We start from the raw sequence: 57,671 nt of genomic DNA on the forward strand, positions 1-57,671 counted from the left end.
AAAACCTGACAATGCAAAGTAGCATTAAAAAAGTTGTGAATTTGAAATTAGAATTAGGAAAATACAATGAACATAGTGGATCGTTTTTTAAATTACACTCGCATTAATACCACTACAGATCGTGAGAAGGGTGCCGCTGGGATCATGCCATCATCACCTGGACAGATGGAACTTGCACTTTGGGTTAAACAAGAACTCGAGCAGTTAGGTTTACAAGACATTGAACTACGAGAAACGGCAATCTTAACTGCTACTTTGCCCGCAAATACGACCAAACAAATACCAACGGTTTCATTTTTTGGCCACTTAGATACCAGTGCTGAACAAAAAAATGATACCCATGCACATATTGTAAATTACCAAGGCGGAGATATTTGTTTAAATCCAGAATTAGACATTATATTAAAAGCTTCAGAATTTCCTGAAATCGCACAATATGTAGACCAAGAGATCATTGTGACAGATGGTACAAGTTTATTGGGGGCTGACGATAAAGCGGCTATTGCGGCAATTTTAGATGCGCTTCAATATTTGCAAGATCACCCAGAAATTGAACATGGCCCAGTTAAAGTAGGGTTTGTTCCAGATGAAGAGCAAGGTCTACGTGGAGCAAAAGCTTTTGATGTAGACTCTTTTGGCGCCGATTTTGGGTATACCTTAGACTGCTGTGGTATTGGTGAATTTGTTTATGAAAACTGGAATGCAGGCAATGCTGAGGTTACATTTATCGGGCAATCTGCTCACCCAATGTCAGCGAAAGGAAAACTTAAAAACTCCTTACTTATGGCGCATAAATTTATTGCAATGTTGCCACCAGGGGAGGCTCCAGAATATACAGAGGGTCGAGAAGGGTATTATTGGGTAAAAGAGCTGTCAGGTAATAGTGCTAAAACTGTTCTAAAAATGGATATTCGTGATTTTACCAAAGAGGGATATCGTCAAAGAATGACGTTTTTGCAGCAATTAGCTGATAGTTGTAAGACGTTATGGGGTGAAAATGCGATCGAAATTGATCTTTCTGATCGTTATGAAAATGTTGCTAATAGCTTAGAAGGTGAAGCTCACTTCCCAGTAGATATCGCTAAAGAAGCGTATAAGCGTAATAATATTGAGATGAAAGTCACTCCGATGCGTGGCGGTTATGATGGTGCCGTTCTTTCGCAAAAAGGATTGCCTTGTCCAAATATTTTCACCGGTGCTCATAATTTCCACTCAATATACGAGTATCTACCTGTGAATTCATTGCAAGCAGCTAGTGATGTTGTTGTTGAAGTAATAAAAATCACTGCAGAAAAAATGGCAAAGTAACCGATTTTAGAAAATAAAAAGACCCCCAATAATTGGTGTCCAACTATTGGGGGTCAGTTCATTCGATATGCTGATTTTTTTGATCAAAGCGTTGTTTAGTTCTTAAACTGCGCTTCTTCTAATTTCATCTCTTCTGGGTGCCATGCGCCATCAAGATCATCAAGTTCTGGGAACTTAGTGCGATCAAATTCCGGAATCTTACCAGCCTTAAGCTGATGTTCATAATCTTTGATTACTTTGATTGCCAGCTTAGATAGGAATACAAGAGCAATAATATTGGTCATTGCCATCAGTCCCATCGAGGCGTCTGCTAGGTTCCAAACAACAGGAAGAGAGGCTACAGAACCGAACATCACCATTGCTAACACACACAGACGGAAAACAAATAAGCCTTTCTTCGTATTACCGTTTAGGAACATAATGTTTGTTTCTGCGTAGGTGTAGTTTGCAATAATCGATGAGAAACAGAATAAGATAATTGCAGCAACCATAAAGTAGGTTGTCCAGCCACCAAGCTCATTACTTAGTGCCTGCTGAAGTAGACTAATACCTGTTGCGTGGTCCGGCTGATCCATAACACCAGATAACATAATCATCGCAGCAGAAGCCGTACAGATGATGATGGTATCGGTAAATACACCAAGCATCTGAACAAAACCTTGAGAGGCTGGGTGGTTCGGGTTTGGTGTTGCACTTGCTGCTACGTTTGCCGCTGAACCCATACCTGCTTCGTTAGAGAACAAGCCACGAGCAATACCGCTTTGCATCGCTTGAGCAATGGTGTACGCCACGCCACCAACTGCTGCTTCTTGCCAGCCGAATGCACTTTTCACGATAAGTGCTAAAACAGCAGGAAGCTCAGAGATATTCATAGCTACGATGACAATAGCAATTAACAAGTAACCAATTGCCATTACTGGAACAATACTGGTAGATGCTTGTGCTACTCGACGTAGACCGCCCATGATAAAGAAAGCTGAGAAAGCAACAATCACAATCCCTAATACGATTTTATTTACACCAAAAGAGTGATTTAGAGCATCAGTAATTGTGTTTGCCTGTACGGCATTGAAAACAAGGCCAAAAGCGATGATCAAGAAGATAGAGAATAGCGTTCCCATCCAACGTTGACCTAAGCCCTTTTCCATATAATAAGCAGGGCCACCACGATATTGACCATCAACATCTTTAACTTTGTAAACTTGGGCAAGGGTTGATTCAATAAATGCTGTTGCCATCCCAAATAGTGCAATTAACCACATCCAGAAAATAGCACCTGGACCGCCAACAGTTAAAGCAACAGCAACACCAGCCATATTACCTGTACCGACACGAGCTGCCATTGAAGTACAGAATACTTGATAAGAACTGATGCCGTTTTCTAAGTCTCGGCCACTTTTTAAGACATCAATCGCATGACGGAATTGACGGATTTGGATGAAGCCTAAGCGTAAAGTGAAGTAGACACCTACTGCAACCAGTAAGTAAACAAGTAGTTGGCCCCAAAGAACGCCGTTTATTACGCCAATGATTGACATTAAGCCGTCATTTAATGACGTAATCCATGTTTCGTTAGTAACACTCATAAATTTTTCCTGTAACTAGACTCATGAAGCATCTGCAAAAGAGTGAACAATGAATGTCTCTTTCCATGATTGTTCGAGTAGTCGACTCTGTATAATAGATTTTCTGGTTGCTTAAAGTATGTTCAATCTAGGTGATAAATTTCACATACGAGAAACATTGAATCGACTGTGTAACCAAATTTAGCGGATGCAAAGTAGCATGAAATCTCGAAAATCCAACTAGATCTATATCACATAATTCGAATGAATTCCATGTAATAGATTTACAGGATAAATGCCCATATAAATTATGTTGTTTAATTTCAATGTCTTATGTTTTTGGTTGGATATGTTATAGTGACTAATTGTGAACAGCGTCCAAATGTGCTTAAACAAATTTTTAACGTGATATTAACTAAATTATGGGGTTTTATATAAGTCTGATGTTTAAAAAATAGCTCATATTTTTTAACAAATTATTCTTGCTATATGAGAATTTAAAGTAACGATAAATTATTAATGCGTTGTTTTGGTGCAAAATAGATAAAAATGAGAATAGAAGGAGAGATTCATTAACCTCAGAAAGGGCTGTTGTTATCATTATTTTATTGATAAATGTAAAAGGATTTAATCTAAGGAAGATAAATGAATTATCAAATAGTGGGAAATTAAAGAAAATTATTTAAAAGCTGTTTTTTTGAGCATTTTTATCAGGGAAGCCAAGACGGAGTAGGTAATGTTGGGTCAAAAAAGGTCAAAAATAATATGGTAGTACGCGCAGTTTGATCATATGCAAATACTACCATTCTCATTTAATGATAATAAGGGATTTCATGGGTAGGACTTAACTTAGATGTAGTTATTTGTGTTTTCCATTCTGCTTCATCAATATAGAAACTATGTCCGCATAAACAAGTAAAACAACCGTTATCATCAATTAGGTATTCATCATTTTGCCCACAGGTTGGGCATAAAGGCAGCTTGTTCATTATTAAGATCCTATTCTTTATTATTATATATAGTGAGGTTAAGCGCTCTATCATTGATTTAGAACGGCAAATCCCTTCACGTTTAAGAAAAAACGATACAGGGGAGAGCATCATATTACTATGCATGGTATTACATATTTTATTGAGAATGGATAGTAAAAAGAGTGAAAAAAGACAAAACTTAGACTTAGGTTATAGTTTTAAGCGAGGAGATCAGAGTCGATGCTCTGATCTCCATCATATTAGAATAACCGTCTATTTACCTGCGGCTTCAATATGAATGATTTTTTTACAGTTTCCGTAAAATGATTTGGTACGTGGCGCTTTTTCCATCTGAGATACAAGAGATGCCGTCATATCTAGAGGTTCTGGTAGATTAATACGGACCTCGTTAAGGTACTTGCCTTTAGTACACGATAGACGAATACGATTGACTGCCTCTTTACCCATTCTATCGACCAGAACTTGTTTAAACTGATCTGCTTTGATATTACGCCCAATGTTCTCTTTGATATATTGGCCGATTTCTGAGGCATCCACCTGCTTAACAAGGTCTACTGCCGTCATAAAATACTGATCTGCACTTTGAGTTTGGCAAGTGCCGTGCTTACGCCATTCATATTCACCGAATTTGGTCTGATAGTAAAAGTTTGGCATCCACGGGGCTATTTTATTGATCGTCGAACGTGATAGATCTAACTTATTGCTATCATCACAGTAACCATAGTTTGTACCGCAACTTTTTTTATTTGGCCACAATCCATGAAGGGTCAAGTTGGTACTTGCTAATTTGCCACTATTGATAGCATCACATTCAGGCTTTTTCCCTTTATAAGAGAAGTGTTCACAAAATCCTGGCTGCCAGGTTAGTGCTAATACATAAGAATCAAAGTTGCCTGCTGTACTACAACTTCCATTTCCTTTGTTATTATTGGGGGTAGATGGTTTTGTTGTCGGTTTGCTTTGGCCTAGGAAATTGCTTTCGCCACAGCTACTTTTAACCCAACGAGTGAGAGGTGATGATCCTGGTACTTTAATTTGTACCCAGTCGAAAGCCTCTTTGTTAATCGCAGTTATTTCATAGCGTTGTCCAACCGATAATTGAACGCTCTGTGGATTGCTTTGCTTTCTAAATGATTGAAAAGCGTCACAGGCTTGCTTTGCGGTAAAATCACCATGAGTCGGAATTGATGCATGGCTTAAAAGGGGGGTAAGCAAAAGAGAGCTGAGCAAAGAAAATCTAGTTATTTTTTTATTAGTAATCATAGGTAATGACTGGTTAGTGATAATAGATTGATTATATCTTATCCATAAGATTAAGAGTTATCCGAACCGTAAAAAAATTGTCAAAAGACCACATACATTCAAATGATTATCTCAAACATTAGCTCTTTTACCTCCCCATAGGTATTGGATAAAAACAATAATTGTGATCTTTATAGAGAATATGATGATGTAACCTACACATTAGTTACAATTTTACGTAGATTTTTGTTCACAACAGTGAAAACACAGAGTATATTTACGATTCCTATAGAATATAACTGCACAAAACCTTGATTTGTGATTATACTATCAGTAATAGCAAGCTTGCCTTTGGTAACTTTCTATAGGATTGAGCATAGTCTCCATTCACGAGACAACTAAATACTTATTCTTTATTTAGATATAATCACAGCATAATTGTATGCTGATTATAAGAACGAATATCTTTAACCTTCTTTGGTTAGGGAGCGTTTATGATTCCAGAGGTATTTCATGGACAATTTCGCTGCAGCGGAGAAAGCGCTGAGTGCAATGTTAAAAAATGTTAGTGCGACAGGTGAAGTAAAAGAAGCTCGTACTGATTACCGCCAAATTTTAATTGATTTTGCTGATGAAGTTCCTGGTCGTCAAAAGGCCGTGATTAAGCGTATGCCACTTCAGAAGATTAACAACCTTATCTCTGTTCTTCATGAGTTTAAAGAAGAAGCTCGCCAAGCTCGAATGATTGAGATTATGGCTTTAATGGAAAAAGATGGTGTACATCCTGAAGATTTAATCCAGACAATCTCTGCTGAAGAAGAATAATCAGCACTTGTCTGACATACTCAAGTTATCTTAAATAATATATCGATAGATATTGAATGACTTATATTAATTTATTTATATAGGTAATTTTTTGTTATCTATTAGATATAAATACGAAGTAATATGTTTAGTCCAATCATACTGATTTTACTCGATTTTATTACCTGTTGTTAAGTGACTTGAGTATAAACCCGTTTTCAGTTGGTTATTCATTAAATAAACACAAATCACTGTCGTTTATCAATTCTCTAGCCCTACCTATACTTAATATAACTATCTTATCTATTTCTACTGTTTGTCTGGTACTTTTTATCATAAAAATACACTTTCAAGTATTACGAGAAAGATAACCTGTGATAACCTCGTTCTTCATTTAAAAAAGTGCAAGGTTTTGTGTGATGGATTTATCGCATCCTTTTATTGAAATTAATCAGTTAAATAAAACTTATGGTTCACAATGTGCCTTGTCAAATGTGTCTTTAACATTATCCCCTGGGCGTGTTCTTGGGCTTTTGGGACATAATGGCGCGGGTAAGTCGACATTAATTGAATGCATATTAGGTTTGAGAGCAAGTCATGAGGCGATCAAAGTTTTTGGCTTGGATCCTGTTCGTGATCATATTGGCGTGATGTCGAATCTTTCCTATTTATCTGATAGTAATAGCCTTCCTATGTGGATGACGGTAAAGCAATTAATCAAGTATGTATCTGGTATGAACAGTCATTTTGATAAGGTGCAAGCTATGCAGTACCTTAAAGATACAGATATTGAGTTAAAAGCTAAAATCGGACGATTATCTAAAGGTATGAAGCTTCAATTGCATCTTGCTTTGGTTATGGCTATTGATGCTAAGGTACTAATTTTGGATGAGCCTACTTTAGGACTTGATCTTATTTACCGTGAACGCTTTTATACCGATGTTTTAGATTGGTATAAGAAAGGAAATAGAAGTCTTATTATAGCAAGTCATGAAATTGATGAGATTGAACATCTATTGACTGACATTGTTATATTAAAACAGGGAAAAGTTGTGTTATCTGAATCTAGAGAAGATTTAGAGCTCCGTTTTAATGCTCTATCAACTGGCGAAGAGACAAAAGATAAAGCGCTGATGCTTAACCCAATTTATAGTAAGAAAGTATTAGGTCAGTGGTCTTTTTTGTTTAAAGATCGTGATATCGCAGAATTGAGTTCGTTAGGGCATGTGGCAAAGCCAAGTTTATCTGAAATATTTCTAGCTATTCAACAGGGTGATTAAACGATGAAACAATTTTTTACGCTGTTGAGTAAAGAACTCATCGAGCACAAGGTTATTTTTCGAATACCTCTCTTTTTAGCATTATTTCTAGTGCTTAATTTTATTTTGATTTTATACAATAGTAACGATGTTTCTTTCAATTTTAAGATTAATGGTTGGGAGCAATTTGATAACATTCAACTATCGATGGGATTTGGTGGTGTTATTGGCAGTATTAACACTCTAATTTGTGGTTTAGTTGCTGTAATTTGTTTTTTTGCTTATATGCCAAAGACCTTATTGAAGGAGAAGCAAGAGGGCAGTTGGAATTTTTGGCGCTCGATGCCTGTTTCAAATGTGAAGACATTAGGCGCAAAACTTGTTGTTGGATTGATCGTTATTCCTGCAATTAGTGTCATTCTTTTAGTTTTTGCTGATTTTTGTTTTATGATCGTTGCTAAGCTATTGCTTTCCGATGCTTTATTACAATCAAGTTCGATAAATCTTCATGAGATGTTCATGCATATCATGAGCTATATCAATCGTATGATTGTAGTCAGCATTGGGTTATTGCCTATTGCTTGCGTATTATTAGTGCTTTCTCAACTAACCAATCATCCCCTTATTATACTTTTTGCCGTAACGGTGATGGTGAAAGTTTTGGGGTATACAATAAATGTGCTAAGTGGTTTTAGCCAATTTGTGAGTGACTGGAATAATATTTCTGTATCCGCTTTATTTGATACAAATCCTTGGCAAGAATTAGCAATTTTTAGTTCGATTGAACTTGGCTCTGTATTAATGATTACAGTTGGCTTATTTTGTTATGCTGTAAAGTTAATGTCTACGGAATTAAATAACTGAACAATAAATAGCGTTCAGTTATTTAATATTTATAAAAAAGAGAGCAAATGCTCTCTTTTTTATGCTGTAACAACCGATTCAATATAAGCAACTTCATTCTTATATTTACGAACATTACGAGATAACGTACCTTTTGGTAGTTCAAATCGTTTTTCCGCTTCATAGCTAGAAAGGCCATCAAATATAACAGCAGCTACGGCAACACGTTGGTTTTCTGATTTAAAAATTCGTTTAGCAATCACTTCGAATTGGCTATGGTTCATGACTATACTCACTAATGCTTGGGGCTGTTCAGATTCTGTGGGCATCACCACGCGTAATGCAGTGAATTCGTTAAACCGATACAGCTCAATGATTTACTTCAGACTTAATCAACAGATCAAGTAAACTATTGCTGTGAAATAAACAATAACAAGCTTAACCTTAACGAAAGGTGAATAGATTCCTTTTGATTGTAAGAATCATGTAAAAAATTGCTTAAAAAGAATCCGAATTAATAATATTTGTAAATTTATATGAAATAGGTTTCTTTTTTAAATGTTGATAATTAGAAATTAAGTTTTTAATTATCAAATGACTATATTTTTATAGGAATAATTATAAAAATACCCAAATAACAATAAGTCATTTGGGTATTTTATCTCTTTAATTAATAGCGCTTAACCAATCAGTCTCAATCCGCTTGGCAATGCATCACCAAATACACGTTTTGTTTCTGCTTCGGTAAGTTCTTTAATTTCCGATACCATCTGAATCCAGCTCTCTGGTGCTCGACTTGCTTTTAGCTTATCGATAACCTGTTGTCGTAATTCATCATTAACATCTAAAGTTCGATCACCTGTCATACGAGTCATCATAACTGCGGCAAAGCCAATATAACTCTCTTTACGCCAGTCAAACTCCATCAGTTCTGGTAAACAGTAGGCAATATGTTCAGCCGATAATAAATTATGAATATGGCCATAGAATGGTGTTCTTGTTGCGATCCGACCAATAGCCCACCAGTGAGCTTGGGCATGTTGAGACTTTTGCAAACGGCCAAATAGCCACTCAATCAACTGTAACTTATTTTGGAATGGCAAATGCTCAAGAGAAGCCGCTAAGCGCACCATTTCTTCGTAACTGCGCTCTTGTAGTTCTTTCGCCAACTTACTATCGCGCGTTGCTACTGGATTGATGTATTTCGCAATGTCATGATAGATAACCAACTGTTGCTCTTGGCTTAAACCACCAGCTACTCGACGCCAGAATGTCCACCAGTCGCACCAGGTTTGTGGGTTATCAGCAAACTGAATACCTTGTTGGTACATATTCCAGATTTGCTCCATTTTGAAGTCATCAGCAGGGTAGCCAAAGCCTGGTCGCATAGTAAAGCCAGCCAATTTAAGCCAAGTACGTTCATGTAAATCAGAGCGACGACGGCGTTTACGACTTTCTAATAGAGCAGAAGCTAATTCACGTAAACACGGTGTTTCCCATGAGTCGCGATTACCTAACATCTTCTCAAGATCGTTACGTAATGTTTTAACCGCATTGTTGTCACTATTTTTACTGCCACCGTAGACTTTTTTGATGGCATCGACAGCATCTGTCATACGAGGCGGTAGTTCACTTTCGGCTAAGGTACTCTGACTATCTTGACGATCTAATCGTGCAAGATCCTTACGAATCGCAAATTCAACTTTCCATCGTTTATTACTATCGCTAATGCTGACACACTCTATTTGTAAGGTACCAACCTCGGTAAGCTGACAGGCAAGGGTGACTTCTTCTCGATCCTTTTGATTAGCTGCAAGCTCTGAACGGTCGGTATCGCTATCTAAAGTGGCAATAAATGGCGGTAACGTAATAAAACTATCGCCAATAAGTTCAATTAACTCGCCAGCTTGAGCCGTATTATCATCCGTGGTTGAAACCAAATTAAAACGAACGGGTTCGCCCAGTGTTAGCGCAAACTTACGATGTTTTAACGCAACTTCAGTACCTTCTTCGATCCCTTTTGGTAACAGACAAATTCCTTGCTTATGCTCATTATTTTGACCGATAACTAAGAAGAAGGCGCGAGCTGAACCACCACCGATTTTTAGTTGAGCACCATGACGCGCTTTTGCATAAGCAACTGCGCCAAGAGCAACCGCTAGATCTGGGTGGGGATTTTTTAATTCAGTAACGGCATCTTCACGCCAATTGGAAAATAACGTTAACGTGCGTTCAGATAACAGCGGGCTATTAAATACCCCACCATTGAGTAGTACCGCCATTGGGATAGCTGGCTTATTTTCAGCAATGTTAATTGGGGTTTCTGCATGCTCGTTGTATTCAGCAAAAGCATTTCGACACACAGTAGAGTGCAGCTCGATAAATTGCGCTAGATGTTTACTGATCGCAGGATCTGCAGCATAAGGCAGGCCAAATTCAACGACCGCCGCTTGACGCTGATTAGGTTGATCATCGAAGCTTGTGAGAGGGAAAAATCCATCTAAAGCGATATCGTGCACTTCTTGTCGAGTTAGTTCTATACTCTTTGCGCCACCAATCAGACGAGAACCGCTACCAAGTAGGGTGACTTTCGCTGAGTCAGGGGCTTGGCCTGAAAGTAATTGCTCTTTTACTCGGCGAGTTTGCTGGATAAGCTTAGATAGTGCCGCAGGGCTAAGTTTTTTACTCTCACCGTGAAGACGCTGCTCTGCGACATGGGCTAGTGCTAAGTCGATATTATCACCGCCAAGCATCAGGTGATCACCAACTCCAATTCGATCTAGGGTAAGTTGTTGGTCTTTATAACCCACTTTGATCAAGCTTAAGTCAGTCGTACCACCACCTACATCGCATACCATAAGAAGGGGTAAATCTTTAAGTAATGTATCGGCGTGTTCTCGATTTTGCGCATACCAGTCGTAACAAACTGCTTGTGGTTCTTCCAGTAGTAAAACTTTAGGCAGACCTGCGAGTTTTGCAGCCTCTAATGTTAAAGCGCGAGCAGATTCATCAAACGAAGCAGGCACCGTAATGACCACTTCTTGCTCTGCTAGTGGTGCATCTTTATGATGATAATCCCAAGCTTGACGTACATGGTTTAAATAGCTGGCACTGGCAATAACAGGAGAGACTTTTTCTACATCGGATTTAGATGCGGTTGATGACCAAGGCAAAATTGCATCATTACGGTCAACATTGGGATGAGATAACCAACTTTTAGCACTAACGACTTGTCGACCTTCAACCTTTGCGCCTAATTCTCGTGCAAATTCACCAATAATAACTGATTGAATATCACCAGAGACTGGTTGTTGATTCCATGGCAGCACCAGTTCATTTTCATTCATTTCACCTTTTGCTGGGTGATAACGAAATGAGGGTAGTAAGGCTTTACGAGCGACTTCGCCAGGAGCAATTAATTGGTCAATTTCAAAAATTTTAGTAGGACTGGTTTGTAAATCATCCGTAATCGGTGAATACGCGACCACTGTATGAGTTGTCCCTAAGTCGATACCGACTAAATAGCGAGGGGAAGAAGACATTGTGACTCCAGTAGTACTGATACGGTGAAAAAGAAGCAGTTTAATGGTAGGAGAGGGTATATACCTATATGCTTATGCAAACACCGTATGGGTATAAAAAGGATAATAAAACGGCGCACCGTGTGATGCGCCGTAAGTCTTAATTAGCTTTCGCGAACGTCGAATTCAACTTGCCATTTTTGACCATTCTCTGTTGAGATAGCCTCAAGGCAAAGTGTTCCTAATTCGGTAACTCGTGATGCCAATTTAACTGGAACCACTTCACCTGCGCTGCGACCTTCAGTAACAGGAAGTGTCACCTGAATTTCTGGCAATTCTTCCATCTCTTCTGGTTCCCACCAATCAAGGTGTGTACCTGCTGTATCTTCACGACGAACAGTAGAACCAAAGAACTTGAAGTGAACAGGTTGACCGATGATCAGACCAAACTCTTGGCTTGGTACATTAACTTCAGAGCCTTCTTCCATACCGAAAGGAGCAACACATAGTGCTTCTAATGGTGGTTCCATACCTGGGATTGCAGGCATTGCGCTTTCGATACCAACATAGTAACTGCTTGCGATACCACCACGAATACGAACACCTTTACCACGACGAACAGAGCCGTAGTAAGACGCACCACTAGCTACCGCAAGATCCAGATCAAGACCTTGTAGACGTTTCGCTTCTTCAGAACCTGCTGTCGTTAGCCAACTGTTAATGATTGACATTAGACGATCAGCAAGTAGTGATGATTTTAGAACACCACCGTTAAATAGAATCGCTGTTGGACGAATAAAGCCATCATGTACTTGTTCGTATTTCTCAAATAACTCTTCAACAGCTTGGCTTTGGCGACTTAAGAAGCTAGCAACATGACGTGAAACAGCGGCATCTTGCGCATAAGGCAGACCCATTTGAGTTAAAGCGCCACGAGCTGTTTGCACTGGCATCTCTTCAACCGCAGTTTGTGGGAAGAAACCTTCAACCAAAGTTTGCTGTACTTCTTCTTGAGTCAATTCAGTTTGTAGCGTACCACCAAGAAGTTTAGAGCCACGGCTTGGAACAACGATTGGAACGGATTTCAATTCACTGTCATTAAGAAGGTCTTCTTTGGCATCGCGACAAGCGTGAGTAATTGCTTGAACCTGCCATGGTTGAAGTTGCTTACCTTCTTGAGCTAGCTTCATCTTTAAACGATAAGCCAGCGCTAAATCCATGTTATCACCACCCAATAGGATGTGATCGCCTACAGCTACACGGTTTAGGGTTAAGTTGCCGTCATCTTCAGTTACTGCAACTAAAGAAAGGTCAGTAGTACCACCACCGATATCCACAACTAATACGATATCACCAACGCTCACTTGGTCGCGCCAGGTTTCATCGTTATTTTTGATCCAGCTGTAAACAGCAGCTTGAGGCTCTTCAAGTAGTGTTAAATGTTTAAAACCAACATTACGAGCAGCTTCTGCAGTTAGATCGCGAGCTGCTGGGTCAAAAGATGCAGGAACAGTAATTGTTACGTCCTGATCAAAAATAGGTGTTTCTGGATGAGCATTATTCCAAGCATCTGCAAGGTGCTCTAAATAGTTCTGTGTTGCTTCTACAGGAGAAACTTTCGCTACTTCATCAGGGCTATTAAGTGGCAAAAATGCATCACGACGGTTTACGCCACCATGGCAAAGCCAACTTTTAGCGCTCGAAATCAAACGAATAGGTGTTTTGCTACCTAATGTACGAGCCATTGCGCCCACAATAGCCTTAGGTTGAGCATTCCAAGGCAGAGCTGTATCACCAGGAGCCAATTCAGACTCATGTGCTTGATACATAAATGATGGCAATTGGCTGCGTTCTTCCACATTACCAGGGTTGGTTAGCTGTGGAATTGGCATGACAGTTACAGCGGCATCTTCGTCGTTTAAATCAACGTAAGAAAGGACACAGTGCGTTGTACCTAAATCGATACCAATACTGTAACGATGTTCTTGTGTTTCTTGCATTATAATTCTACCTCAGCGGCTGCAACGATATGAGCATCATGGCCTTCTGCAAGTTTAGGAAGCTTAACTTCAGTTACCTTCCAGCCGCGGTGGATCAATGTACCATTAAATGGAGCTTCGCCTACTACATTACCTGTTAGGCGTACTTCTGAAGCGTTGAAACCTTGAGGCAATGTAATGCGAGTTTCTTCATCTTCAGAACGAACAGGAGCGAAAGTAAAGTATTCATTAATTACTTTATGTCCACCCTCATGTACAACACGAGCTGCTGCACCGATATCTGCATCACTGAAGCCTTTTAGATCTTCTTGCATGAAATCAATAAAGCGTGCTTCTTGTTGTAATAAAGACAGCAGTTGTAGAGCTGAATCTGGTGTAGAAGTTTTCAGTTTTGGTTCCACTTCAACTTCAACAATCTTCTCTACTACTTTTTCGACTTCAACGATTTTCTCAACCGGTTTTTCAACAATCTTTTCGATAATCTTCTCAACCGGTTTTTCAACCTCAACGATTTTCTCTACTTCGACTTCTTTCTCGACAATTTTTTCAACTTCTACTGGTTTGCCTTTTTTAGCAATGTACATAACCAAAAGGATTAACACTAGAGCGCCAAGACCAACATGCACCATATCAAATGTGGTTGGTATTGCCGATAAATCAACAGTCATCTTAGAAAAATCAAAAGCCATATTCGTTTACTCTTAACAGTGAAAGGTCGATTCACTATGAACAATTTGGGGAGAATACTAACATAATCATGCAGTAATACACCTAAACCAGATCGAATTTTTATCTCAAAAACCAAGAGAATCGTTATGTTAGTTTATTTTATACGCAAAAATACGCCAGTTTTATGGTAAATGCCATGATAGATATGACAAGTTAGCCTAGTACAATGACGTCTTTGTGAGTGTTTTATCGACAATAATTTTGTATGACGATTTTAACTCTCAATCAAATTTCGCAAATACAGCCAAGTTGACGATAATCTAAAGTGACTTAGGTATAAATCTATTACATTGATGGGGTTCGCCACTTGAATTTACAAGGGTTGCGGTGTTCAATACACAAAGTTTTTATTGTGAACATTTAGGATGAAGGTAATGTCTTCTGATGTAACAGGCTCTAGCGCTAAATATAAACGCCTTGAAGCTGGATACCGTGAAAAAGCGCTGAAAATATACCCTTGGGTTTGTGGTCGTTGTTCCCGTGAGTTCGTATACTCGAATCTACGAGAGTTAACGGTTCACCATGTTGATCATGACCACACCAATAACCCTGAAGATGGCAGTAACTGGGAGTTGCTGTGTCTATTCTGTCATGACCATGAGCATGAAAAATATACAGAAGCTGATAATGGCATGGGCAGTGTTATCAAAGCTGGGGAAGATGATCACCAGGCGGCGACATTCAATCCTTTTGCTGATCTAAAAGCCATGATGGCAAAGAATAAAAAATAATTTTATACAAACTTAAGCCTCAAGCTGATATTTATCCAGCTTGAGGCTTTTATTTATCTCTTATCTAACCTAAAAAAAAGCAGGTGGGATTTGCTCTGTCATGATTAGGTGCCAAGAACCTGTAGTGGTAGGCCTAATAGTGCGTCACCAGTACCCGCAAAATACCAAATAATACTAACCAGAGCGCTGACTAGACCAACATACCAAACGGCGGAAAAAATTTGACCGTAGCGATTTAATGGCAATAGATGGCTATGGTGTCGGTATTTCCACTCAAAACCAATCTCTAGACATCCCATAATAAGCAAGAAACCCAAAAGAGTTAGGCCAAGTTGATAACTAATAATTACTCCGGCGATGGCTGCAATAGTACAGAGAGTGATACCCACTTTACTGTTCATTGAAAAGCTGATGCTTTTGAGTATATGACCACCATCAAGAGGCAGTATTGGCAGTAAATTAAAGAGATTGAGAAGGGCATTAAAAACAGCCAGTCCTGCAAAGAACATCTCTCCTGTAAGCCAATATAAAGCGGTACAGAGTATCGACATTATTAGACCAAAAACAGGGCCCATAATAGATATCACAACATCTTGCCAGCGAGTATTGATTTTCTCATCACTTAGAGCCAGTCCACCTAAAAATGGAATCAAATAGATGCCTTTGGTTTTCATTCCAAAGTACTTCATGGCTCGAACATGGCCATATTCATGGAATACAAGACAAGCGATGAGAGCAAGAGCAAACTTAAGAGAAAACAACCAAGAGTAGGCGGCTAAACTGGCTGATGCGAGAATCACTTTGATAAGTTTTGCACTTTTTAGCGCTTTCATCCCTAAAGAAACTAAACCGATTAGGCTAAATTTACGCTCAGCTTTAGGGGTCTCAACAGGGGCTTGTTGCTCGATATCTTTTTCAGTCCGTAACCCTTGAACAATGACTTCTTGGTTCGCAGTGGCATTGTAGTGAAGAGAAAACGGTTGCCATGAAAGTGATATTGCTAATTCACAAAAAATCGTATCTTCACCATTACTAAGTTCGAATTGGTGGTGAAGTGGGGTATTATCAGCCGATGCGGCAATTTGAGAGACTAAAGTGTTGTCCCAAAATAGTTGTTGCCATCCAGCCATTGAGCCTTCCAAGCGTAAATCTTTGCCTAAAAAACGAATATTCAATAATTCCAATGTAATTTCCTGATTTTACTGTTAATTGTATTACAATTTAGTTGCGTTTTTATAGTTTGGCTGTGCCTATTAAGCCTAAAAGTCCATCTTATTTTTAGACGTTTAAGAAATTATTCATGAATTTGGGTGATATTTCCATGTTTTAATCATTGTTGCTTCTATCTTCATCTTATTATCACTACAATGCCGTTCTACTTTATCGAAGTGTTACAACACCGATAATATTAAAAAAATAATAGGCTTTTAGCGTTATGACAAAATACAACGCTCCATCATTTTCTTTATCTCTTCTTCATCCTCGTTACTGGGGAACATTGTGCTTAGTCGCTGTGATGTACAGTCTCAGCTGGCTTCCGTATTTTATGCAATATCATTTGGGACGGTGGATAGGGCGTATTGCCATTAAACTGATGCCTAAACGTCGCCAAACGATTCGTCGAAATTTAGAATTGTGTTTTCCTGATATGGATACCAATGAGCGCGAAGAGTTAATCAAACAAAATATTGATAACTCGGGCCTTGCTTTGTTTGAAACAGGAATGGCTTGGTTTTGGCCCGATCTAAGGGTTGAGCGCCATGTCGATATCGAAGGACTGGAATATTTAGAGCAATTAGAGCGAGATGGGAAAGGGGCTCTTATGCTGGCTGTTCACTCGATGAATCTAGAGTTAGGTGCTCGCGCATTTGGTATTCAGATGTCTGGAATGGGGGTTTATCGACCAAATAATAATCCGTGCTTTGATTACTTTCAGTATAAAGGTCGAGCGCGATCTAACCGAAGTTTGATTGATCGTAAAAATGTTCGCTGTATGTTGGATTCACTTAACAGTGGGGCTCGGGTTTGGTATGCCCCCGATCATGATTATGGCATGAAACGCTCAGCATTCGCGCCATTGTTTGCAGTGGAGAATGCGTGTACTACAACAGGAACCAGTTTGTTAGTTGATAACAGTGATTGCGCGATTGTTCCTTTTACTATTGTTCGATTAAATCAATCTGGTCAGTATAAATTAACGATTCACAAGCCTCTTATCGACCAATTTCCGAAAGAAAACCCTGTCGAAGGTGCAAAGTTTGTTAATAAAATTGTTGAGCAATCAATACTTACTGAACCTAGCCAGTATATGTGGTTGCACCGTCGATTTAAAACACGTCCAGAAAACGAAGCTTCTTTGTATCTATAAATTGCAGTCCAAGCAAGAAAGTATGGCTTGCTTGGACCTTTTCCCCTGTATTCTCTCCAACTCTCTATATCTAGCCTCTTACGGTTATTTGGTATAATTCTTAATGGCTGCTGTATAAACAAACGCTAATATTGAACATCACTTGCAAGATCATGCTTTCTCACCATAAAATAAAAGATTCAATTATGTTACTGATGTAACAGAGTAATAATGATGGAATTTTTTGCAGGTTATGAGCAAATTTACAGCCCCTACATTTCGTAAAGCTTTTTTACATCCTAAATATTGGCCGACATTATTTTTAGTCGGACTCATGTACATTATCAGTTGGCTCCCGTACTTTATTCAATTTCGTATGGGTCAAGGCATCGGCCGTTTAGCCATGCATTTTATGAAAAAGCGTCGCCATACTATTGAGCGAAATCTAGAGCTGTGTTTTCCTGAAATGTCTGAGCAAGAGCGTGCACAGTTAATTCAAGAAAACATTGATAATACTGGTTTAGCATTGTTTGAGACTGGAATGGCTTGGTTTTGGCCAGATTTACGTGTTGAGCGTCATGTGCAAATTGAAGGATTAGAGCATATCCATAAACTGCAAGCAGAGGGACGAGGCGTTTTACTGATTGCAATCCATTCAATGAACCTTGAATTGGGTGCTCGTGCATTTGGTATGAAGACTCCTGGTGTTGGCGTTTATCGACCTAATAACAATCCATGTTTTGATTATTTCCAGTTTGAAGGCCGTATCCGTTCAAATAAATATATGATTGATCGTAAAGATGTTAAGGGTATGCTCAAGGCGCTCGCCCATGGAGAGTTGATGTGGTACGCCCCAGATCATGATTATGGTCGTCGCCGTTCAACCTTTGCACCTTTATTTGCAGTCGAAAAGGCGTGTACCACTACAGGTACGAGTTTACTTGCTGATGCCTCTCATTGTGCAGTTGTTCCGTTTGCGATGATTCGTAATACTGACAGTGGACAATATACTTTGAAGATATTCCCTGAATTAGGCGAGTTTCCACATAACGATCCTGATGCAGCAGCTGCTTATATAAATAAAGCGATTGAGCGCTCTATTATGGAAGCGCCAAGTCAATATATGTGGCTACATCGCCGTTTTAAAACACGCCCTGAAGGTGAAGAATCTCTGTACTGATTTGCAGATGTAGAATTCTGAGCATTAAACCCAGAGTAGCGAAAATACTCTGGGTTTTTATTATGAGTATTCTTTCGCATTTCTTTTGTTTTTCCCTCGATATACAAAGTTGATTTAGATTCAATAGCAAAATGATTTGTTTTGATTTGGATATGACTTTGTTTTTCTCATTTCGTTATTTTTGTCGCTTACTTCTTATTGCTGTGCTTTGGTCATGCAGTACCAGTTCATTTGCTTGTATTGAGCGACAAATCAAAAACGTGTCTTTGTATGAGCCAAACTGTGAGTTTTCGGTTAGCCGTAAAGAGAGCACCAACAATAAAGCTTATGTGCAGTTTCAATATCAAAAGAAGAACTTGATGGAAACAATGCAAGTGATGCAATCATTAACGTCATCTCTACCTTACGCAATATCGATTCACAGCTATCAAAATGGTTTTCGTAGTATGGTTGGCCCTGTGGAGCAAAAGGATATTGCAAAAGTTAAGCGCGCATTAGCTCAAAAAGGATATCGAGAGACACTAGTTAAATATTTAGCATCAAATTCTGATAGTGACGCTATTTCACAATCTCAAGCTGCTGCTCTTATTGCTCAATCAAGATCTCAAGCTCATCGTGCCAATAAAAAGATTGCGCAGCAGTATGTCGGTTATCGGATTGGTAAAGTTGGCACTAATGATTTGATCGTGCCAGTTAAGAAAGAGAGTAATGAGGCGATGTCTAATCGAGTTGGCCGTTTTGCCTATCAAGATACTAAAGCTATTTGTCAGGGGATTCAGGGGCAAGCGAGTATAGCGACAGTGGATGAATATGCTGCAGTTCTCTCTTCAACAGAAGCGCTTAATAAGATTGGTTTATCGGTACCATTTTGGTTAACGTCAGATACTGTTATAACTCGCTCTTCAAAAGGATTAGAAAGACGGGCTGCATCGCCAAACATTCAGTATAACGTGCTCTGTTCATTGTAAAGAAAAAGGCCGCAGAATAATCAGCGGCCTTCATTTTGTTTCTAGATAATCATTTGAGTTGAAATGATTACATAGCTAATGAGTAGAAGATTGCAGAGATTGAGATTAAACCAATCACTGTAACAAATACGTTACTTAGCTTACCTGCATACTTGTGCATTGCTGGCACTTTCTTAATTGCATACATAGGCATGATAAACAGTAGCATTGCAATTACAGGGCCGCCAAGGCTCTCAATCATACCTAGGATACTTGGGTTGATTGTTGCTACAGCCCAAGTTGTTACTAGCATAAATACTGCGGTAAATGTATTTAGAGCTTTAGGACTAACAGTTTTACCACGGCTACGCGCTGCTTTTGTAACAATACCATTTAGACCTTCACCTGCACCTAAATAGTGGCCAAGGAAAGATTTAGTGATTGCAATGATTGCAACAATTGGTGCTGCATATGCAATAACAGGGGTATCAAAGTGGTTTGCTAAATAGGTCAGAATAGATACGTTCTGAGCTTTTGCTTCTGCTAGATCAGCTGGAGATAGGCTTAGTACACAGCTGAATACGAAGAACATTACAGTTACAACCATCATTACATGTGCACGACCTAGAATGCGTGAACACTGAACTTCAGCATCTTTGCCATATTCTTTTTGTTTTGCTACTGCAAAAGATGAGATCACAGGAGAGTGGTTAAAAGAGAACACCATTACTGGAAGAATTAACCATACTGCCATGAAGATAGAGCTGATGCTGTCGCCTGTAGGGATTACTTGATCGAAAATTGCACCATTCCAGTAAGGAACTAGGTAAAGAGCCAGCATGATAAGAACCGCAACGAATGGGAATACAAGGATACTCATCGCTTTCACAATCAATTGCTCACCCAGACGTACAATCGCCATTAAACCTAAGATCAATACAAGAGCTAGGATAGGACGAGCTGGTGGAGTCATATGCAATTGGTGCTGCATAAAGCTCTCTACAGTGTTAGTTAATGCCACACTGTAAACCAATAGAATAGGGTAGATTGCGAAGAAGTACAGAATGGTAATCAATTGACCCATTTTAGCACCAAAGTGCTCTTCAACCACTTCAGTAATATCTGCACCAGGGTTAGAGCTAGATAGTACAAAGCGAGTCATACCACGGTGTGCAAAGTACGTCATTGGCAGAGCTAGAAGTGCCATTACGATAAGAGGGATCAGACCACCCACACCAGCGTTAATTGGTAGGAATAGTGTACCTGCACCTACAGCTGTGCCGTATAGACCTAGTACCCAAACGGTATCGCTTTTGCTCCAGCCTAATTTTTTGCTGTTTGATGATGTATTCTGTGTCGTATTGTTTGCGGTGTCCATACTGGACATCTCCTTTATAGGTATTGTGTGGTATCAAATAGGCTATGTTGACGGCCTGTGATATCAAAGTGCCTCTAAAGGGTTCAATCCTTGTATCGTATTCACGATAAAAAGAGCAACAGACGAGATTTGATTTTAAATGGTATTGGCTTTGCAATTTAGGACGTAAATTGTATGACCAATAAAAGTGACGGTTCCGGTGTCATTGGTTAGCATTTCCTTGCTGGCATCAAATTGTTCGTTAATGTCTGCGAATCGCTCTAATCAATAACCTTATTAAAAATAATGAAACCCTTGTAGAAAGGTGGCGCAGTATAGGGGAAAGTATACGGTACAACTATTGATTTATGACATTTAAGGTTTCGTTTGCGTAAAGATCATGCATATGTGGCAAACAACTTGATGAGAAGAAATAAGAGAGTCAACTTGATGTAATTAGAGTGTTAATTATCACTAAGAAAAGTGTGATCTAGATCGAGTGAGAGGTATTCTAATATTTTTTTAATTTTACTAAAAAATGTTTATACGTCAAATTATTTTAAAAAAAAGAGAGTAAATTTACTCTCTTTTTTGAATTTAATATATTTTACAGCCTGATATTAGTCACGGAAATTATCAAACTGGAATGGTTGACCTAGGTCTTGTTCACGAACTAAAGCCATAGTTGCTTGTAGATCATCACGCTTCTTACCTGTCACGCGAAGCTTATCACCTTGGATTGAAACTTGAACTTTGATTTTTGAGTCTTTAACCGCTTTAACTAATTTTTTCGCGGTGGCTTGATCAATACCTTGTTTAAATTCGATATCTTGAGACGCAGTTTTGCCTGAGAAGTTAACAGTTTTACGCTCTAGAGAGTTTGCATCAACCCCACGTTTTGCTAGGTTGTTTCGTAAAATAGCTACGATTTGATCGATTTGGAATTCAGACTCAGATTTGATCTTCACTGTCTCTTTGTTCAGTTCAATGCTTGATTCTACGCCACGAAAATCAAAACGAGTGTCAAGTTCACGAATTGAGTTGTCTACTGCATTTTTGATTTCAACGTTATCGACTTCAGAAATGATGTCAAAAGATGGCATGTGTCTGGCCTCTATTTATTATGAAAGGTTATTTATACTTTAGATATTATACCCAAGTGACTTCAAGATGCTAGGTTCAGTAAAGTGTTATCACGTAAGTGACTTTAAATGATAAAAGTGAGTATAAGAAAGATTCGAGGATTAGAAAGAGGTTCAGACTGATCTTAGATATTTTGCAAGTGGGTAAGTTTAAATAGAAGAAGACAAATAAAAAAGGAGCGAATGATATCGCCCCTAGTGTATTAGAAATAATCAGTTTAAGCTTTAGTTTTGTGTTGCTTTAACTGCATCTGCTAGCATCTCAATCATGGTTGCAGTGTCGTCCCAACCTAAACATGGGTCTGTAATCGAGCAACCGTATTGCAGTTCATTTTCTTTGCCAGCTATTACAGCTTGGTTACCTTCAACAATAAAGCTCTCTGCCATAATACCAGCAATAGCACGGCTACCTGATTGTATTTGTTGGCAGATATCTGCAGCGACATCAAGTTGACGTTTATGCTGTTTTTGACAATTACCATGACTAAAGTCGATAACTAAGCGCTGCGGTAAGTCAAATTGAGCCAGAGTTTGACAAGATAGCGTTACATCATGCTCGCCATAGTTTGGCGCTTTACCACCACGAAGAATGATATGACCGTATGGATTACCTGAAGTACGGTAAATGGTCATTTGTCCATGTTTGTCTGGTGAACAAAAAACATGAGGTGCACGAGTTGCGCGAATAGCATCAATGGCGATTTGAATATTACCATCGGTTCCATTTTTGAAACCAACAGGACAAGAAAGTCCAGAAGCCATTTCTCGATGGATCTGAGACTCTGTTGTACGAGCACCAATGGCACCCCAAGTAATCAAATCTGCTAAGTATTGGCCGGTAACCATATCAAGGAATTCGGTTGCAGTTGGCATACCAAGCGCATTGACATCAACAAGCAGTTTGCGAGCTTTATGAAGTCCGGCTACCAAATCCAAACTGCCATCAAGGTGGGGATCGGAAACTAAACCTTTCCAGCCAACAACAGTTCGTGGTTTTTCAAAGTAAGTACGCATAACAATAAAAAGTTGGTCACGGTACTTTTCTTGTAACGCATGTAAGCGTTTAGCATAATCAATCGCAGCTTCTGGATCATGAATTGAACAAGGTCCAACAATTACCAGTAAGCGAGAATCTTGGCCAGATAAAATGGCTTCTACTTGCTGTCGAGAGCGTGCAACATGCAGGGCTATCTCATCAGTTGTAGGGGAAGCAGCTTCGATTTCAGCAGGAGTTGGCATCACTCCAAGACTAACGGTGCGAAGTTCATCTGTTTTCATTGGCATATTATGTTTGCCTATTATCTAGTTTTGACGCGTGTAAGATAGCCCAAAACATCATGAGAATAAACCAAACTTGTGATATGTATTGGGTTTTTGTTTGAAAATAGCTGAACTATAACGATTTATAGGCGAAAAGTTATCAATTATTGTTCAGGGCTATAAATACAGGTTTGTTCCGAATGGATAAATGTAAGGATAGCTGATGAAAAATAAAACAAATTGTGATTTACTAAAATCCAGTTAAGCATAATGCGATAGTTAGGATTTCGCATTTTTACAAGGTAGTTATGCATAATGATTAATCATAATAAAAATTTCGCACCAGTACATTTTTGTCCCGTTCATCATTCCGAGGGAAAAAAGTCAGCTGATCCTATTTTGTTTTTCTTTGATGATATTTATCTGAAACTTGGGATTCATCCGTTAGCTCTAGTGGAACCTAATCGTTTAACTCATGATGAATATGAAGCGCTAACGGTTAATTACGATTATGAAAATGCCGCAGAATGGTGGTTAGAATGTGTCCAGCAGAGGCTAGTTGAGTTATCAGATAACGGACAAGTGGCTATACATATTTGTTTTTCTTATGCTGACTTGCACTGTTACTCCGATCTTATCGGAGCTCAATTACAACCCGAAGAGTTAAACCCTTATCTTGGTATGAGAGGGGTCTCCCGCTTCGTCTCCCAGCCTTATAAATCTGTGTTTGAACTTGAATGTGAAGCGATCAAACGTTTTATGATCTCAACCTCAAACAGCCTTAATGTGTATATTCCATATATTCGAACCAGCAGCGAGTCTGCAACTGCCATTGATATTCTTGCTGAACAAGGTTTATATCGAGGGGTTAACGGATTAAAGGTTCATTTGCTGGCTTCTCTTCCTGCTAATTTACTTTGTGCTGATAAACTGTTGCACTACTTTGATGGCTATGTGGTTGATATTAAGTCCTTATATCAACTGACACTTGGTTTTGATGCCTCTAATAAACAATTGCACTATAGCTTTGATGGCCGTAATGAAGCTTTACATGAATTATTAGAATCGGTTCGAAGTCAAACCGATAAGGTTAATAAACCGTGTGCGATTTTCTTCCGAGGGTTAGACGAATATCCGCAATTTTCCCGGTGGTTGCTAGAGAATAATATCGAGAATATCTGGACTTAAATCGGTCTATTGTTCTTTTTTAGGTTAACGACTTCTCATCTGGGTACTTTTCATCTAGGTATAGAGTAGAAGTCGTTTTCATGGCTTATTACCGTCGCAATAACTTTCTTGGTACAACCTCAACCCCAGCTTGATATCGTTTGGCCGATGCATTCAGTGCTAACTCTAAGGCTGTTTCTGCAATAACCTCAAATTGCTGAGACAATGATTGTACTTTTATCGGTAAAAAATCTAACAAACGATTATCACCGAATGTCGCCAACTTAACGTGTTTAAAATGTTCAGGGTAGAGTAGTAAGCAATCCAGAACCCCTTCAAAGAGTGTGTATGAAGTTGCTAAAATCACCTCAGGTACTGTATCTGTATTTACCCAATCAGTGACCAGTTTTTTCCCTTCTGTACGGCTAAATTGTTTACCATAAGCCAGTGTTATTGTGGCATCAGAGTATAACTGAGCGGCAGAGATAAAGCCTTGCTCACGCTCTTTTGATACTCCGAGCTCCTTCATTGCACCAATCAATCCCACCGTTTTTATGCTTTTATCCATAACTGCTTTTGTGAGTTCATAAGCGCCCATCAAATCTTCACTGATAACTGACGCAAAATGCTCATCGGTTAAAGGACGGTCAATGGCAATGATCGGAACATTTTTCTGCTGTAGCTGTTGATAAAAAGGTGTATCGGGCGGTAGAACAGTCGCCACAATTAAAGCATCAATACGGCGGCTAATGAGATTTTCTGCCACTTTCATCTCGGTTTCGCCATCATCATCTGAGCATGCAATAATTAATTGATAGCCTGCTCGGCGTGCATCACGCTCAAGCAATTTAGCGATTTTAGCGTAACTGGTGTTTTCCAGATCTGGAATGATTAAGCCAAAAGATCGACTGGATCCAGCACGTAACGAAGAGGCGGCATGATCTGGACGAAAATTATGCTCATTAACAACGGCCATCACTTTTTGCTGTGTTTTTTCGCTAATGCGATATTTCTGGGCTTTGCCATTGATAACATAGCTAGCCGTTGTGCGTGAAACACCAGCCAGTTTTGCAATTTCATCTAAAGTCATATCTACCTTTATTTAATACGTCTTTATGATCCATATAACCGAACAAAATTGGTTATGGATAAGTTAATACTAAAATAACGTTATTTGGATACAGTGGTAATGTGCAGTCTTTGTACCTGAAAACTACGTTAGGATAGCGCTAATCGGGTATATGTAATCGAATTCTTACTGTATAGATACCTTAAACACATCATCTAACACTTCTTTTTGTGCTTACTGTGCGCAGGATCATAATTTATTTATTCGGCTTTAAAGAATATTTGCAATCATAGCTGAAACCATTCAGCATGTCAGCTGAAAGGTTTCAGCAGAGTATCAATACGAAAATGAAATCTATATTTTGTACTTTATGAGATGTAGTTTTTATTAATCGTATTAAGGTTATGACTATCTATTTGATTTTTTGCCGAAACTTTTTATTGAACTAAAAGCTGAAACGATTCAGCGTATTTTACAATGTTAGCCTCTAGCGCAATTAATTGTGAGTGAGATACTGAGGTTACAAGACAAAGTGCATGAAAATTATGGAGCACACTATGTTGTCATTAACAAATAACGATATTGCATTAGAAAAAGCTGCGACTAATAAAACTGACGCGATTCGAGCCATCGCAGCTGACTTGACTGACGCTGGATTGGTTGAAGCCGGTTATGTTGAAGGTATGCTGGCTCGCGAAGCTCAAAACTCAACATTTTTAGGAAATGGTATTGCAATTCCACATGGGACAACTGATACCAGAGAGCTTGTTAAGCAAACGGGCGTTAAAGTTCACCATTTTCCTCATGGGGTTGATTGGGGGGATGGTAAGACGGTCTACCTAGCGATCGGTATTGCCGCTAAATCGGATGAGCATTTAGGTATTTTAAAACAACTAACCAAAGTGCTATCGGCTGATGGTGTTGAGCAGCAGCTTAAAGATTGCCAAAGTGCTGATGAAATTATTTCGATTCTTAATGGTGAGCAACAAACTGAAGTTGAATTTGATCCAAGCTTGATGAAGTTGAATTTCCCTGCGACTGACTTGGTGCAACTAATTGCTGTAGCGGGTGGTTTAATTAAAAATCGACAGTTCGCATCTAATAAAAGTGTTGCAGATGCTATTGCTCATGGGGCGACATATTTAGGTCAAGGTTTATGGTTGGCTCGAACTTCGGTGGATGTATCTCGAACCGCTTTGGCTTGGGTGACTGTGCAAAATGAATTTGTAGAAGAGGGTAAGTCAGTTAAAGGTCTGCTTTTGGTTGCTGCGTGTAATCAGGCCCACGTTGCGAGCCTTAATTTATTGGCACATTTGATCAGCAAGCAGAAAATTGCAGAGTTATTAGCATCATCAGAAGATAAGGTTCGGGTGCTTTTAACTGAGCCATTGATCGAGGGGGAATCTCAAGTCTTTACGATCCATAACCCTCACGGTCTACATGCTCGTCCAAGTGCAATGCTAGTGAATGTCGCTAAGCAGTTTAACTCTAATATCCATGTAGTAAATCTAGATGGTGAAGGGAAAGGGGTTAACGCAAAAAGCTTAATGAAAGTGATTACCTTAGGGGTGAAGTGTGGCCATCGTTTGGAATTTACAGCACAAGGTGATGATGCTGATAAAGCGTTGCAGGCGATTGGTAAGGCGATTGAAGATGGCTTAGGTGAGGGTAAATAAATGACAAATCAAATGAAAAAGGTTGTTGCTGTCACACTTAATCCTGCGCTGGATCTAACGGGTAGTTTAGCTTCACTTCAAACCGGTTCAGTAAATCTGATTGATAGCTCGGATTTTCATCCTGCGGGTAAAGGGGTCAATGTCGCTAAGGTACTGTCTGATCTCGGTGCTCAAGTTACGGTTACAGGCTTGCTGGGTGAAGACAATCAAGAAGCGTTTAATCAACTTTTTAATGAACTTGGCGTTAATGAGCAGTTTGTGCGTGTTCCTGGTGCGACACGGATAAATGTTAAGTTAGTAGAAAATTCTGGACAGGTTACAGATTTAAACTTCCCTGGAATTTACGTTACCGATGCTGATATTGCACGATTTGAACAGACTCTGTTTTTGTTGGCTGAAAGTCATGATGTGTTCGTAATCGCGGGAAGTTTACCAAAGGGTATTTCCCCTGAACTTTGTGCTAGTTGGGTTGAAAAATTAGGTCAATTAGGTAAGCAGGTCTTTTTTGATAGCAGTAAAGCAGCTCTCGCAGCCGGATTAGATGCTCAGCCTTGGTTGATTAAACCAAATGATGAAGAGTTAGGTGATTTCTTAGGCAAAGAGTTAACGACTCAAAAGCAAATTATTGAAGCTGCAGAGACGCTTGCTCAGAAAAAGATTAGCAATGTCGTGATCTCTCTTGGAGCAGAAGGTGTGTTGTGGTTAAACCAAGAGGGTTGGCTCGCTTCTAAGCCTCCTAAAATGCAGGTAGTCAGTACTGTTGGTGCGGGTGATACCTTAGTAGCTGGTTTATGCTGGGGTCATATTAATGGTTGGAATAAAGAGACTTCACTTCGATTTGCAACGGCCTTATCAGCATTAGCTGTGAGCCAAGTTGGGGTTGGTGCAGAAGATCATGATGGTATTAAGCAAGTTGAACAACAAGTACAAATTACAACAGTTTGCTAAGGTTGAGGGATGATTATGAAAATAGCGATTGTTACCGCCTGCCAAAGCGGAATTGCCAATAGTATTATTGCTGCAGGTTTACTTGATAAAGCAACGGCGGAATTGGGTTGGGAAGCGGCCATTGAATGTCAGTCATCTGTTGTGGATGGCAAAACATTAACTGTCGATGAGATTAACCAAGCAGACTGTATTGTTGTTGCAACAAGTAAAACATTAGACTTACAACGTTTTGTTGGTAAAAAAGTTTATGTTGCTGATATTGCAGATTGTTTTGAAAATACGAAGACGTTTTTAGAGCAAGCTGTAGCCAAAGCACAAACTTTAGACAAGGTTACTGCTCCAAGTATTGTGGAACAACCAACTTCAGGTACAAAACGTATTGTTGCCATTACTGCATGTCCAACGGGTGTGGCTCATACCTTTATGGCTGCTGAAGCGCTAGAAGAGGAAGGTCAGCGTCAAGGTTACGAGATTAAGGTTGAAACTCGTGGTTCGGTTGGTGCGAAAAATCAACTGACAGCAGATGAAATTGCAGCCGCTGATCTTGTGATTATTGCAGCTGATATTGAAGTGGATTTATCTCGTTTTGCTGGTAAAAAACTCTATAAAACCAGCACTGGAGCTGCACTTAAGAAAACAAAAGAAGAGTTTGCTAAGGCTTTTGCAACAGCTACGACATATCAACAAGATGCAGCTAATTCAACAGCAGAAACCAAAGAAGAGAAAACAGGTGCTTATAAACACTTAATGACGGGTGTTTCTCACATGCTTCCTCTTGTTGTTGCTGGTGGTCTTTCCATTGCACTATCGTTTGTTTTTGGTATTGAAGCCTTTAAGCAAGAAGGTACGTTAGCTGCAGCTCTAATGACTATTGGTGGTGGCTCTGCATTTGCGCTTATGGTGCCAGTGCTTGCGGGCTTTATTGCATTTTCTATTGCTGATCGTCCGGGTTTAGCACCTGGTTTAATTGGTGGTATGTTGGCGAGTTCAACAGGGGCTGGTTTCCTTGGTGGTATTGTTGCCGGTTTCCTTGCTGGTTACAGTGCAAAATTCCTCGCTAATAATGTTAAGCTGCCTCAATCAATGGAAGCGCTTAAGCCGATTTTAATCATTCCATTGGTATCCAGTTTATTTACTGGCTTGGTGATGATTTATGTTGTTGGTGGTCCAGTTTCTGCTGCAATGACAGGATTAACTGAGTTCCTTAACAACATGGGATCAGCCAACGCAGTTCTGCTTGGTATTATTCTTGGCTGTATGATGTGTTTTGACCTTGGTGGTCCGGTAAACAAAGCCGCTTATACTTTTGGTGTGGGTCTGCTAGCCTCTCAAACTTATGCGCCAATGGCAGCAGTAATGGCCGCGGGTATGGTACCAGCTATGGGTATGGGTTTAGCAACATTCCTTGCAAAACGTAAGTTTAACCAGAACGAGCAAGAAGCGGGTAAAGCCTCATTTGTTCTTGGATTATGCTTTATCTCTGAAGGTGCAATTCCATTTGCAGCTAAAGATCCGATGCGCGTAATTCCTTGTTGTATGGCTGGTGGTGCATTAACTGGTGCGTTATCCATGTTATTTGGTGCAAAATTGATGGCTCCACATGGTGGCTTGTTTGTGCTACTTATCCCGAATGCGATTACACCTGTGCTTGGTTATTTGATTGCGATTGCTGCTGGTACAATCTTAACTGGTATCGCTTATGCCTTCGTTAAGAAAACCGATCAAGAGTTAGTATCAGCTAAAGCATAACCGACTGGTAACTACTCGTATTAACTGAAAACCTCTGGGAGCGATCTCAGAGGTTTTTGCAAATTGCATCTATATAAAAATGCTAATTGTTATAGTGTGTTGATATCTAATAATTAATTGTTGGCTGAATATTTGCTTAGTTATGACTGTATACTCAAACTATTCATCCTGAAATTAATTATTCGATGTTATTTGAGTATCATGATACTTAGGAAGGGGATCATATATGCTCACGTTCATTGTATTTTTGATACCGAAGCATGCGGGTTATGATGTAGCGCATTATGATGGCTCTTGGATTGATTGGTCTAATCATAATCTACCCATAGAGAAGTAGTAAGATTATGGCTAAATGGAACTTAGGTATAAAAGTTATTATTCATGAGAATAAGCAAAAAGAAAGGGAATTTCGTTCTATAAGACTCTTTTGGAAGATGTTTTTATCACTGTTATTTATATTAACAATTTCCACAATAGCGACAATGTCTACAGCACACTATTTCAATACTGAGAAGATTAAAAAATATACCGACCATTTAATGAATGCTTCCGCTCCTCTTATTGTAGACTCTATTCTTTATTCAAATACTGATTCTTCGATTGAACTGAATAGAATGTTAAGTAATTATCCAGAATATTTGCTTGTCTATTTTTATGATTCTAACAATAAAATCATCCATGCTTACCACAGTATGTCATTAACACCTAAAGACCATGCAGCAATAAGAACTGATGTATTAAAAGGGAATTATGCGTTTCATTCGGCAGTTTTGTATGACGGAAAACCGATAATAAAATATTCAGTTTTATATGATATGTCTCTGTTTTTTGATGGCGTTTTTTTCCAAGTTTTGCTTCTTATTACCCCATTCTTGCTATGCTTGTTCATGATTATGTTGTATCTCAAGAAAAGAATTATAGAGCCTATAAATTCAATCATTGAGCATCTTCCCCATATGGGCTCAAATGTAATAGATATTAGAGAGTGTAAAGATGCAGAAGAAGAAGTTTATTTACTTGCTAATGAAATAAAAAAAGCAGATTCATGTATTTATCATAATGATAGAAAATTACGAGAAGTAAATAGAGCATTAATCAATAAAACCCATGAGTTGAATAAAGCAATAAAAGTAAAATCTGAATTTATGGCAAATATGAGTCATGAAATCAGAACCCCGATGAATGGGGTGGTTGGTTTTACTCAATGTCTAGAAGAGATGGAACTTGATAATGAATCAAAAAAATATGTCAAATACATTAAAGATTCAGCATCTGGTTTATTATCCATCATTAACGAAATTCTAGATTTTTCAAGATTAGAAAATGGTAATGTTGAAGTTAGCAATAACAAGTTTAACCTATCTGAATTTATTGATGAAATAGGCTCGGTGATCCTAATCCAAGCGAATAATAAAGAGTTAACCTTTGCCTGTCGTATTGATAAAGATCTTCACGAAACCTATATTGGCGATGAAGGAAAAATACGACAGATACTATTAAATTTACTCGGTAATGCGATTAAGTTTACCCATGAAGGCAGTATTGAACTCGCGGTTGAAAAAATACAGGACGATAATAGTCAGACAGATTGTTTACGTTTTCGGGTTATTGATACTGGAATTGGCATCAGCAGTGAAAAACAAAGCGCCATTTTTGAAGCTTATCAGCAGGCTGATGGCTCAATATCACGACAATTTGGTGGAACTGGTCTGGGCTTAGCCATCTCTAGCCGTCTATGTTTTTTACTCAATAGTGAGCTAAATGTCATTAGTAATGAATCAGAAGGCTCTGAGTTTTACTTCGATCTTGTGCTTGAATCTACCACGAGTTCTTTGATGAAAACATCAATGTCAGAGAGTAATCATTTTGATCTCAGCAGTTACCAACATAAACATATTGTGGTTGCAGAAGACAGTAAGGTGAATCAGAAGCTTATTGAAACATTATTAAAAACAATGAAGGTAACTAATATTCATATCGTAAATGATGGGGTTGAGGTCACCAGTTATATTGAAAAAAATGGGGCTGATTTAGTCTTAATGGATTGCCAAATGCCACGAATGGGAGGAATTGAAGCTACTCAAGCCATAAGGAATATGTCTTCCATTGAACAACCGATAATCATTGCGTTAACCGCCAATGTATTACCTGAAGAAAAAGAAAACTGTTTTCGAGCTGGTATGAATGATTACCTTCCTAAACCCATTGTTAAACAAGCGTTATTCATAGCTCTACGAAACGCCCTTGCTTCATCACTATAGTAAAGCTTTTCTCTTGTTATTAGCCAAGTCAGAATCAAATGCTAATCAAAACTATTACAATAATCGTCAGAACTGATTGGCGAATCAGCCTAAAATCGGTAGAATCAGATCTAACAAATATCGGCTAGATTTGATAAGTTACGCATAAGCGCGTGATATCGCATTGAATAAAGTAGAGTAAGATGGCAGTTTTAGAAATTTTAACCGAACCAAATCCAAAGTTACGTGTACAGGCAGAAGATGTTGTAGACGTAAAAGCAGAGCACATTCAGACACTTGTTGATGATATGCTTCAAACTATGTACGAAACTGGTAATGGTATTGGTTTAGCTGCACCTCAAGTAGGTCGTAAAGAAGCGATCATTGTGATTGATCTGTCTGAAGAGCGTAATGAACCTCAAGTTTTCATCAACCCAAAAATTGTTCGTGGTGAAAATCCAGTAGTAGGTCAAGAAGGTTGTCTATCTGTACCTGATTACTATGCTGATGTTGAGCGTTTCGAAAAGATTGCGATTACAGCGTTAGATCGTGATGGTAATGAGATCAATATGGAGCGTGATGATTTCTTAGCAATCGCACTTCAGCACGAAATTGATCACTTAAAAGGTATTCTATTTATTGATTACCTATCACCTCTTAAGCGTCAAATGGCGATGAAGAAAGTGAAGAAATACCTACGCTCTCAAGGTATCAAATAAGATCGTTCTACATAAATAGATTCTAAAAGGCTGCTATTGATGATAGTGGCCTTTTTTATGGCCAGCGAAAATCTCGGATTCGTTCATCTGCAATATAGTAAACGGTATCTTCAGGTCTAATTTCTTGACTGAGTGCCGGATTAACAATAATGCCGTTGGAATTTTCAATCGCTATTAGTATGGCATCGTGTTCAATTTTAAGATGTGAAAATAACTCAGAGACTTGTGTTGTTTTTTTGTCGATGGGATATTTTACGGAATATTGAGTCATTCCTTCATGGGTACTTAATAATTCATGATGAAGCTTACTGGATCCAGGATCAATGGCTGATTTTGCCAACATCTCAACATCGACAGAAGGAATGCATTCGGCATTAGGGCAGTGTAACTTCAATAGCGGTGTTAGGGAATCGTCATTAAAATAAACGAGAATATGAGCTTTAGGGTTGTAATTGGCACAGACTAGCGCAGCAGTGAAGGTTATATCATCTTCAGGGTTATCGATAATGATACAACTGGCTTGTTCAAGACTGGTTCTTCTCATCTCTTCAATATTTGTGTAGTGATTGATACGAACAAATTCAATTTCGCCAGGTAAAGGGTTTTCTATTTCCGAACGAGTACAAAGAACAATCGGACGGTAACCTTTCTCTTCATATTGAAGCATCTTAATTAAATGTAGAGTTCTTTTTTCATTCCAGCCTAAGATCAAAATATGATTCTTCAATTTAACCTCTCGTCTTCCTAGTAATCCACTACGCCAGTAAAGAATTAAATTACTTGTTACTCTTCCTATTGTGAGTGCAAATAATCCTAATCCTCCGGGAATAATAAATAGCGCCACAATCCATTTACCAGTTGGTGTTGTTGGAGATAAATCGCCATAGCCAACGGTTGAAGCGGTAACAAATAGATAATAGATAAAATCAGTAATCGAATGAGTTAATGCTATCTCATTTGCAATAAATAGGAGTATCCAACTAGTAAGAATATAGCCGATAAGGGCAAATAGCAGATTACGCCCTGTGAGTTGGGTAAAGTGTTTAACGGCCCAGCGTTGAAATAATATCCAGAGTGACACAATATTTCTCCGTATTTTCAGGCTTATCTTACTTGTGAAGATCTTCTGAAAGTATAGGAGGAAATGGTAAGTTAGTGTATCAACAGTATTTGTTATTGAGAGCCGAGTCGCCAATTGGACTCGACTCTATTTGACGATACGTTATTGCGTTAAATTGCAATATTCTTCTTTACAAGATAGCTCAACACTGTGCCCTAAAATTACAGGGCGGTTATATTTTCCATGCCCAATAAAAGGGAAATAATAAACAGGTTTATTCAGCTGTTGTGCAAAACGTTCTAGCACAGTTTTATACATTAATCGTTCAGGATCGGTTGGATCGGCAGGGTAGTACTGACCAAAAATAACTGCGTTGACATCGAACTGATTTAAAAACAAGATCTGTTGTAATAAACGATCGAGCTGACGGAAAGAGACGCCGACATCTTCGAGTAACAAGACTTTGTTTTTAAAATCGTAGCTGTATTTTGTACCAAATGTGGCAGCAACTAATGTGTGATTACCACCTACTAATGTGCCATTGACTTTTGCGGTTTTGGCAAGGTCATTAAGAGGAAGGACGTAATCATATTCCACGCCATTTTTAAGCAACTCGCTAATATTTGGCAGAGGTTCTTGATTAAAACTACCCATCTCTAAATTGGTTGCTGCAGTCACGCCATGAATAGAGGGCCAGCCTAATTCTTGGTTGACAAAATGATGTAAAGCAGTGACATCACTAAAACCGACAAGCACTTTAGGCTTAGCTGATTTTAATTCGTCTTTATGTTGTTCCAGATACGGTAGCAGATTAAGGGCACCACCACCTCCACGCACAAACCATAAAATATCGATGTTGTCATCGGTTAGAGCGCGAATAAGATCTTTGGCGCGTTTCTGGTCTGTATTAACGTAACCAAAATCAGAAATGACTTGATCCAAATATTGCAGCGATACGCTATAACCTTTTTGTTCAAGGTTTTGTTGTATTTGTGGCAGTTGAGAGTCATCAAATTGGGTTGAACTTGAGACCAATGCGACATTATTTATGTTCGATGCAAAAGCGGTAATAGGTACTAACATGGCAAATATCAGTGCTTTTAACACATGTTCCTCTAAGATTTTGTTTGTATGCCCAAATACCATAATGTAATTTAGACATAGCCGTTTCCGTGACTTTTCTGTAACTATAACAGGGTTTTGTTAGCGATCAGTCAGCAGGATAAATTGCACCTAAGCTAGTGAGTGCTTTAGCCCCCGTCACTTCTGGCAGGTTGCCCGGTTGATGATGCATGGTACGATAAGCCAACCATGCAAATGCCATGGCCTCCATATTATCAATATCAACGCCTCGATCTGCGGTTGTCATTACATCCCAATCAGGAAGCCACATTGCCAGTCTTTCCATAAGCAAAGGATTATGAGCTCCGCCGCCACACACGAGCAGTTCTTTTGTAGTCGTACTGCTTCCGTGTTTGCGTACTTCGTCTGCAATAGTAACAGCAGTGTATTCAGCAAGCGTAGCCTGTATATCTTGCAAAGAGAGTGGTTGCGAGTTCATTGCTTCGAGTTTCGATAAATGCATATCTAACCATGGCAAATTAAATAACTCTCGGCCTGTACTTTTAGGAGCAGAGAGTTGCAAATACGGTTCTTGCATTAAACGGGTGAGCAGTGGTTGATTGACAGTACCTGTTTTTGCCCACGTGGCATCTTTGTCGTAACTACGGTCAAGATGACGCTGAATCCATGCATCCATCAACATATTACCAGGACCTGTATCGTAGCCTGTAACGGCGCAAGTTGGTTCTAAAACAGTGATATTTGCGATACCACCAATATTTAAAATAACTCGAGTGAGATCTGGGACGCTAAACAGTTGTTGATGGAATGCTGGCACAAGGGGAGCGCCTTGACCACCTAAAGCCATATCCTTGCGACGAAAATCTGCAATGGTGGTAATGCCTGTTTTAGCTGCAATAATATTGGCATCACCAATTTGCATGGTAAAAGCGTATTGACTCTGCGGTGAGTGAAACACAGTCTGTCCATGGCTACCAATCGCCGTGATCTCTGACGCTGGAGTTTGTGTGTGATCCAGTAACGCAAGAACGGCATCGGCAAAAAGGTGGCCTAAGCGATGATCCAGTTCTCCGATAATTTGTAGGCTGGTTGGTTGACCTAGACAGATATCTAATAAAGATTGTTTAAGGTTTTTTCCCATCGGAAAGGCGTGATGACCTAGCAATTTGATCTGTTTGTCATCCATTTCAACCAGCACAGCATCAACGCCATCCATGCTAGTGCCAGACATCAATCCAATATATTTTTCCATAGCCGCAGCCCTTAACGTATTTTTATCTATCTATAGTGGCAAATGTTGAGTGACATAATCAATAAAAACTCGTACACGTGCGGGCATATATTTGGTTTGTGCGTATTGCAGGGCGATGACTCCTTGATAGTTACCTCTAATTGTCCATTCTGGTAATACATCGATAACACTGCCTTCAGCTAATGCTTCTTTAATGACAAAGTCAGGAAAAATACCGATCCCTAGGCCATCTTGTACGCCTTTTAAACGCATCTGAGAATGGTTAACGGCATAACGCCCCGTAACTGCAATGCTGTGTCTCTCGGTACCTTGATGAAACTCCCAAATATGATCGGTGTTGGTCTCTCCCAAATAGATACAATCATGATGTTTAAGCTCCAAAGGATGTTGAGGGAGCCCTTTACGTGCAATGTAATCAGGGCTTGCACACAATACCAGATTGACTTTGCCTACTTGCTTTAACACTTGGCCTTCAATAGGCTTCTCAGTTAAGCGAAACACAATATCAATTTCTTCTGCTAGCAAATCAATATCGCCATCTCGGGCTTTAATTTTAAGTTGAATATCTGGGTATAAATTTAAAAATGGTGTAACTAAGGGTTGGAGCATAATACTCATAAACGCCTTGGGTGCAGCAACAGTTACAGTACCCGCTGGAATGGTGTGCTCTGAACTGGAGATCTCAACCGCTTGTTTGGCCGCACTCATCATGGCTGTACATTGTTCGTAGATTCGCTTGCCTGATTCGCTCATCACTAATTTTCGCGTTGTGCGTTCGAGTAATTTTACCGACAAGGCTTTTTCTAACTTTGAAACCTGCTTACTCAGTGCCGATGGGGTAACCCCTAACTTTTTTGCCGCCGCGGTATAACTGCCTTCATCGACAACGATAATAAAAACCGCTAAATCGGGCATAAGAGCAATGAGTTTATTCGTTTCCACAGATTTGTGCCTCAGGTTCAATAATCATTTTCCATACTAGGGGATAATAGTTGTAATAGCTTTGAATTAGAATCCGAGAAAAGGGATTCAGCATGATTTATTGCTGTTTAAATGACTATTTTTTGCTGTAAAAACAATAAAGTGTGAGCTGTGTAACATTTTATTCGGTAAACAGGCTCAGCATTAAATATCGTCACTAAATTATTACAAAAGAAAGCGATGGGGAACGTCATGTCTTCAGCATTTTACCAACAGATCCAACAACAAATCGCCGATGTAAAAACGGAAGGTTTGTATAAGTCAGAGCGTATTATTACTTCAGCACAAAAAGCGGCAGTATCGATCAACACTGGCGAAGAAGTACTGAACTTTTGTGCTAACAACTATTTAGGTTTGGCTAACCATCCAGAATTAATCAATGCTGCAAAACAGGGCATGGATGAACACGGTTTTGGTATGGCTTCAGTGCGTTTTATTTGTGGTACGCAAGATGCGCACAAAGAACTTGAGCAAAAACTTTCTGCTTTTTTAGGTATGGAAGATACGATTCTTTATAGCTCATGTTTTGATGCAAACGCAGGTCTGTTTGAGACCATTTTAGGTGCTGAAGATGCAATCATTTCTGATGCCTTAAACCACGCTTCTATTATTGATGGTGTACGCTTATGTAAAGCGATGCGCTTCCGCTACTCAAACAATAATATGCAAGAGTTAGAAGAGCAGTTAATCGCAGCCGATAACGCTGGCGCGCGTCATAAACTGATTGTAACTGATGGCGTATTCTCAATGGATGGTGTGGTTGCTAATCTTCCAGCTATCTGTGATTTAGCGGATAAATACAATGCGCTTGTGATGGTGGATGATTCTCACGCAGTTGGCTTTATGGGTGAAAACGGTCGCGGTACTCATGAATACCACAGCGTAATGGATCGCATTGATATCATTACAGGTACTTTGGGTAAAGCAATGGGTGGCGCATCAGGCGGTTATACAGCAGGTAAGAAAGAGGTGATTGACTGGTTACGTCAGCGTTCTCGTCCTTATCTGTTCTCTAACTCAGTGGCTCCTGCCATTGTTGCTGCTTCTAATCGTGTAATTGATTTACTTGCTGAAAGTGGCGATCTTCGTAGCCATTTATGGGATAACGCAGAACACTTCCGTCGCCGTATGACTGAAGCAGGCTTTACTATGGCGGGTGCAGATCATGCCATCATTCCAATCATGCTAGGTGATGCGAAAGTCGCGGCAGAATTTGCAGAGCGTGCATTAGCAAAAGGCATTTATGTTGTAGGGTTCTCTTTCCCTGTTGTTCCAAAAGGCCAAGCACGTATTCGTACACAAATGTCGGCAGCACATAGCCGTGAGCAGTTAGACCAAGCGATTGATGCATTTATTGCTGTTGGTAAAGATATGGGAATCATCTAATTATGAAAATTAAAGCGCTTTCTAAGCTAAAACCAGAACAAGGTATTTGGATGACAGAAGTTGATAAACCAGAAATGGGGCACAACGACTTATTAATCCGTATCAAGAAAACAGCAATTTGTGGTACTGACGTACATATCTACAACTGGGATGAGTGGTCACAAAAAACCATTCCTGTACCTATGGTTGTGGGTCATGAATACGTGGGTGAAGTTGTTGATATGGGCCAAGAGGTTCGCGGCTTTAAAGTTGGCGACCGTGTATCTGGCGAAGGTCATATCACTTGTGGTCACTGCCGTAATTGCCGCGGTGGTCGTACTCACCTATGTCGCAATACAATTGGTGTAGGTGTAAACCGCGAAGGGGCATTTGCTGAATATCTTGTGATTCCAGCGTTCAATGCATTTAAGATCCCTGAAGGTATTTCAGATGATCTTGCTTCTATTTTTGACCCATTTGGTAATGCGGTTCATACCGCTCTATCCTTTGATCTTGTGGGTGAAGATGTATTGATCACAGGTGCAGGCCCTATTGGCATTATGGCAGCAGCAGTTGCAAAACACGTTGGTGCCCGTCATGTTGTGATCACTGATGTGAACGAATACCGTCTGGATCTTGCTCGTAAAATGGGTGTCACTCGTGCTGTAAACGTAGCTAACGAGAACCTAAAAGATGTAATGTTAGAACTGGGTATGACTGAAGGTTTTGATGTTGGTCTTGAAATGTCGGGTAATCCATCGGCATTTAATAGCATGCTGCAAAGTATGAACCATGGCGGTAAGATTGCATTGTTGGGCATTCCTCCATCAGACATGGGAATTGACTGGAACCAAGTGATCTTTAAAGGCCTTGTAATTAAGGGTATTTACGGTCGTGAAATGTTTGAAACTTGGTACAAGATGGCATCATTGATTCAATCTGGCCTAGATTTAACTCCAATTATTACTCACCACTACAAGATTGATGACTTTGAGCAAGGCTTTGATGCAATGCGCTCTGGTTTATCAGGTAAAGTTATTCTTGATTGGGAGTAGGGTAATACTAGGCTATAAGAGTTGTGCTGTTTACATAAATATGGGTTTCCGATTATGTGAATGGGTAAGATAACTCTATTATCGCCAAGAAATTCCCCATAAAATTGAATGACGCCTTGAATGTAATCGAGGCGTCATTTTTTTATGTCTAATAAACCTCCATCCTTCCATGCCTCCATTTAGGGTATACATTTAGACATAGGTAAGAAAGAAGGCCTATTGTCGTTAACATGAGAAAGTTTGTAGATGCATGTAATTAATAAATACATTTTTATTAGACTACCAATGCTCATTTTCCGTATCTATAAACAAATTGAACAAAAATCTAAAATAAATAAATGTCAATGATTTAAAACGTTATTTATAGCGAGAAATGTCAAAAAAATAATTACGTTGATGGTTGTCAAAAAAATGACACGATAAATTATTAGATTTAAATTTATCCTGTAATCTACGTCTCGCGATAACTTGCAAATAAACCTCGCTAATTAAACTAACAACCTTTGGTAAAATAATGAATAAGTCATTGATACCTTTATATATATTAGGTGATCTATGTGTTTCTGATGAACGCTTTAACGTTCATAACATTAATTATATAGATGATATTATCAATATAAAGCACTCTATTATTGTTGTAGAAAAAGATATTGATGAAACACTCAAAAAACTGAATGATAAACATCTTACAGAGTGTTTGATTTATACATCAGCAAAAACAGAGTTATCTTCTTATCTCTCCTATGGCATCTTTTCTTGTCAGCAAGCAATAGCCGATTGGGATATTGTAAGGGAAAAAGCGAAGTTAATTAAAAATACTGATAATAAATTATTAAGTTGGCTATTTAGTTATCCTTCAAGAAGACTAACTCCTCAATTAAATTATCATCTAGATACGGTTTATACATATCCAATACTTAACGTATTTTATAAACAGAATGAAATTATAGAGCTGGAGAGTTTTATTAAATCTGGGCTTATTGAATCGGATAGTCTTATTGATAAAATAAGAATTTGTAATACATGTCATAGTGGACATTTAAACTATATAGAAACATGCCCTAACTGTGAGAGTATCGATATTATTTCTCAGCATTCACTACATTGCTTTACTTGTGGTCATGTTAACAATGAGACTGAATTTAAAAAGGCGAATCATCTTGAATGTCCAAAATGTTCAACAAAATTAAAGCATATTGGGGTTGATTATGATCGTCCATTAGAAATGTTTTCATGTAAGAGCTGCCATGAATTATTTATTGAATCTGAAACCCGAGCAAAATGCTTTTCATGTCACAGTATTCAAGATGTTTCTTCAACTATAGCTAAATCGATCTATACATATCGACTTACCGATAAAGGCGAGCAGTATGTTAGAGCAAAGTTAGACTATAATTTACCTGATTTAAATCTATCTGGAAGAGTTGATAAAGAATATTTACTCAGTTTATTACCTTGGTTAAGTAAACTGTCTATTAGACATCAATACGATCATATTATCTGTGCTATTAAATTTAATGGAATAGATGAAATGAATTTTACATATGGTAGAGATAAAGCAGACAATTTTATTTATGAGTATATTGATAGGCTGAATACAATATTGAGAACAACTGATATTACATGCCAGTATGAGAATGATGTCATTTTATTGGTCTTTCCTCATACATCTAAGAACTCAATGAATACAATCATGAAAAAAATTAGCCGTGTAACTGAGAATATAAACATTCCTAAAATATCCGTTATTGTCGGAATGTGGACATTATCAAAAATGGCTATGGATAAATCAATAACTAGATGGCTTGAAGATAAAATAGAAAGTATTGAGAATGATAGATAGCTTAAATTATATAGCGCTGACATTAATAACATCACTTTCCCAAAATTCAAATAATATCTTCTTATTTTTACCAGGTTTTTTATTAATTGAATTACCACTTGTGATCTTAGTAATATCAGGTGTATTTCGATGGGGATGGCATCAAGATGAAAATCAAATAGTCAAATACCCATCAGTCAGTTTTATTATTACTTGTTATGGAGAGGGGGATGCCATAACTCAAACAGTAGATACGTTAGTTGAACAGATATATCCAGGGAAAATTGAAATCCTTGCTATTGTTGATGGGGCAAAACAAAATAATGAGACCTATCAAGCTGCTTTAAGGTGTGCAGCCAAATATAAATCAATACCTTTTCGTAAAGTAAGAGTCATACCAAAGTGGCAACGTGGAGGAAGAGTATCGACCCTCAACTCTGGGCTCTTTTTTGCTAAACATGACATAGTCATCAATGTCGATGGAGATACCTCTTTTGATAATGATATGACCATCAATATGGTTAAGCATTTTCAATCATCCAACACCTTGGCAGTAGGTGGAGCGCTAAAAGTTAGAAATTGGCAAGATAATATTTTAACTCGAATGCAAGCCATAGAATATATGTTATCGATGCAACTTGGAAAAACGGGAATGGCTAACTGGGGTGTACTTAATAATATATCGGGCGCATTTGGTGGATTTAGACGGAAAATATTAAATCATATTGGAGGCTGGGATACTCATACTGCAGAAGATTTAGATTTAACAGTACGGCTAAAACAATACAAAAGAAGATACCCAAAGACTAAATTAGCTTTCTCCCCCCATGCTGTTGGGCATACCGATGTTCCAAGTACGATAAAAGGATTGATTCAACAGCGACTAAGATGGGATGGTGATTTGTTATTCCTTCATTTGAGAAAACATAATAAGGGTTTAACTCCGAAATTACTCGGCTGGGGAAACTTTGTATTTATACTTGTTTATGGGATTTTTCAAAATGTGATTCTACCATTACTCGTTATTATTTACTTAATTTATATTTGCATGTATGCACCTTGGCAAATAGTGCTAACGATTAATATTATTTTGTATTTAATGTATCTGGTTATTACAAGTGTCTACTTTATTCTTTATATTAATTTGATTTCTGAACGTCCAATGAAGGATATCAAATTTGTGGTCTGGTTATGGTTATATCCTATATATCAATTTCTAATGAGAATAATTACTGCGTTTTCAATGTTTAATGAGTTGATCAGACGTAGTCATGAAGAATCCAATATGGCACCTTGGTGGGTATTAAAAAAAGGGAAAAGATTTTAGATGAAAGTCCAATTTCATACAGAAACTCAAGTCGATCCGAAAAGTTCAAATTTTATGAATGTGATATACGGTTCGGCAAAGCGTGGAGGGTATAGGCTTCGCTGGTATTTATTGTTATTACTTATTATCAGTCCTATATTATATCTTGCTTATTTTATGTATCAGTCAATCTATTTGACAATTGCACCAGGGATAATAACAACAAGTCCGATGCTAATTACAGCTACAAACGATGGTATTATTGATTTTGTTGTCAATGGGGATGAGTTATATACTAAAAAATCCGTGTTAGTGACTATTAATAATGAAACGATATCAAATACGGAACACTATTTATCACTCAAGACTCAAGAAATTGATGCGCAAATAGAAAAGTTACCAGCAATTAACCTTGATAAATATAATCAAGAAATTAAAAATGCTAAAAGTAGTTTTCTCAAAGTTAATGAAATCAAAAAACTTTATGAAAAATATAGAAAACAAGGTCAAGTTTCTCAAGTTGATTACGCCAATATTATAAATACTGCCAGTGTTGCCAAACAGCGAGAACTTCAGTCATCAATATCAAAGGAACAGGCGCTGTTTTCTTACGATCAAAATAAGTTAGCTGGCCCGTTAATGCTTTTACGTAATGATATTGGATTAAAGTTAATTTCATATCAGAGTCAGCAGAATGAACTGTCCATTGTATCGCCTGTATCTGGGTTTATTGTTGAGAATTATGTTACAGAAGGGCAGTGGGTACAGAAAGGCCAAGAGTTGATGACTATTGCTCCCTATCGACAGCCTGAAGTAATTAGCTATGTTGATGCTAAATATCTGGCTAAAGTCGCAAAAGGGAGTGAAGTGATGGTTCAATTGCCTAATGGTGGCCAATATTCTGCAATTGTTCGATCTAAACCTCGGTTGGCAACTAAACTTCCATCGCAACTAACGACACCTTTTACAGAAACGAAAGCCGTATTAAAAGTTGTTCTTGAGTTCAATAATCACGTAAATGATCTGGATTGGGTTGAAGGGATGCCTGTCAAAGTTATTATTTGATGCTTATGTGGCATAGTTTTGTGTACAAAAACAAAGTGCGATAGAATGCATATGAGTTAAATAAAGTAAAATTAATTATTATGTTTATTTGGAACCTTATTGAGTTCTTGTGGGTTTTAACAATAATTTATTTTGCTAGAAGAATATGGTTAGCATATAACCTAAGTATCACTAAATTATTCAAAAATCTATTAAGATAAAGATGGGTTGATAGGGATATCAACCCGCTTGTGATTATAAACTAGGTATTGGATCTGGGCTGCCATCTGGATCGTTGTTTGCGTAAGCATTGATATAATAACTTCCGATAATGGCTAAACCACAAAAATGAGGAGCTGCCATTGAAGTACCATTGTATGCAACTGTGCCTCCGCCTGTCTTAGTTGATAGAATATTTTCACCTGGTAATGCATATTCAACGACTGAGCCGTAATTGGAGAACCAAGAGAAATTATCATATTGGCCGACAGAAGATATTGTAAAAACGTTTGGGTGCGTTGTACTTGCGGGAGTGAAAGTGGCTGCATTTGCCGAACTATTACCCGCAGCAACTGCAAAAATGATGCCTTTATTAGCCGCGGCTTTTATAGCTGTATCTAATGCTGAAGAAAACCCTTGAGCTCCGAGACTCATGTTGGCACAGTCACCGTATTGACCGTTGCGATAAACATGGTCAACACCAGCAATAACGCCATCCATTGTACCACTTCCGTTATTATCAAGGACGCGAACAGGAATAACCGTTGCCCCAGCCGCTACCCCGACAACATCGTAACCATCGACTTTAGCTGCAATTGTTCCGGCAACATGTGTTCCATGACCATTGTCATCTTCAGTAGTATTTTTACCTCGAATGAAATTAGCCCCACGATTTTTATCTACATTAAGATCTGGGTGCCTGCTATCAATACCAGTATCAATTACCCATGCGGTGCCATATTCAGCTATTTGAGGGCCGCCAACACGGCTTACTCCCCAAGGTATCACTTCAGGAGCCCTTGGTGTCGTACTGCCACTATCACCATCACCTTTTCCGCCGCCACCTTTACCATTCCCTGGCTTAGCTAAGCTAACTATCTGGTTTTTCTCTATATGGATAATGGCATCGCCAAATCGTTCTTGCAATTTGGTTAGTGCCTGAGGAGGTAACGTTATCGACATTCCTTGTAAAGCATGTGAGTAGTGATGATGTACTTGACCTTTAGCATTGGTAATTTCTAATGCGATAGCGTGTCTTTTCTCATTACTGATAGAAGATTCAAACTGAATAATGAATTGATTTTTAAGATCAAAGGGTACGGGTTGTGCTACAGCAGTTCCTGTGAATAGAAGAACTGACGAAGTAATGGCATACAGCGTTTTCATAATAAACATCCCATTTACGACATCCTTATTAATAGTGTAGTCAGTAATGAGCGCTTTGCATTTTGCTTTGCATATTTGTTCTGATTTTAAGAATGGATTGCTGGCTTCTCGATAAGATATTCAGTGATTCAAGTCGCATTTTTTGTTATAGTAGTCAGCAATTTCGAGAAAAAGTCGCATAACAACGCGGCTTTTTTCATGTTTGAACGAACATCATATATTGGAACAGTACATTGATTTCAACAGCTAATATCACAATGCAGTTTGGCGAAAAGCCATTGTTTGAAAATATCTCAGTTAAGTTTGGTGAAGGTAACCGTTACGGTCTTATCGGCGCGAACGGCTGTGGTAAGTCTACTTTTATGAAAATCCTAGGCGGTGAGCTAGAGCCATCATCAGGTACTGTTTCAAAAGATCCAAACGAGCGTATGGCGAAACTGGGCCAGGATCAGTTTGCTTTTGAAGAGTACACTGTTGTTGATACCGTAATCATGGGTCACAAAGAGCTATGGAAAGTAAAAGAAGAGCGTGATCGTATTTATGCGATGCCTGAAATGTCAGAAGACGACGGTATGCGCGTTGCTGATCTTGAAGTTGAATTTGCTGAAATGGATGGCTATTCAGCGGAAGCGCGTGCTGGTGAACTTCTATTAGGTCTTGGTATTCCAGAAGATCTACACTTTGGCCTAATGAGCGCGGTTGCTCCTGGTCTGAAAGTACGTGTTCTTCTTGCTCAGGTTCTATTTGCAAACCCAGAAATTATGCTTCTGGACGAACCAACCAACAACCTTGATATTCATACTATTGCATGGCTTGAGCAAGTTCTGCTTGAGCGTAACTGTACTATGATCATCATTTCGCACGACCGTCACTTCCTAAACAGTGTATGTACTCATATGGCTGACTTAGACTACGGTGAGCTGCGTCTATTCCCAGGTAATTACGACGAATACATGATCGCAGCTGAGTCTGCTCGAGATCGTCTACTTGCAGACAATGCGAAGAAAAAAGCACAAATGGCTGAGCTTCAAACGTTCGTAAGCCGTTTCTCTGCTAACGCATCAAAAGCAAAGCAGGCAACATCTCGTCAGAAGCAATTAGATAAGATTCAGCTAGATGAAGTAAAAGCATCAAGCCGTCAGTCACCATTTATCCGTTTTGAGCAAGAGAAAGAGCTGTTCCGTAACGCATTAGAAGTTGAAGGTCTAAAGCAAGGTTATGGTGATAACATCTTAATCAATGGTGTTCGTCTATTGGTTGAAGTAGGTGAGCGCATCGCTATTATCGGTGAGAACGGTATCGGTAAATCTACTTTCCTAAATACACTTGCTGGTGCAATGGAACCAATGGAAGGTATGGTTAAGTGGTCTGAAAATAGCAATATTGGTTTCTATGCTCAGGATCATGGCGCTGACTTTGAAGAAGATCTAAACCTAATGGATTGGATGAGCCAGTGGAAGAAAGAGGGTGACGACGAGCAAGTTGTACGTGGTATCCTTGGTCGTATGCTGTTCTCTCAACATGACATTAAGAAATCAGTAAAAGTACTATCTGGTGGTGAGCAGGGTCGTATGCTGTTTGGTAAGCTAATTATGCAAAAGCCGAACATCCTATTAATGGACGAACCAACTAACCACATGGATATGGAATCTATCGAAGCGCTTAACCTAGCTCTTGAGCACTTTAAAGGTACATTGATGTTTGTTTCTCACGACCGTCAATTTGTATCTTCTATCGCAACTCGTATCATCGAAATTACGAAAGATGGCGTGGAAGATTTCCATGGTACATACGATGAATATCTTGCGAAGAAAGGCCTTGAAGGCTAATTTTAGCTAAAATAATCAAATAAAAAATGAGGCTAGCTGTTAGCCTCATTTTTTTGTGTATTTTTAAATATTGATTGAAATATCATTAGATATGAATCAAATACCGTATCTTTTCTGAAACAATCTTTCTCAGTGTTTGCTATTTTATCGCAAACATTAATCATTATAATTTTAAACTCATATATACCGAAACTTGGTACACAATAATGTTTCAATGCTTCCTAAAAAATTGCCGTTGGCTTGTGGCATTTTGGGGATGTCTAACTGTTTTTATTGCATTAGGCTTTTCATCATTTCTTCATAATGACAATGGTCAAAGTTATTCACTATTACAGCAATGTTATCTAATTTTTACTCAATATGGTTGGTTTGGTTTAATTTGTCTCGCATTCAATTTAGTTTTATTACCTTTAGGGATACTACCAACACACTATTTTAAAGTAATTATCGCCATTGTTTTTTCTATTTTATTACTCATTTTAAACGTCGATCTTGTTGTTTTTGAACAATATAAATTTCATATTAATGCATTGTTAATTAAAATGTTTTTTAATGCTGGAAATGAAGTGTTCGATATTTCTTGGGTATCTTGGCTATTTTTCATTGGCTTATATTGCTTCTATTTAATTGGACTAGGGTTTGTTTTCTGGTTAAGTAAGCGAGTATTAGAATCAAAACTAAAATGGATTTTAATGATCAGTTGGTTTATATCACTGTTATTAAGCCAAGGTATTCATGCATATAGTAACGCGCTATATAGCATGGAATTTAGTCAATTTAACAATAAGTGGCCACTTTATTACCCATTAACAGCCCGTGAATTTCTATATAAAAACAATATAGTCAATAGAAATAAAGCAGAAAAAAATAGAATTCAGGTCCATTCATTACAAGCGACAAATATTTTATATCCGTTACATTCAGTACAGATTGATTCGGATATAAAGAAACCCAATGTGTTATTCATTATGATAGATGCATGGCGCTTTAGTGATGCGACAAAATCTGTGATGCCTAATGTTTCCCAATTTGCTCAAAAAACCTATCGATTCCAAGAGCATCGTAGTGGTGGTAATTCCACTCAAGCTGGTATGTTTAGCTTGTTTTATAGCTTACCGCCAACTTACTGGGATAGCTTTTACGCCAGCCAGACAAGCCCTATATTTATGAATAAAATTATAGAGTCAGGCTATCAAACTGAAATATTAGGCTCTGCCACACTCAATAGCCCTCCATTAGGAAGAACTATTTTTAAAGAGGTAAAGCAGCTTCGACTTCACACTCCGGGTAAGAATGCGGTAGAGCGTGATGCTCAGATCACACAGGATTTTTTAACATTTCTTAAAAATAAAAGAAATGATCAGCCTTATTTTGGGTTCTTATTTTATGATGCGGCTCATGCATCAGATTTTTCGGCAGACAGCAGTAAGTTTGAGCCATATGTACAGCGAGTTGATCACGCCTTATTGAATAATAACTTTGATGCTTCTCTGTATCATAATCGCTATAAAAATTCGTTGGTTTATATTGATAAACTGATTGCACAAGTTTTAGCTAAAGTGAATTTGAAGGATACGGTTATTGTGATCACGTCCGATCATGGACAAGAATTCAATGATAACAAACAGAATTATTGGGGACACTCTAGCAACTACAGTGATGTACAAATCCATGTGCCACTGTATGTTTACTTACCTGAGCATAATGGTCAAGTTATTAACTACCGAACTAATCATTACGACATAATGCCGACATTGATGTCTGAGATCTTTCATAGCCCAACGTCAACCAGTGATTATAGTGTTGGATATAACCTGTTTGATCCAAAACCTAGAGATTGGTTTATCGCTGGTAGTTATTATAATTACGCTATTGTAGGGCCAGATGCCATGTTAGTGACTTATCCTGGCGGTGGTTACCAGTCGCTTGATAACCATTTAAAGCCCATCAATGGGAGTCGTATTCCGATTGATGTCATTAAAAAACAAGTTGATTTAATGGCAAAATACTATAAACATTAACCAGAAAAGAATAGATACCCAAGTAACTTACAAGCTGTAATGTCAGTGCTCTGAATTTTTCATCTCAAAGTTACTTGGGCATAACGGCTTACTTAAGATGGGTCGTTTTTATAGGAATTATTATGAAAATTTGGGTAGATGCGGACGCTTGTCCTAACGTTGTAAAAGAGATCCTTTTTCGGGTTGCTAACCGTGTAGGTGTACAAGTGACTCTTGTCGCAAACCAATTTATTCGAGTACCTGCATCGGCACATATTCGTTCGATACAAGTAGAAGCGGGATTTGATGTGGCAGATAACTACATTGTCCAGCAAGTAGAAGCAGGTGATTTGGTGATTACTGCTGATATCCCATTAGCAGATGAGGTGATTACAAAAAATGGTCATGCATTGAACCCAAGAGGGGAGATGTATACAAAAGAGACGATTAAGCAGAGACTTCAAATGCGAGATTTTATGGAAACGCTAAGAAGTAGTGGTATTCAAACAGGAGGTCCTGCACCGCTTAGCCAGGCAGATAGACAAAATTTTGCGAATAAATTAGATAGCTTTATCGCGAAAAATTTTAAAAAATAATTCCTGATTTTTTGAGTAAAAGGATTTACTTATGAAAGTATTACAGCTTGATCATCTCGTTTTAACCGTTGAAAATATAGATAGAACTTTAAGATTTTATCAGGTTGTTTTAGGGATGAAGGTTATTCATTTTGCTGAAGGGCGTGTTGCCTTAGAGTTTGGAAATCAAAAAATTAATTTGCATCAGAAAAGCTCAGAATTTGAACCTAAAGCTGCAATTGTACAGCCGGGTAGTGCTGATCTATGCTTTATTGTTGATGTGGATATTGCTGACTTTTGTGCCCATTGCTCTTCACTTAATATTCCTATTCTACAAGGACCAATCCAACGGACAGGGGCTATGGGGAGTATAACTTCCGTGTATATAAGAGATCCTGATGGCAATCTATTGGAATTATCTAACTATCTGATTTAATAAGATTGTTTCTAATTAATCCGCGTTTGATATTTTTACACATTTTGCCAAATCGATAGAGATCATCAAAGTTAGGCTTTGTCCCTCGATCAAGGGCGTGTTCCCAGTAAGAGACTTCTGATTCAAGCATTTCCATCAGTTTTTTAGGGCAGCCAATACAACTATTATCAGGCCCACAAGTAAATGTACTCTCATCATAAAGAGGTAACTCAGTTTTAACCTGCGATATGATATTTCGCATGGCTTCAGATGTTGTTGGTTTCATTGTGCATCACCGATAAAAAAATGATGATACTCTCTCAACCTGCTATCAGCAATATAATACATTTATGAAAAAGATGGACAAAGACAATAATGGGCCAGTTTGTCGGGTTTAATCAAATAGAAAAACTATGCGTTATTTAGTTTTCTTAGATGCTTCTGTCTAACTAATTTAAGATGTTTTTGATTTAAGTAAGAGATCGTTTTTCTTAACTTCTTTTTATCTTTAGACATATTATTTAATTTTAACTACATGGTTACAAAATTGGCATTGATAAATGGATTTATAAAAAAGCTTCTGCCAAAAAGTGCGAGAGATTTTTTGATATTGACTATTTTCGCAGCATTTTTTCATTTCTTACCTTCATCTATAATCTCGGCTTAGTCCAGCAATTATAGGATATGTCAAATAATTGGCTGTCAGACGTTTGTTAAGTTTTATTAGATAAATACTTGTTTATAAAACAATCGTAGTGTTGTATTTGTGTGGGAAATTATAATTGGGTTACCCATTAAATAAATATACACCGAGGGTATATTTATGTATGTTATTTGTATAACAAAGGTCTTAATTGATTATTGGGTATCAATTTTTCCTTTTTTAATATGAGCCTTACTTTTTTTAGCTACCGCATGAGTCATTCCCCTGAATATAAATAAGTGAGCTGGCATCATGGCGAACCAATATAAAAGTCCACTGAATCCAGCAGGATGCCACCAAGCTCTGATATCAAGAGTGCGGTAGTTGCCATGATCTTTTATCGTAAATTCCAGCCGACCAAGACCGGGGGCTTTCATACCAAATAAGAGCGAAATAAAATGTTTATCTTCTAGCGCTATAACTTTCCATGAGTCAATCCTATCGCCAAGTTGTAAAGTATCCGGGTCTCGACGATAGCGCTCACAAGCGTTACCCCCAATTATTTTGTCCATCCACTCACGCAAATGCCACAAAGAATTGGCGAAGAAGTATTCCGTCCCAGGGTTTCCTAGTCGTTGAATTTGTTGCCACAAAGCATCAAGAGAAGCATCCGTCTTTAATGTGTATCCGGCTTGTTTAGGGTAATAACCATAACCTGTTTGCCAGCGTTCTATTGCATCTGGGTTAAATCCCCAAATAGGGTTTGCCACAACTTCTACTTGTTTTTTTAGGGCAATTGAAACCGCTTCTTCATAGGTCAATAATGTTTGTGGTATAGCCTGCTGAATCTGTGTCCCATCGGCTGGGAGGTCAAATCTCAGTCCACCAATTAACGCTTTGGCAATATTGGTTGGAACCGAAGTAATAAACCTTAACCAGTAAGCGGCTAAGGTTGGACTTAAAAATGGAATGGGTAAGACTCGAATAGGTTTATGGATGATCTTACCTAAGCGGATCATTTGATCTTTATAGCTCATCTGTTCTGGGCCTGATACATCCCAAATACGATGTGAAGAAGGCGGCATATTGATCAGTTCAAAAAGATAATGGAGTAGGTTACATAAGGCGATAGGCGAATTGCGAGAAGTCACCCATTTAGGCGTTAACATAATAGGTAGGTGGTAGACAAAATCACACATTACTTCAAAGGCTGCGGATCCTGGTCCGATAATAATACCAGCACGCAGTTCGGTTACTGGTTTTTCACTTTGTCTTAATATCTCGCCTGTCGCCTTTCGAGCAATTAAATGTTTAGAATCACTGTTGTTACTTTGTAATGCACCTAAATAGATAACGTGTTTTACTTGGCTTTGTTTTAATCCATCACTGAAATGTTGTGCTGCTTCAATCTCATAGTCAATAAAGTCATGGCCGTGTGTCATGCCGTGAACCAGAAAAAAAACCAGATCTACATCAGATAATAATTTGGTCAGATCTGACTTTTCGTCAAGGTCTAGATAATGCAGTGAGACGTTGTCTAGCTTGTTCCAACCTTTCTTTTTTAACAGTGATAGGTTGCGTCCTGTCGCTTTAACTGAATATCCTCTTTGGGCTAATTTCGGCACTAAATTGCTGCCAATATAACCTGAAGCCCCTACCACTAAAATTGTTCGAACCATCGTAATCTCACCCATTTAATAATTCGCTATGGGAATAAAATAAAAGTTTAAAAATCCCTTATTTATCAGTTTGGTATTAAATACAAAAAACGGCAAAAATAAGGTTAATTTGATTGGAGTTTGTACATTGGGCGTATAAAATCTGAGCGTTTATATCAAGGTATCACTTGAGTATATATCCCCGTCGAATCGACGAATTAGAATTATTATCTTATCTGGGGCGTTAATGTTCACACTTGTATTGCAGCAATTTAAAGGTGACTTTTTACGTCGCCTTTTACTCATCGCTTTGCCGATCTCCATTCAGTCTATGATGTTTTCAAGTCGTAGTCTGGTTGATATTTTAATGCTCGGCCAATTAGGTCAGACCGATGTTGCTGCGATGGGCATTGCGGGACGCGCTATTTTTGTGGCAACGATTATGCTCTTTGGTGTGACCACAGGGGGAGCTTTATTGACTGCTCAATATTGGGGAGCAGGAAATAGCGAGGGTGTTAAACGTTCGACGGCTTTAACTTGGCTTATGAGTAATATTACGGCACTAATAGCGGCAGGTGTTTTTTTTCTATCGCCGGAGAGCGTAATTTCACTTGCGACCAATAATTCTGAAGTAGTGGCTTTAGGTGCTCAGTATTTACAGATTACAGCATTAAGTATGTTCCCAATGGCTTTTGGTATAAGTATGGCTGTAGGATTGCGCTCAATGCACCAACCTGGGGTTAGTACCTTTTTTAGCGCAATCGGAATTAGCTTAAATATCCTCTTGAACTGGCTATTGATTTTCGGTAAATGGGGATTTCCTGAGATGGGAATTGCTGGCGCTGCTTGGGCGACAGTAATCAGTGGTGTGGTCGAGGTTAGCCTTTTATATGCCTACTTATATCATCGCAAACATCTACTTTCTTTTGGGCTAAGTACCATTATTGCTGCTTGTGAATGGATTTATGTAAAACGTTTTTTAACCCTCTCTTTGCCGACCACATTTAACCATTTAGCTTGGTCTGCGGGTATTTTTGTTTATCACGCCATTATTGGTCAATATGGGGTAGAGGGGCTGGCGGCATTATCCGTGATGACGCCGATAGAATCATTGTCTCTTGCATTTTTAATTGGTAGCTCAAATGCTGCAGCCGTTATGATTGGAAACCAGCTAGGTGCCAATAAAATGGAGGAAGCTTATCACCAAGCATGGGCTGTTTCCTGTTTTAACCTACTTAGTAGTATGGTGATGGCAATATTGATGCTGCTAATTAAAGAGCCGGTTCTGAATCTATTTACAGCGCTGACACCAGAAACCCGTGCATTAACTGAGCATTTCTTTGTCATTTATACTGGATTATTAATCATCAAAAGTATTCCAATGACTATGATTGTTGGTATTTTACGTGCTGGTGGCGATATTCGATTCTGTTTCTATCAAGATATTATTGCTCAGTGGGTTATTGGTATTCCTGTTGTTGCCATTTGTGCGCTGGTTTTCAAAATTCCAGTAGAGTGGATTTATGCTCTGTTAGGGCTAGAGGAGCTTGTGAAATGGGTGGGATCAACTATTCGTTTACGTTCGAAAAAGTGGATGAATAACTTGGTTGCTTAGTGAGATAAAAAATCGGCCATTAATAAAATAAATCCTAAGGCCATTAGGTTAGGTATATACTTAAATTAATGGCTATTTCGGATAATCTTGCAATACCAAATTGCTTAATAAAACAACGTATTAAAGCCGTATAACTGACCAGTTTTGTTAGCGTTATGTGGGTAATCAGCCCATTTTGTATTGATTGTGTAACAGTTTGCATTCTATTTGAGTGCATGATCAGAAAACTCCTTTCTGTCTGTGTGGGTTTGCGGTAAATTTTACTTACAGATGTACAGCTTTATTGAACAATAAGAGCTGTACGCAATGACTTAACTGGATTTGAGGGCATAAATGTTACGACTGGCTCAGCTTTGTAAAGGCTACCAAGATGGCAGTGAGTACCATTCTGTTTTACAAGGAGCAGAGTTAAATCTTGAACGCGGAGCACAATTGGCTCTGATGGGAGAGAGCGGCTCTGGTAAAAGTACGCTACTAAATTTAATTGCAGGATTAGATTCATGTGACGCGGGTGAGATCTGGCTCGGAGACACACCTATTCATGCAATTTCTGAGCGTCAAAGAGCTTTGTTTCGTCGTAATAATATCGGCCTAGTTTTCCAGCAGTTTAATTTATTACCGACCATTACTATTGCAGATAATATTCGTTTTTGTCGCCAATTAAAGGGGTTACCAGAGAGCCCCGATTTATGGCGCCAAATTATATCAGCGCTTGATCTTATGTCTTTGTTAGATCGTTTTCCTGAAGAAGTTTCCGGTGGACAGCAACAGCGCGCCGCAATAGCGCGTGCTTTGTATATGGAACCCCAAATTCTATTAGCAGATGAACCAACAGGCAGTTTAGATGAACGTAATGCTGGCGCTGTTATTCGTCTGTTAACTGGTTTATGTCAAAAACTGCAATGTACACTTTTGCTTGTTACCCACAGTGAGCAAGTCTCTTCTCAAATGCATGGTTGTATCCGATTGCAAGGGGGACAGTTGCATGTTAAGCCCCGTCATTAAGGCGTTATGGGGGCATTATAAGCGCCACCCATTTCAAATCATGCTGGTCTGGCTTGGTTTAACGCTGGGAATTGCACTTCTTGTTGGTGTAATGGGGGTTAACCAACAAGCGAGAGAAAGCTATCGCCAAGGTGAACTTCTATTTTCAAATCCTTATCCTTATCGTATCCGCACAGCACAGTTAGGTCTTAAAGTTCCTCAAGGTTTCTATATTCAATTAAGACGTGCGGGACTTAAATCGTGTGCGCCGCTTGATAGCTATCGAATCGTGACAGAGCAGGGGCGTGATTTTGAACTCGTCGGGCTCGATCCCGTTGCTATGTTCTCTGCTTTTACTCGCAGTGAAAAAAATATGGCAACACTACGAGCCGATATGCTGGATTTGATGAAACCGCCATACCCTATTATTGCTGGAGAGCAACTTGCTAGTTATATGGGGGTCAAATCAGGCGATATGATCACATTAGATAGCGGCAAGAAAATTGGTCCAGTCGAAATAGTACCTGATGAATTAACTGGCGGTCCTCGATTAGTTGCCGATATTGCAAGATTAAGAGATATCCAGCCAAGTTCTGGCTTTACGTCTATTGTCTGTGGTGAGATGAGCCATGAGCAATTAGTGCGCTTAACCCAGATATTGCCTCCCGGCTTAACGTTACAACGTAACCAAAGTGCAAGGCTTGAACCCCTAACTAATGCGTTCCATTTGAATTTGTTTGCGATGGGAATGTTATCGTTTGTGGTTGGATTATTTATTTTCTATCAAGCGATGTCTCTCTCTTTTACTCAGCGCCAGCCATTAGTTGGACGATTAACGCAGTTAGGCGTAACAGGCCTACAACTAGCCGCAGCGCTCTCAATAGAATTAATTTTGTGGATTATTTTAGGTTTAATTGGCGGTAACCTGCTAGGGTTGGTCCTTGCACAGCAATTAATGCCTTCGGTTGCAGCAACGCTAAGTGATCTCTATGGTGCTAACGTTAATCTTGCTGTTAGTTGGCACTGGCAGTGGGGTGTTGCCAGCTTAATTATTGCCGGTTGTGGTAGCATTCTCGCGTGTGGTTGGCCGATGGTTCGATTAATCAAAACGCCACCTGTACGGTTAGCAACTCATATGGCTCTAGTTCGTTTTAGTGGCCGTGAGTTTGCTTGGCAATCAATCATTTCGTTAATTTTTATCTTGGTTGCAATTGGCATTTATCAACTACCTCATGGACAATTTGCGGGTTTTGTTCTTATCGCATTAATTTTAACCGCATCTGGGTTGTTAATGCCGTATTTACTCTGGAAGTCGTTCCAAATTCTAGGCGTGATATTTCCATCCGTGAAAATGCGTTGGTTCTTTACTGATGCGGCTTCAAGTTTAAGTTATCGTGGCGTTGCCGCAATGGCATTTATGTTGGCTCTTGCCTCTAATATTGGTATGGAAACTATGGTTGGAAGCTTCCGCCATACGACTCACACTTGGCTTGAACAACGTCTTGCCGCAGATATTTACATTCGTCCTTCTATGAATATGGCACCAAGAATGTACCGTTGGTTAGAAGATCAACCAGAAGTAAATGACGTTTGGTGGCGTTGGCAAAAAGAGACTCCAACCGATGCGGGTACACTGCAAGTGATGAGTATTGGTCAATCTGAAGGTGAAATGACGGCACTTTCAGTAAAAGATATCGAACCAAATTATTGGCAGAGTTTACATTCGCAACGTGCTGTAATGGTGAGTGAATCACTGGCTCTTAAAAATAATTGGCACATAGGTGATATGGTCGATCTACCAACACCGATGAATGATAACTGGCGCATTGTTGGTATCTATTATGACTATGGTAATCCGTATGGACAGTTATTGATCTCATACAATAAGTGGCACCGTTATTGGCCGCATTCAGGACAAGTTGGTTTAGCTATTCATTTGAATCCAGGCGCTAATGACGAGGCTCTATTGGCTAAATTGGGTGAGCGTTTCCGACTACAGCCAGAGCGCATCCGCAATAATTCTGACTTAATGACTCAAGCAATGCGTGTGTTTGATCAGACCTTTGTTGTCACGTCGACATTAGGATCATTAACGCTATTTATAGCTGTGTGCGGACTTTTCTTTGCCACTCTTGCTGGCGAAGTCTCTCGCCAACGTCAGTTTGCTCTATTACGTTGCATGGGGATGACCGGGTTGGAGTTGGCGGTACTTGGCGGGGGGCAATTATTATTAATTGGTCTATTTACTGCTTTAATGGCGCTACCTCTGGGGTTAATTTTGGCACAGCTGCTGATTGATGTTGTTTTGAAATACTCTTTTGGTTGGACCATGCCTATCCATTATTTCCCAACTCAATATTTATTTACTTTGGGATCGGCATTAGTGGTCTTGTTGATTGCTGGTGGATGGCCAGTGTGGCGTCTAGTGAAGCGATCCGCGATTTTGTCGTTAAGAGAGGCGTTCTAATGACAAAGCAATTTACACATTTTATTTATTTAGCTTTGGCTCTAACTCTTCTCGTTGGTTGTAATAAAAAAACAGAACGTTCAAATACGGCTGAAGTGTTAACTCGTTCTGATGAATATGTATATGAACCGGTTGTACGAGGTGAGCCTGTTGAGTTTCCACGAGACTATGGGGCTCACCCTGAGTATCGAACTGAATGGTGGTATCTTACTGCTAATGTAAAATCACCTGAAGGCAAAGAGTTCGGAATTCAATGGACACTTTTTCGGATGGCAACCAGTACAGAAAAAGAAACGGGTTGGAAAACGCCACAAATGTATATGGCTCATGCAGTCA

46 protein-coding genes and 1 pseudogene (2 of these 47 running past the window's edge) are annotated in these 57,671 nt (G+C 38.9%); 28 read left to right on the top strand and 19 right to left on the bottom strand.

The features are described from left to right. Together CTN07_RS03930 and pepT are read left to right on the top strand one after the other, a co-directional pair. On the top strand, positions 1 to 9 hold the final stretch of the coding sequence (locus tag CTN07_RS03930) for a MurR/RpiR family transcriptional regulator (RefSeq protein ID WP_005298932.1). Its footprint begins 849 nt before the window's first position; the window shows 9 of its 858 coding nt (coding positions 850–858); its start codon lies beyond the left edge, outside the window; the stop codon is at positions 7 to 9. 57 nt (positions 10 to 66) lie between these two features. Next, the gene (gene pepT / locus CTN07_RS03935) at positions 67 to 1,308 is read left to right on the top strand and encodes a peptidase T (protein WP_005298934.1); all 1,242 of its coding nucleotides are present in this window, start codon (positions 67 to 69) and stop codon (positions 1,306 to 1,308) included. Positions 1,309 to 1,403: 95 nt separating this feature from the next. Here the strand turns inward: pepT and CTN07_RS03940 are convergent, their stop codons facing one another. From CTN07_RS03940 to CTN07_RS03945, 3 genes are all read right to left on the bottom strand, one after another. Further along, positions 1,404 to 2,894: an alanine/glycine:cation symporter family protein gene (locus tag CTN07_RS03940; protein ID WP_036763690.1), complete on the bottom strand. Its 1,491-nt coding sequence runs from the start codon at positions 2,892 to 2,894 to the stop codon at positions 1,404 to 1,406. Between the two features lie 791 nt (positions 2,895 to 3,685). Beyond that, the gene (locus CTN07_RS22740) at positions 3,686 to 3,862 is read right to left on the bottom strand and encodes a hypothetical protein (protein ID WP_157132360.1); all 177 of its coding nucleotides are present in this window, start codon (positions 3,860 to 3,862) and stop codon (positions 3,686 to 3,688) included. A gap of 255 nt (positions 3,863 to 4,117) precedes the next feature. Then, positions 4,118 to 5,095 carry a ribonuclease T2 family protein gene (locus CTN07_RS03945; protein ID WP_232282459.1) on the bottom strand — a complete coding sequence of 326 codons (978 nt, stop codon included), beginning with the start codon at positions 5,093 to 5,095 and terminating at the stop codon, positions 4,118 to 4,120. A gap of 525 nt (positions 5,096 to 5,620) precedes the next feature. Here CTN07_RS03945 and CTN07_RS03950 point away from each other — a divergent pair. The 3 genes from CTN07_RS03950 (at position 5,621) to CTN07_RS03960 (ending at position 8,034) form a co-directional block, all read left to right on the top strand. Further along, positions 5,621 to 5,932: a hypothetical protein gene (locus CTN07_RS03950; RefSeq protein ID WP_005298941.1), complete on the top strand. Its 312-nt coding sequence runs from the start codon at positions 5,621 to 5,623 to the stop codon at positions 5,930 to 5,932. 398 nt (positions 5,933 to 6,330) lie between these two features. Then, positions 6,331 to 7,191 carry an ABC transporter ATP-binding protein gene (locus tag CTN07_RS03955; protein ID WP_005298946.1) on the top strand — a complete coding sequence of 287 codons (861 nt, stop codon included), beginning with the start codon at positions 6,331 to 6,333 and terminating at the stop codon, positions 7,189 to 7,191. A 3-nt stretch (positions 7,192 to 7,194) separates the two neighbouring features. Then, on the top strand, positions 7,195 to 8,034 hold the full coding sequence (locus CTN07_RS03960) for a hypothetical protein (RefSeq protein WP_005298949.1): 840 nt from the start codon (positions 7,195 to 7,197) through the stop codon (positions 8,032 to 8,034). Between the two features lie 59 nt (positions 8,035 to 8,093). On the opposite strand, the gene CTN07_RS03965 is transcribed toward CTN07_RS03960, so the two are convergent. The 4 genes and pseudogenes from CTN07_RS03965 to CTN07_RS03980 all read right to left on the bottom strand — a co-directional run bounded on the left by CTN07_RS03965 (position 8,094) and on the right by CTN07_RS03980 (position 14,202). After that, on the bottom strand, positions 8,094 to 8,297 hold the full coding sequence (locus CTN07_RS03965; protein WP_005298950.1) for a hypothetical protein: 204 nt from the start codon (positions 8,295 to 8,297) through the stop codon (positions 8,094 to 8,096). 396 nt (positions 8,298 to 8,693) lie between these two features. Next, positions 8,694 to 11,555 carry an Hsp70 family protein gene (locus tag CTN07_RS03970; protein WP_005298952.1) on the bottom strand — a complete coding sequence of 954 codons (2,862 nt, stop codon included), beginning with the start codon at positions 11,553 to 11,555 and terminating at the stop codon, positions 8,694 to 8,696. 143 nt (positions 11,556 to 11,698) lie between these two features. Then, positions 11,699 to 13,507 (bottom strand): annotated as a pseudogene (locus CTN07_RS03975) (Hsp70 family protein); the annotation flags it as partial. A gap of 26 nt (positions 13,508 to 13,533) precedes the next feature. After that, positions 13,534 to 14,202, bottom strand: a complete 669-nt coding sequence (locus CTN07_RS03980; RefSeq protein ID WP_036764953.1) for a DUF2760 domain-containing protein — start codon at positions 14,200 to 14,202, stop codon at positions 13,534 to 13,536. Between the two features lie 435 nt (positions 14,203 to 14,637). Here CTN07_RS03980 and CTN07_RS03985 point away from each other — a divergent pair, with 435 nt between their 5' ends. Then, positions 14,638 to 14,994, top strand: coding sequence for a YajD family HNH nuclease (locus CTN07_RS03985; protein ID WP_005298955.1), 357 nt, complete (start codon positions 14,638 to 14,640; stop codon positions 14,992 to 14,994). Positions 14,995 to 15,098: 104 nt separating this feature from the next. Here CTN07_RS03985 and CTN07_RS03990 read toward each other — a convergent pair whose 3' ends face one another. After that, positions 15,099 to 16,178: a site-2 protease family protein gene (locus CTN07_RS03990; protein ID WP_005298956.1), complete on the bottom strand. Its 1,080-nt coding sequence runs from the start codon at positions 16,176 to 16,178 to the stop codon at positions 15,099 to 15,101. 251 nt (positions 16,179 to 16,429) lie between these two features. On the opposite strand from CTN07_RS03990, the gene lpxL (CTN07_RS03995) reads away from it, so the two are divergent. From lpxL (CTN07_RS03995) to CTN07_RS04005, 3 genes are all read left to right on the top strand, one after another. Next, positions 16,430 to 17,362 (top strand): LpxL/LpxP family Kdo(2)-lipid IV(A) lauroyl/palmitoleoyl acyltransferase, encoded by a 933-nt coding sequence (gene lpxL, locus CTN07_RS03995; RefSeq protein WP_005298957.1) that lies wholly within the window; start codon positions 16,430 to 16,432, stop codon positions 17,360 to 17,362. A gap of 232 nt (positions 17,363 to 17,594) precedes the next feature. Then, on the top strand, positions 17,595 to 18,521 hold the full coding sequence (lpxL, locus tag CTN07_RS04000; protein WP_005298958.1) for an LpxL/LpxP family Kdo(2)-lipid IV(A) lauroyl/palmitoleoyl acyltransferase: 927 nt from the start codon (positions 17,595 to 17,597) through the stop codon (positions 18,519 to 18,521). Between the two features lie 152 nt (positions 18,522 to 18,673). Continuing rightward, entirely contained in the window at positions 18,674 to 19,489 is an 816-nt protein-coding gene (locus CTN07_RS04005) for a hypothetical protein (protein ID WP_146154877.1), read from the top strand. A gap of 67 nt (positions 19,490 to 19,556) precedes the next feature. Here the strand turns inward: CTN07_RS04005 and CTN07_RS04010 are convergent, their stop codons facing one another. From CTN07_RS04010 to CTN07_RS04020, 3 genes are all read right to left on the bottom strand, one after another. Further along, positions 19,557 to 20,846, bottom strand: a complete 1,290-nt coding sequence (locus CTN07_RS04010; protein WP_005298962.1) for an HAAAP family serine/threonine permease — start codon at positions 20,844 to 20,846, stop codon at positions 19,557 to 19,559. A 599-nt stretch (positions 20,847 to 21,445) separates the two neighbouring features. Further along, a complete protein-coding gene (locus tag CTN07_RS04015; protein ID WP_005298964.1) occupies positions 21,446 to 21,928 on the bottom strand; it encodes a YajQ family cyclic di-GMP-binding protein in 483 nt (160 codons plus the stop codon). 264 nt (positions 21,929 to 22,192) lie between these two features. After that, on the bottom strand, positions 22,193 to 23,251 hold the full coding sequence (locus CTN07_RS04020; protein ID WP_005298965.1) for a 3-deoxy-7-phosphoheptulonate synthase: 1,059 nt from the start codon (positions 23,249 to 23,251) through the stop codon (positions 22,193 to 22,195). A gap of 291 nt (positions 23,252 to 23,542) precedes the next feature. Here CTN07_RS04020 and CTN07_RS04025 point away from each other — a divergent pair, with 291 nt between their 5' ends. Next, positions 23,543 to 24,415, top strand: a complete 873-nt coding sequence (locus tag CTN07_RS04025; protein WP_005298970.1) for a putative PEP-binding protein — start codon at positions 23,543 to 23,545, stop codon at positions 24,413 to 24,415. Between the two features lie 88 nt (positions 24,416 to 24,503). Here the strand turns inward: CTN07_RS04025 and cra are convergent, their stop codons facing one another. After that, positions 24,504 to 25,484, bottom strand: coding sequence for a catabolite repressor/activator (cra, locus tag CTN07_RS04030; protein ID WP_005298973.1), 981 nt, complete (start codon positions 25,482 to 25,484; stop codon positions 24,504 to 24,506). Between the two features lie 536 nt (positions 25,485 to 26,020). Between cra and fruB the strand changes: the two genes are divergently transcribed. From fruB to def, 5 genes are all read left to right on the top strand, one after another. After that, positions 26,021 to 27,139, top strand: a complete 1,119-nt coding sequence (fruB, locus tag CTN07_RS04035) for a fused PTS fructose transporter subunit IIA/HPr protein (RefSeq protein WP_005298975.1) — start codon at positions 26,021 to 26,023, stop codon at positions 27,137 to 27,139. Then, positions 27,140 to 28,087, top strand: coding sequence for a 1-phosphofructokinase (gene pfkB, locus CTN07_RS04040; protein ID WP_005298978.1), 948 nt, complete (start codon positions 27,140 to 27,142; stop codon positions 28,085 to 28,087). A 15-nt stretch (positions 28,088 to 28,102) separates the two neighbouring features. Continuing rightward, entirely contained in the window at positions 28,103 to 29,836 is a 1,734-nt protein-coding gene (fruA, locus tag CTN07_RS04045) for a PTS fructose transporter subunit IIBC (RefSeq protein ID WP_036764957.1), read from the top strand. A 344-nt stretch (positions 29,837 to 30,180) separates the two neighbouring features. Next, the gene (locus CTN07_RS04055) at positions 30,181 to 32,097 is read left to right on the top strand and encodes an ATP-binding protein (protein ID WP_005298982.1); all 1,917 of its coding nucleotides are present in this window, start codon (positions 30,181 to 30,183) and stop codon (positions 32,095 to 32,097) included. Positions 32,098 to 32,279: 182 nt separating this feature from the next. Then, complete coding sequence (def, locus tag CTN07_RS04060) at positions 32,280 to 32,795, top strand: peptide deformylase (protein WP_005298985.1); 516 nt, start codon at positions 32,280 to 32,282, stop codon at positions 32,793 to 32,795. A gap of 55 nt (positions 32,796 to 32,850) precedes the next feature. On the opposite strand, the gene CTN07_RS04065 is transcribed toward def, so the two are convergent. The 4 genes from CTN07_RS04065 to CTN07_RS04080 all read right to left on the bottom strand — a co-directional run bounded on the left by CTN07_RS04065 (position 32,851) and on the right by CTN07_RS04080 (position 37,105). Beyond that, positions 32,851 to 33,876: an ion channel gene (locus CTN07_RS04065; RefSeq protein WP_036763693.1), complete on the bottom strand. Its 1,026-nt coding sequence runs from the start codon at positions 33,874 to 33,876 to the stop codon at positions 32,851 to 32,853. 141 nt (positions 33,877 to 34,017) lie between these two features. After that, complete coding sequence (locus CTN07_RS04070; RefSeq protein ID WP_005298988.1) at positions 34,018 to 34,962, bottom strand: LD-carboxypeptidase; 945 nt, start codon at positions 34,960 to 34,962, stop codon at positions 34,018 to 34,020. A gap of 103 nt (positions 34,963 to 35,065) precedes the next feature. After that, the gene (locus tag CTN07_RS04075) at positions 35,066 to 36,190 is read right to left on the bottom strand and encodes an anhydro-N-acetylmuramic acid kinase (protein ID WP_005298989.1); all 1,125 of its coding nucleotides are present in this window, start codon (positions 36,188 to 36,190) and stop codon (positions 35,066 to 35,068) included. Positions 36,191 to 36,220: 30 nt separating this feature from the next. After that, complete coding sequence (locus CTN07_RS04080; protein WP_085999136.1) at positions 36,221 to 37,105, bottom strand: LysR family transcriptional regulator; 885 nt, start codon at positions 37,103 to 37,105, stop codon at positions 36,221 to 36,223. Positions 37,106 to 37,363: 258 nt separating this feature from the next. Here CTN07_RS04080 and CTN07_RS04085 point away from each other — a divergent pair, with 258 nt between their 5' ends. The 5 genes from CTN07_RS04085 (at position 37,364) to CTN07_RS04105 (ending at position 43,784) form a co-directional block, all read left to right on the top strand. Beyond that, complete coding sequence (locus tag CTN07_RS04085; RefSeq protein ID WP_005298992.1) at positions 37,364 to 38,557, top strand: glycine C-acetyltransferase; 1,194 nt, start codon at positions 37,364 to 37,366, stop codon at positions 38,555 to 38,557. 2 nt (positions 38,558 to 38,559) lie between these two features. Further along, positions 38,560 to 39,591: an L-threonine 3-dehydrogenase gene (tdh, locus tag CTN07_RS04090; protein WP_005298994.1), complete on the top strand. Its 1,032-nt coding sequence runs from the start codon at positions 38,560 to 38,562 to the stop codon at positions 39,589 to 39,591. 514 nt (positions 39,592 to 40,105) lie between these two features. Then, complete coding sequence (locus CTN07_RS04095) at positions 40,106 to 41,434, top strand: TackOD1 domain-containing metal-binding protein (RefSeq protein ID WP_005298996.1); 1,329 nt, start codon at positions 40,106 to 40,108, stop codon at positions 41,432 to 41,434. Continuing rightward, positions 41,424 to 42,740, top strand: coding sequence for a glycosyltransferase family 2 protein (locus tag CTN07_RS04100; protein ID WP_107183674.1), 1,317 nt, complete (start codon positions 41,424 to 41,426; stop codon positions 42,738 to 42,740). Before CTN07_RS04095 ends, CTN07_RS04100 begins: the two co-directional genes overlap by 11 nt. Beyond that, positions 42,741 to 43,784 carry an HlyD family secretion protein gene (locus tag CTN07_RS04105; RefSeq protein WP_005299000.1) on the top strand — a complete coding sequence of 348 codons (1,044 nt, stop codon included), beginning with the start codon at positions 42,741 to 42,743 and terminating at the stop codon, positions 43,782 to 43,784. Positions 43,785 to 44,018: 234 nt separating this feature from the next. Here the strand turns inward: CTN07_RS04105 and CTN07_RS04110 are convergent, their stop codons facing one another. Then, positions 44,019 to 45,158: a S8 family serine peptidase gene (locus CTN07_RS04110; RefSeq protein WP_005299002.1), complete on the bottom strand. Its 1,140-nt coding sequence runs from the start codon at positions 45,156 to 45,158 to the stop codon at positions 44,019 to 44,021. Between the two features lie 224 nt (positions 45,159 to 45,382). Here CTN07_RS04110 and CTN07_RS04115 point away from each other — a divergent pair, with 224 nt between their 5' ends. The 4 genes from CTN07_RS04115 (at position 45,383) to CTN07_RS04135 (ending at position 49,989) form a co-directional block, all read left to right on the top strand. Continuing rightward, positions 45,383 to 46,978, top strand: a complete 1,596-nt coding sequence (locus tag CTN07_RS04115; RefSeq protein ID WP_005299004.1) for an ABC-F family ATPase — start codon at positions 45,383 to 45,385, stop codon at positions 46,976 to 46,978. Between the two features lie 206 nt (positions 46,979 to 47,184). Then, on the top strand, positions 47,185 to 48,999 hold the full coding sequence (locus CTN07_RS04125) for a DUF3413 domain-containing protein (RefSeq protein ID WP_005299007.1): 1,815 nt from the start codon (positions 47,185 to 47,187) through the stop codon (positions 48,997 to 48,999). A 122-nt stretch (positions 49,000 to 49,121) separates the two neighbouring features. Beyond that, entirely contained in the window at positions 49,122 to 49,574 is a 453-nt protein-coding gene (locus CTN07_RS04130) for a YaiI/YqxD family protein (protein WP_036763699.1), read from the top strand. A 31-nt stretch (positions 49,575 to 49,605) separates the two neighbouring features. Further along, positions 49,606 to 49,989 carry a VOC family protein gene (locus CTN07_RS04135; protein WP_036763701.1) on the top strand — a complete coding sequence of 128 codons (384 nt, stop codon included), beginning with the start codon at positions 49,606 to 49,608 and terminating at the stop codon, positions 49,987 to 49,989. Here the strand turns inward: CTN07_RS04135 and CTN07_RS04140 are convergent. Continuing rightward, positions 49,973 to 50,254, bottom strand: coding sequence for a hypothetical protein (locus tag CTN07_RS04140; protein ID WP_036763704.1), 282 nt, complete (start codon positions 50,252 to 50,254; stop codon positions 49,973 to 49,975). The two genes, CTN07_RS04135 and CTN07_RS04140, sit on opposite strands and share 17 nt — an antisense overlap. Positions 50,255 to 50,826: 572 nt before the next feature. Further along, the gene (locus CTN07_RS04145) at positions 50,827 to 52,290 is read right to left on the bottom strand and encodes a DUF2867 domain-containing protein (RefSeq protein ID WP_005299010.1); all 1,464 of its coding nucleotides are present in this window, start codon (positions 52,288 to 52,290) and stop codon (positions 50,827 to 50,829) included. 226 nt (positions 52,291 to 52,516) lie between these two features. On the opposite strand from CTN07_RS04145, the gene CTN07_RS04150 reads away from it, so the two are divergent. The 4 genes from CTN07_RS04150 to CTN07_RS04165 all read left to right on the top strand — a co-directional run. Then, positions 52,517 to 53,884 carry an MATE family efflux transporter gene (locus tag CTN07_RS04150; RefSeq protein WP_005299012.1) on the top strand — a complete coding sequence of 456 codons (1,368 nt, stop codon included), beginning with the start codon at positions 52,517 to 52,519 and terminating at the stop codon, positions 53,882 to 53,884. A gap of 333 nt (positions 53,885 to 54,217) precedes the next feature. Then, positions 54,218 to 54,889, top strand: a complete 672-nt coding sequence (locus tag CTN07_RS04155; RefSeq protein ID WP_005299014.1) for an ABC transporter ATP-binding protein — start codon at positions 54,218 to 54,220, stop codon at positions 54,887 to 54,889. Then, positions 54,870 to 57,335, top strand: coding sequence for an ABC transporter permease (locus tag CTN07_RS04160; protein WP_005299017.1), 2,466 nt, complete (start codon positions 54,870 to 54,872; stop codon positions 57,333 to 57,335). Before CTN07_RS04155 ends, CTN07_RS04160 begins: the two co-directional genes overlap by 20 nt. Further along, positions 57,335 to 57,671 carry the start of a lipocalin-like domain-containing protein gene (locus CTN07_RS04165; RefSeq protein WP_005299018.1) on the top strand. It continues 743 nt past the right edge of the window, so only the first 337 of its 1,080 coding nucleotides appear in the window; its start codon is at positions 57,335 to 57,337; its stop codon lies beyond the right edge, outside the window. Before CTN07_RS04160 ends, CTN07_RS04165 begins: the two co-directional genes overlap by 1 nt.

Source organism: Photobacterium damselae (assembly GCF_003026815.1).
Taxonomy (GTDB): Bacteria; Pseudomonadota; Gammaproteobacteria; order Enterobacterales; family Vibrionaceae; genus Photobacterium; species Photobacterium damselae.

Coding starts and splice junctions, on each gene's coding strand:
- CTN07_RS04055 (WP_005298982.1), top strand. CDS start 30,181: ATGGCTAAATGGAACTTAGGTATAAAAGTTATTATTCATGAGAATAAG.
- CTN07_RS03980 (WP_036764953.1), bottom strand. CDS start 14,202: ATGACTGTTGATTTATCGGCAATACCAACCACATTTGATATGGTGCAT.
- CTN07_RS04015 (WP_005298964.1), bottom strand. CDS start 21,928: ATGCCATCTTTTGACATCATTTCTGAAGTCGATAACGTTGAAATCAAA.
- fruB (WP_005298975.1), top strand. CDS start 26,021: ATGTTGTCATTAACAAATAACGATATTGCATTAGAAAAAGCTGCGACT.
- CTN07_RS04025 (WP_005298970.1), top strand. CDS start 23,543: ATGATTAATCATAATAAAAATTTCGCACCAGTACATTTTTGTCCCGTT.
- CTN07_RS04155 (WP_005299014.1), top strand. CDS start 54,218: ATGTTACGACTGGCTCAGCTTTGTAAAGGCTACCAAGATGGCAGTGAG.
- CTN07_RS04110 (WP_005299002.1), bottom strand. CDS start 45,158: ATGTTTATTATGAAAACGCTGTATGCCATTACTTCGTCAGTTCTTCTA.
- CTN07_RS04010 (WP_005298962.1), bottom strand. CDS start 20,846: ATGGACACCGCAAACAATACGACACAGAATACATCATCAAACAGCAAA.
- CTN07_RS04105 (WP_005299000.1), top strand. CDS start 42,741: ATGAAAGTCCAATTTCATACAGAAACTCAAGTCGATCCGAAAAGTTCA.
- CTN07_RS04150 (WP_005299012.1), top strand. CDS start 52,517: ATGTTCACACTTGTATTGCAGCAATTTAAAGGTGACTTTTTACGTCGC.
- CTN07_RS04135 (WP_036763701.1), top strand. CDS start 49,606: ATGAAAGTATTACAGCTTGATCATCTCGTTTTAACCGTTGAAAATATA.
- CTN07_RS04145 (WP_005299010.1), bottom strand. CDS start 52,290: ATGGTTCGAACAATTTTAGTGGTAGGGGCTTCAGGTTATATTGGCAGC.
- CTN07_RS04085 (WP_005298992.1), top strand. CDS start 37,364: ATGTCTTCAGCATTTTACCAACAGATCCAACAACAAATCGCCGATGTA.
- pepT (WP_005298934.1), top strand. CDS start 67: ATGAACATAGTGGATCGTTTTTTAAATTACACTCGCATTAATACCACT.
- lpxL (WP_005298957.1), top strand. CDS start 16,430: ATGACAAAATACAACGCTCCATCATTTTCTTTATCTCTTCTTCATCCT.
- CTN07_RS04125 (WP_005299007.1), top strand. CDS start 47,185: ATGTTTCAATGCTTCCTAAAAAATTGCCGTTGGCTTGTGGCATTTTGG.
- lpxL (WP_005298958.1), top strand. CDS start 17,595: ATGAGCAAATTTACAGCCCCTACATTTCGTAAAGCTTTTTTACATCCT.
- CTN07_RS04095 (WP_005298996.1), top strand. CDS start 40,106: ATGAATAAGTCATTGATACCTTTATATATATTAGGTGATCTATGTGTT.
- tdh (WP_005298994.1), top strand. CDS start 38,560: ATGAAAATTAAAGCGCTTTCTAAGCTAAAACCAGAACAAGGTATTTGG.
- CTN07_RS04080 (WP_085999136.1), bottom strand. CDS start 37,105: ATGCCCGATTTAGCGGTTTTTATTATCGTTGTCGATGAAGGCAGTTAT.
- CTN07_RS03965 (WP_005298950.1), bottom strand. CDS start 8,297: ATGAACCATAGCCAATTCGAAGTGATTGCTAAACGAATTTTTAAATCA.
- pfkB (WP_005298978.1), top strand. CDS start 27,140: ATGACAAATCAAATGAAAAAGGTTGTTGCTGTCACACTTAATCCTGCG.
- cra (WP_005298973.1), bottom strand. CDS start 25,484: ATGACTTTAGATGAAATTGCAAAACTGGCTGGTGTTTCACGCACAACG.
- CTN07_RS03960 (WP_005298949.1), top strand. CDS start 7,195: ATGAAACAATTTTTTACGCTGTTGAGTAAAGAACTCATCGAGCACAAG.
- CTN07_RS04075 (WP_005298989.1), bottom strand. CDS start 36,190: ATGGAAAAATATATTGGATTGATGTCTGGCACTAGCATGGATGGCGTT.
- CTN07_RS04130 (WP_036763699.1), top strand. CDS start 49,122: ATGAAAATTTGGGTAGATGCGGACGCTTGTCCTAACGTTGTAAAAGAG.
- CTN07_RS03955 (WP_005298946.1), top strand. CDS start 6,331: ATGGATTTATCGCATCCTTTTATTGAAATTAATCAGTTAAATAAAACT.
- CTN07_RS04005 (WP_146154877.1), top strand. CDS start 18,674: ATGACTTTGTTTTTCTCATTTCGTTATTTTTGTCGCTTACTTCTTATT.
- CTN07_RS03950 (WP_005298941.1), top strand. CDS start 5,621: ATGGACAATTTCGCTGCAGCGGAGAAAGCGCTGAGTGCAATGTTAAAA.
- CTN07_RS04100 (WP_107183674.1), top strand. CDS start 41,424: ATGATAGATAGCTTAAATTATATAGCGCTGACATTAATAACATCACTT.
- CTN07_RS04020 (WP_005298965.1), bottom strand. CDS start 23,251: ATGCCAATGAAAACAGATGAACTTCGCACCGTTAGTCTTGGAGTGATG.
- CTN07_RS22740 (WP_157132360.1), bottom strand. CDS start 3,862: ATGAACAAGCTGCCTTTATGCCCAACCTGTGGGCAAAATGATGAATAC.
- CTN07_RS04160 (WP_005299017.1), top strand. CDS start 54,870: ATGTTAAGCCCCGTCATTAAGGCGTTATGGGGGCATTATAAGCGCCAC.
- CTN07_RS03985 (WP_005298955.1), top strand. CDS start 14,638: ATGTCTTCTGATGTAACAGGCTCTAGCGCTAAATATAAACGCCTTGAA.
- CTN07_RS03940 (WP_036763690.1), bottom strand. CDS start 2,894: ATGAGTGTTACTAACGAAACATGGATTACGTCATTAAATGACGGCTTA.
- fruA (WP_036764957.1), top strand. CDS start 28,103: ATGAAAATAGCGATTGTTACCGCCTGCCAAAGCGGAATTGCCAATAGT.
- CTN07_RS03970 (WP_005298952.1), bottom strand. CDS start 11,555: ATGTCTTCTTCCCCTCGCTATTTAGTCGGTATCGACTTAGGGACAACT.
- def (WP_005298985.1), top strand. CDS start 32,280: ATGGCAGTTTTAGAAATTTTAACCGAACCAAATCCAAAGTTACGTGTA.
- CTN07_RS04140 (WP_036763704.1), bottom strand. CDS start 50,254: ATGAAACCAACAACATCTGAAGCCATGCGAAATATCATATCGCAGGTT.